Source organism: Aeromonas sp. 602396, assembly GCF_049173735.1.
GTDB classification, from domain to species: domain Bacteria; phylum Pseudomonadota; class Gammaproteobacteria; order Enterobacterales; family Aeromonadaceae; genus Aeromonas; species Aeromonas veronii_A.
This window is the reverse complement of the sequence record NZ_JAAKSD010000006.1, coordinates 173,015-225,489: the sequence shown is the minus strand read 5'-3', so window position 1 is coordinate 225,489 and position 52,475 is coordinate 173,015. Positions and strand designations below refer to the sequence as shown.

48 protein-coding genes (1 of these 48 cut by a window edge) are annotated in these 52,475 nt (G+C 58.4%); 18 read left to right on the top strand and 30 right to left on the bottom strand.

Features of this window, described 5'->3' with window-relative positions; genetic code table 11:
* Window positions 1-240: 240 nt before the first annotated feature.
* The 5 genes from yfaE to ubiG form a co-directional block, all read right to left on the bottom strand.
* A complete protein-coding gene (gene yfaE, locus G5229_RS10290) occupies window positions 241-564 on the bottom strand; it encodes a class I ribonucleotide reductase maintenance protein YfaE (protein WP_021230069.1) in 324 nt (107 codons plus the stop codon).
* Window positions 561-1,694, bottom strand: a complete 1,134-nt coding sequence (gene nrdB, locus G5229_RS10285) for a class Ia ribonucleoside-diphosphate reductase subunit beta (protein WP_216953550.1) — start codon at window positions 1,692-1,694, stop codon at window positions 561-563. The genes yfaE and nrdB overlap by 4 nt, the downstream gene beginning before the upstream one ends.
* 80 nt (window positions 1,695-1,774) lie before the next feature.
* Window positions 1,775-4,042 (bottom strand): class 1a ribonucleoside-diphosphate reductase subunit alpha, encoded by a 2,268-nt coding sequence (nrdA, locus tag G5229_RS10280; protein WP_421209062.1) that lies wholly within the window; start codon window positions 4,040-4,042, stop codon window positions 1,775-1,777.
* 623 nt (window positions 4,043-4,665) lie between these two features.
* Window positions 4,666-5,361 carry an HAD family hydrolase gene (locus G5229_RS10275; protein ID WP_421209061.1) on the bottom strand — a complete coding sequence of 232 codons (696 nt, stop codon included), beginning with the start codon at window positions 5,359-5,361 and terminating at the stop codon, window positions 4,666-4,668.
* Window positions 5,361-6,077, bottom strand: a complete 717-nt coding sequence (gene ubiG / locus G5229_RS10270; RefSeq protein WP_005352120.1) for a bifunctional 2-polyprenyl-6-hydroxyphenol methylase/3-demethylubiquinol 3-O-methyltransferase UbiG — start codon at window positions 6,075-6,077, stop codon at window positions 5,361-5,363. Before ubiG ends, G5229_RS10275 begins: the two co-directional genes overlap by 1 nt.
* A gap of 198 nt (window positions 6,078-6,275) precedes the next feature.
* On the opposite strand from ubiG, the gene gyrA reads away from it, so the two are divergent.
* A complete protein-coding gene (gyrA, locus tag G5229_RS10265) occupies window positions 6,276-9,023 on the top strand; it encodes a DNA topoisomerase (ATP-hydrolyzing) subunit A (protein WP_421209060.1) in 2,748 nt (915 codons plus the stop codon).
* Between the two features lie 107 nt (window positions 9,024-9,130).
* On the opposite strand, the gene G5229_RS10260 is transcribed toward gyrA, so the two are convergent.
* Window positions 9,131-10,528 carry an alpha-amylase family protein gene (locus G5229_RS10260; RefSeq protein WP_421209059.1) on the bottom strand — a complete coding sequence of 466 codons (1,398 nt, stop codon included), beginning with the start codon at window positions 10,526-10,528 and terminating at the stop codon, window positions 9,131-9,133.
* A gap of 262 nt (window positions 10,529-10,790) precedes the next feature.
* Between G5229_RS10260 and G5229_RS10255 the strand changes: the two genes are divergently transcribed.
* Complete coding sequence (locus tag G5229_RS10255) at window positions 10,791-10,946, top strand: hypothetical protein (protein WP_005345370.1); 156 nt, start codon at window positions 10,791-10,793, stop codon at window positions 10,944-10,946.
* A gap of 171 nt (window positions 10,947-11,117) precedes the next feature.
* On the opposite strand, the gene G5229_RS10250 is transcribed toward G5229_RS10255, so the two are convergent.
* Entirely contained in the window at window positions 11,118-12,173 is a 1,056-nt protein-coding gene (locus G5229_RS10250) for a PA0069 family radical SAM protein (protein WP_421209058.1), read from the bottom strand.
* Window positions 12,174-12,346: 173 nt separating this feature from the next.
* Between G5229_RS10250 and G5229_RS10245 the strand changes: the two genes are divergently transcribed.
* From G5229_RS10245 to G5229_RS10180, 14 genes are all read left to right on the top strand, one after another.
* Window positions 12,347-12,934, top strand: a complete 588-nt coding sequence (locus G5229_RS10245; protein WP_421209057.1) for a tetratricopeptide repeat protein — start codon at window positions 12,347-12,349, stop codon at window positions 12,932-12,934.
* 232 nt (window positions 12,935-13,166) lie between these two features.
* A complete protein-coding gene (gene thrS, locus G5229_RS10240; protein WP_005336690.1) occupies window positions 13,167-15,095 on the top strand; it encodes a threonine--tRNA ligase in 1,929 nt (642 codons plus the stop codon).
* A gap of 21 nt (window positions 15,096-15,116) precedes the next feature.
* Window positions 15,117-15,647: a translation initiation factor IF-3 gene (gene infC / locus G5229_RS10235; RefSeq protein WP_234923365.1), complete on the top strand. Its 531-nt coding sequence runs from the start codon at window positions 15,117-15,119 to the stop codon at window positions 15,645-15,647.
* Window positions 15,648-15,733: 86 nt separating this feature from the next.
* On the top strand, window positions 15,734-15,931 hold the full coding sequence (rpmI, locus tag G5229_RS10230; protein ID WP_005300673.1) for a 50S ribosomal protein L35: 198 nt from the start codon (window positions 15,734-15,736) through the stop codon (window positions 15,929-15,931).
* A 15-nt stretch (window positions 15,932-15,946) separates the two neighbouring features.
* Window positions 15,947-16,303 carry a 50S ribosomal protein L20 gene (gene rplT / locus G5229_RS10225; RefSeq protein ID WP_005300683.1) on the top strand — a complete coding sequence of 119 codons (357 nt, stop codon included), beginning with the start codon at window positions 15,947-15,949 and terminating at the stop codon, window positions 16,301-16,303.
* A gap of 379 nt (window positions 16,304-16,682) precedes the next feature.
* Complete coding sequence (gene pheS / locus G5229_RS10220) at window positions 16,683-17,666, top strand: phenylalanine--tRNA ligase subunit alpha (RefSeq protein ID WP_042053694.1); 984 nt, start codon at window positions 16,683-16,685, stop codon at window positions 17,664-17,666.
* 12 nt (window positions 17,667-17,678) lie between these two features.
* Window positions 17,679-20,066, top strand: a complete 2,388-nt coding sequence (gene pheT / locus G5229_RS10215) for a phenylalanine--tRNA ligase subunit beta (RefSeq protein ID WP_376901005.1) — start codon at window positions 17,679-17,681, stop codon at window positions 20,064-20,066.
* Between the two features lie 3 nt (window positions 20,067-20,069).
* Entirely contained in the window at window positions 20,070-20,366 is a 297-nt protein-coding gene (gene ihfA, locus G5229_RS10210; RefSeq protein ID WP_005300715.1) for an integration host factor subunit alpha, read from the top strand.
* Between the two features lie 15 nt (window positions 20,367-20,381).
* Window positions 20,382-24,371: an ATP-binding protein gene (locus tag G5229_RS10205; protein WP_421209056.1), complete on the top strand. Its 3,990-nt coding sequence runs from the start codon at window positions 20,382-20,384 to the stop codon at window positions 24,369-24,371.
* Complete coding sequence (locus G5229_RS10200) at window positions 24,358-25,602, top strand: response regulator (protein WP_421209055.1); 1,245 nt, start codon at window positions 24,358-24,360, stop codon at window positions 25,600-25,602. The genes G5229_RS10205 and G5229_RS10200 overlap by 14 nt, the downstream gene beginning before the upstream one ends.
* Window positions 25,603-25,605: 3 nt before the next feature.
* A complete protein-coding gene (locus tag G5229_RS10195; RefSeq protein WP_227342867.1) occupies window positions 25,606-26,247 on the top strand; it encodes a GNAT family N-acetyltransferase in 642 nt (213 codons plus the stop codon).
* Window positions 26,248-26,306: 59 nt separating this feature from the next.
* On the top strand, window positions 26,307-27,080 hold the full coding sequence (gene cobB / locus G5229_RS10190) for a Sir2 family NAD+-dependent deacetylase (RefSeq protein WP_266134624.1): 774 nt from the start codon (window positions 26,307-26,309) through the stop codon (window positions 27,078-27,080).
* A 91-nt stretch (window positions 27,081-27,171) separates the two neighbouring features.
* Window positions 27,172-27,648 carry a hypothetical protein gene (locus tag G5229_RS10185; RefSeq protein ID WP_149152901.1) on the top strand — a complete coding sequence of 159 codons (477 nt, stop codon included), beginning with the start codon at window positions 27,172-27,174 and terminating at the stop codon, window positions 27,646-27,648.
* A complete protein-coding gene (locus tag G5229_RS10180) occupies window positions 27,648-29,297 on the top strand; it encodes a diguanylate cyclase domain-containing protein (protein ID WP_421209054.1) in 1,650 nt (549 codons plus the stop codon). The genes G5229_RS10185 and G5229_RS10180 overlap by 1 nt, the downstream gene beginning before the upstream one ends.
* 86 nt (window positions 29,298-29,383) lie before the next feature.
* On the opposite strand, the gene G5229_RS10175 is transcribed toward G5229_RS10180, so the two are convergent.
* The 12 genes from G5229_RS10175 to potA form a co-directional block, all read right to left on the bottom strand.
* Window positions 29,384-30,388 (bottom strand): substrate-binding domain-containing protein, encoded by a 1,005-nt coding sequence (locus G5229_RS10175; protein WP_421209053.1) that lies wholly within the window; start codon window positions 30,386-30,388, stop codon window positions 29,384-29,386.
* Window positions 30,388-31,320: a ribokinase gene (gene rbsK / locus G5229_RS10170; protein ID WP_421209052.1), complete on the bottom strand. Its 933-nt coding sequence runs from the start codon at window positions 31,318-31,320 to the stop codon at window positions 30,388-30,390. Before rbsK ends, G5229_RS10175 begins: the two co-directional genes overlap by 1 nt.
* A 108-nt stretch (window positions 31,321-31,428) precedes the next feature.
* On the bottom strand, window positions 31,429-32,304 hold the full coding sequence (gene rbsB, locus G5229_RS10165) for a ribose ABC transporter substrate-binding protein RbsB (RefSeq protein ID WP_005360585.1): 876 nt from the start codon (window positions 32,302-32,304) through the stop codon (window positions 31,429-31,431).
* A gap of 30 nt (window positions 32,305-32,334) precedes the next feature.
* Window positions 32,335-33,303, bottom strand: coding sequence for a ribose ABC transporter permease (rbsC, locus tag G5229_RS10160; protein WP_005336670.1), 969 nt, complete (start codon window positions 33,301-33,303; stop codon window positions 32,335-32,337).
* Window positions 33,300-34,829: a ribose ABC transporter ATP-binding protein RbsA gene (gene rbsA, locus G5229_RS10155; protein ID WP_182970999.1), complete on the bottom strand. Its 1,530-nt coding sequence runs from the start codon at window positions 34,827-34,829 to the stop codon at window positions 33,300-33,302. Before rbsA ends, rbsC begins: the two co-directional genes overlap by 4 nt.
* A gap of 36 nt (window positions 34,830-34,865) precedes the next feature.
* The gene (gene rbsD, locus G5229_RS10150) at window positions 34,866-35,285 is read right to left on the bottom strand and encodes a D-ribose pyranase (RefSeq protein WP_236399878.1); all 420 of its coding nucleotides are present in this window, start codon (window positions 35,283-35,285) and stop codon (window positions 34,866-34,868) included.
* 233 nt (window positions 35,286-35,518) lie between these two features.
* The gene (locus G5229_RS10145; RefSeq protein WP_421209051.1) at window positions 35,519-36,136 is read right to left on the bottom strand and encodes a glutathione S-transferase family protein; all 618 of its coding nucleotides are present in this window, start codon (window positions 36,134-36,136) and stop codon (window positions 35,519-35,521) included.
* A gap of 188 nt (window positions 36,137-36,324) precedes the next feature.
* Window positions 36,325-37,350 (bottom strand): hypothetical protein, encoded by a 1,026-nt coding sequence (locus G5229_RS10140; RefSeq protein ID WP_181222353.1) that lies wholly within the window; start codon window positions 37,348-37,350, stop codon window positions 36,325-36,327.
* A gap of 367 nt (window positions 37,351-37,717) precedes the next feature.
* Entirely contained in the window at window positions 37,718-38,785 is a 1,068-nt protein-coding gene (locus G5229_RS10135) for an extracellular solute-binding protein (protein WP_081250356.1), read from the bottom strand.
* Between the two features lie 81 nt (window positions 38,786-38,866).
* On the bottom strand, window positions 38,867-39,637 hold the full coding sequence (gene potC, locus G5229_RS10130) for a spermidine/putrescine ABC transporter permease PotC (RefSeq protein ID WP_041207811.1): 771 nt from the start codon (window positions 39,635-39,637) through the stop codon (window positions 38,867-38,869).
* Window positions 39,634-40,521, bottom strand: a complete 888-nt coding sequence (potB, locus tag G5229_RS10125; RefSeq protein WP_139438369.1) for a spermidine/putrescine ABC transporter permease PotB — start codon at window positions 40,519-40,521, stop codon at window positions 39,634-39,636. The genes potC and potB overlap by 4 nt, the downstream gene beginning before the upstream one ends.
* Window positions 40,508-41,611, bottom strand: a complete 1,104-nt coding sequence (gene potA / locus G5229_RS10120) for a spermidine/putrescine ABC transporter ATP-binding protein PotA (protein ID WP_005351940.1) — start codon at window positions 41,609-41,611, stop codon at window positions 40,508-40,510. The genes potB and potA overlap by 14 nt, the downstream gene beginning before the upstream one ends.
* Before the next feature lie 201 nt (window positions 41,612-41,812).
* Between potA and G5229_RS10115 the strand changes: the two genes are divergently transcribed.
* Together G5229_RS10115 and G5229_RS10110 are read left to right on the top strand one after the other, a co-directional pair.
* Window positions 41,813-42,550 carry a hypothetical protein gene (locus G5229_RS10115; protein WP_005351939.1) on the top strand — a complete coding sequence of 246 codons (738 nt, stop codon included), beginning with the start codon at window positions 41,813-41,815 and terminating at the stop codon, window positions 42,548-42,550.
* Window positions 42,551-42,566: 16 nt separating this feature from the next.
* Window positions 42,567-43,253, top strand: a complete 687-nt coding sequence (locus tag G5229_RS10110; protein WP_421209050.1) for a DUF2987 domain-containing protein — start codon at window positions 42,567-42,569, stop codon at window positions 43,251-43,253.
* 103 nt (window positions 43,254-43,356) lie between these two features.
* Here G5229_RS10110 and ttcA read toward each other — a convergent pair whose 3' ends face one another.
* From ttcA to ccoN, 11 genes are all read right to left on the bottom strand, one after another.
* Window positions 43,357-44,265, bottom strand: a complete 909-nt coding sequence (gene ttcA / locus G5229_RS10105; protein WP_421172914.1) for a tRNA 2-thiocytidine(32) synthetase TtcA — start codon at window positions 44,263-44,265, stop codon at window positions 43,357-43,359.
* A 74-nt stretch (window positions 44,266-44,339) separates the two neighbouring features.
* Window positions 44,340-45,287, bottom strand: a complete 948-nt coding sequence (gene uspE / locus G5229_RS10100) for a universal stress protein UspE (protein WP_005345417.1) — start codon at window positions 45,285-45,287, stop codon at window positions 44,340-44,342.
* Between the two features lie 151 nt (window positions 45,288-45,438).
* Window positions 45,439-46,194, bottom strand: a complete 756-nt coding sequence (locus G5229_RS10095) for an FNR family transcription factor (protein ID WP_005336632.1) — start codon at window positions 46,192-46,194, stop codon at window positions 45,439-45,441.
* Between the two features lie 68 nt (window positions 46,195-46,262).
* Window positions 46,263-46,949 (bottom strand): sulfite exporter TauE/SafE family protein, encoded by a 687-nt coding sequence (locus tag G5229_RS10090; RefSeq protein ID WP_279502064.1) that lies wholly within the window; start codon window positions 46,947-46,949, stop codon window positions 46,263-46,265.
* Window positions 46,933-47,121, bottom strand: a complete 189-nt coding sequence (ccoS, locus tag G5229_RS10085; protein ID WP_005360558.1) for a cbb3-type cytochrome oxidase assembly protein CcoS — start codon at window positions 47,119-47,121, stop codon at window positions 46,933-46,935. The genes G5229_RS10090 and ccoS overlap by 17 nt, the downstream gene beginning before the upstream one ends.
* A 138-nt stretch (window positions 47,122-47,259) precedes the next feature.
* Window positions 47,260-49,644, bottom strand: coding sequence for a heavy metal translocating P-type ATPase (locus tag G5229_RS10080; protein WP_421209049.1), 2,385 nt, complete (start codon window positions 49,642-49,644; stop codon window positions 47,260-47,262).
* 86 nt (window positions 49,645-49,730) lie between these two features.
* Window positions 49,731-50,231, bottom strand: a complete 501-nt coding sequence (locus tag G5229_RS10075; protein ID WP_216978777.1) for a FixH family protein — start codon at window positions 50,229-50,231, stop codon at window positions 49,731-49,733.
* Between the two features lie 140 nt (window positions 50,232-50,371).
* Entirely contained in the window at window positions 50,372-51,355 is a 984-nt protein-coding gene (gene ccoP, locus G5229_RS10070) for a cytochrome-c oxidase, cbb3-type subunit III (protein WP_019446377.1), read from the bottom strand.
* Window positions 51,355-51,534, bottom strand: a complete 180-nt coding sequence (locus tag G5229_RS10065; protein ID WP_005336620.1) for a CcoQ/FixQ family Cbb3-type cytochrome c oxidase assembly chaperone — start codon at window positions 51,532-51,534, stop codon at window positions 51,355-51,357. The genes ccoP and G5229_RS10065 overlap by 1 nt, the downstream gene beginning before the upstream one ends.
* Before the next feature lie 10 nt (window positions 51,535-51,544).
* Window positions 51,545-52,159: a cytochrome-c oxidase, cbb3-type subunit II gene (gene ccoO / locus G5229_RS10060; protein WP_021230095.1), complete on the bottom strand. Its 615-nt coding sequence runs from the start codon at window positions 52,157-52,159 to the stop codon at window positions 51,545-51,547.
* 16 nt (window positions 52,160-52,175) lie between these two features.
* Window positions 52,176-52,475 carry the 3' end of a cytochrome-c oxidase, cbb3-type subunit I gene (gene ccoN, locus G5229_RS10055; protein ID WP_005336616.1) on the bottom strand. It continues 1,125 nt past the right edge of the window, so 300 of the gene's 1,425 nt are visible here — the last part of the coding sequence; its start codon lies off the right edge, out of view; the stop codon is at window positions 52,176-52,178.

Genomic DNA, 52,475 nt, shown 5'->3' with positions numbered 1-52,475 from the left:
CCATATCGGGCTTGTGCTTGCTGGCAACTGAGCTCGCCTTTTTCAATCTGCTCGACCAGTGCCAGTTTAAAAGTCAGTGAGTAATCGCGCTGTGTTCGTTTCACACCTTGTCCCATCGGGTTCTCCATGTATTGGGGGGAAAGGTGTAAACCATATTCAGGACGGGACAGAAGAGACAAAAAAGCCGCCGGATTGCTCCGGCGGCTTTCTATTTTGTGAGAGTGGCAGCTGGTGGCGGTGTCAGCTCTTCTGGATATCCAGCCGGATGGCGCCGACCGGTTTGCAGCAGCAGGGGAGACACTCCCCTTGGGCGACAAATGCCAGCGGCACATTGGGGTAGTGCACCTTGCCAGCCATCAGCGGAGTGCGGCAAGCGCCGCAATAGCCGCTGCGACACTGGAACTCCACATGATGACCATGGCGCTCCAGGGTCTCCAACACGCTTTCGCCGGGATGGGCGTGCAGCACGGCACCATCCCGGGTATGTACCCGTGGTGCCACGACCGCATGCTGTTCGGCAGGTGCGTGCGGGGCAGGGGTCAGCGTGTTGGTGGCGTCACTCACAGCTCGAAATCACCCAGGTCGTCGGCATTTACTTCGCTGTCGATCTGACCCACCAGATAGGAGCTGACCTCCACCTCTTGCGGGGCGACCTGCACGTTATCGGACGACAGCCAGGTGTTGATCCAGGGGATCGGGTTTTGCTTGGTGCCGGCAAAGGCTGGCTGCAGGCCGACCGCGGCCATCCGCAGGTTTGTGATGTACTCGACATACTGGCAGAGGATGTCTTTGTTCAGGCCGATCATGGAGCCGCCCTGGAACAGGTACTCGGCCCACTCTTTCTCTTGAATGGCGGCCTCTTTGAACAGGTCGAAACAGGCTTGCTCGCACTCCAGCGCGATCTCGGCCATCTCCGGGTCGTCCTGACCGCTGCGCATCAGATTCAGCATGTGCTGGGTGCCGGTCAGGTGCAGCGCTTCATCGCGGGCGATCATCTTGATGATCTTGGCGTTGCCTTCCATCAGTTCGCGCTCGGCGAAGGCAAAGGAGCAGGCGAAGCTGACGTAGAAGCGGATCGCTTCCAGCGCGTTGACGCTCATTAGGCAGAGATAGAGCTTCTTCTTGAGCTCGCGCAATGTGATGGTCACTTCGCGGCCCGCGACGGTGTGGGTACCTTCACCGTGCAGGTTGTAGAGGGCGGTCGCTTCGATCAGGTCGTCGTAGAAGTGGCTGATGGAGCCGGCGCGCTTCAGGATCTGCTCGTTGGTCACGATGTCGTCGAACACCTGGGCGGGGGTGTTGACGATATTGCGGATGATATGGGTGTAGGAGCGAGAGTGGATGGTCTCCGAGAACGCCCAGGTCTCAATCCAGGTTTCCAGCTCCGGAATGGAGACTAGCGGCAGCAGGGCCACGTTGGGGCTGCGCCCCTGAATGGAGTCCAGCAGGGTCTGGTACTTCAGGTTGGAGATGAAGATGTGCTGCTCGTGGGGGGGCAGGGCCTGATAGTCGATGCGATCACGGGAGACATCCACCTCTTCCGGGCGCCAGAAGAAGGAGAGTTGCTTTTCGATCAGCCGCTCGAACACTTCGTGCTTTTGCTGGTCATAACGGGCTACGTTGACCGATTGGCCAAAAAACATCGGCTCTTTGAGCTGGTCGTTTTGGGTTTGGCAGAAAGTTGAATAGGCCATGGTTACCAGAATGTCTGTATGGAGAAAACAGGAGAGCGGGAGCTTGTCGCTCCCGCCCGGTTATCAGATCTTGCCGTGACTTAGATTTTGCAAGCCCCGCCAGCACAACCGTCATCTTGCAGGTCGGTCTGGGCATCGTCTGCACCATCACGGGTGTTGTGATAGTAGAGGGTCTTGAGGCCGTATTTGTAGGCGGTCAGCAAGTCCTTCAGCAGCTGCTTCATCGGCACCTTGTTGCCTTCGAAACGGGCCGGATCGTAGTTGGTGTTGGCGGAGATCGCCTGATCCACAAACTTCTGCATGATACCGACCAGCTGCAGGTAGCCGTCAACGCTCGGTTGCTTCCAGAGCAGTTCGTATTGATCTTTCAGGCGATCATACTCGGGCACTACCTGTTTGAGAATGCCGTCTTTGGACGCCTTGACCGAGACCAAACCGCGCGGCGGCTCGATACCGTTGGTGGCGTTGGAAATCTGGCTGGAGGTCTCGCTCGGCATCAGGGCGGTCAGGGTGGAGTTGCGCAGACCCACGGATTTGATCTCTTCGCGCAGGCTTTCCCAATCCAGATGCAGCGGCTCGCTGCACAGCGCATCCAGATCCTTCTTGTAGGTGTCGATCGGCAGAATGCCCTGGGCATAGGTGGTCTCGCCAAACAGCGGGCAGGGGCCGAATTCGCGGGCCAGCTGCACGGAGGCTTTCAGCAGGTAGTACTGGATCGCCTCGAAGGTGCGGTGAGTCAGCGCCAGACCGGAGCCATCAGAGTAGCGGGCACCGTTCTTGGCCAGGTAGTAGGCGTAGTTGATGACGCCGATACCCAGAGTACGGCGACCCATGCTGCCACGCTTGGCGGCGGCAATCGGGTAGTCCTGATAGTCGAGCAGGGCATCGAGGGCGCGCACGGCCAGATCCGCCATCTCTTCCAGATCTTCCAGTTTGTCGATGGCACCCAGGTTGAAGGCAGAGAGGGTGCACAGAGCGATCTCGCCGTTCTCGTCGTCGATGTTGTTGAGCGGCTTGGTCGGCAGCGCAATCTCGAGGCAGAGGTTGGACTGGCGTACCGGCGCCACGCTCGGGTCGAACGGGCTGTGGGTGTTGCAGTGATCCACGTTCTGGATGTAGATGCGACCGGTACCGGCACGCTCCTGCATCATCAAGGAGAAGAGGTCTACCGCTTTCAGAGACTTCTTGCGAATGGCCGGATCCTGCTCGTACTTGACGTAGAGCTCTTCGAACTTGTCCTGATCGGCGAAGAAGGCGTCGTACAGACCCGGCGCATCGGACGGGGAGAACAGGGTGATGTCACCGCCCTTGATGAGGCGCTGGTACATCAGCTTGTTGATCTGCACGCCGTAGTCCATGTGACGAACACGGTTCTCTTCCACGCCGCGGTTGTTCTTCAGCACCAGCAGGCTTTCCACTTCAGTGTGCCACAGCGGGTAGAACAGAGTGGCCGCACCGCCGCGCACGCCGCCCTGGGAGCAGCACTTCACGGCAGTCTGGAAGTATTTGTAGAAGGGGATGCAACCGGTGTGGAACGCTTCGCCACCACGGATGGGGCTGCCCAGACCGCGGATGCGACCGGCGTTGATGCCGATACCGGCGCGCTGGGAAACGTAACGCACGATGGAGCTGGCGGTGGCGTTGATGGAGTCCAGGCTGTCGTCGCACTCGATCAGTACGCAGGAGCTGAACTGACGGGTCGGGGTGCGCACGCCGCTCATGATCGGGGTCGGCAGCGAGATCTTGAAGGTCGAGACCGCATCATAGAAGCGCTTGATGTAGTCCAGACGGGTATCCTTCGGATACTTGGAGAAGAGGCAGGCCGCTACCAGAATGTAGAGGAACTGCGGGCTCTCGTAGATCTCGCCGGTGACGCGGTTTTGTACCAGATACTTGCCTTCCAGCTGCTTGACCGCCGCGTAGGAGAAGTTCATGTCGCGCCAGTGATCCATGTGCGCGTTCAGCTCTTCGAATTCAGCCTGGGTGTAGTCTTCCAGCAGGTGTTTGTCGTACTTGCCCATGTCCACCAGACGAGCCACGTGCTGGTAGAGGTGGGGCGGTTCGAACTGGCCGTAGGCCTTCTTGCGCAGGTGGAAGATGGCCAGACGGGCGGCCATGTACTGGTAGTCAGGGGTCTGCTCGGAGATGAGGTCAGCCGTCGCCTTGATGATGGTTTCGTGAATGTCGGCGGTACGGATACCGTCATAGAACTGGATGTGGGACTTGAGCTCTACCTGGGAGACCGACACGTTGTCGAGACCCTCGGCGGCCCAGTCCAGCACGCGGTGAATTTTATCCAGATCGATGGGTTCTTTGTGTCCGTTACGCTTCGTCACAAACAAGTTCATTGGCTGATGACCTTTAGTTGATTCCCGAAAAACCATCGCACAATGACACCACCCTGGCCCCGGCGATGTGCAGGTATTGGGTAGAGATTGTGCGATGAATCACAAGATGTAGTGTTATTTTAAGTTCGAGCTACAAGATAGTGAGGTCGGCTACGCATTGCAATGTGTGGATAACTGGCTTGCTGTGGATAAATTGTGGGTGTTGTTGTCTCTGTTAGTGGTTGCTCACAGTGAGCGGGTTTTCATTCGTCCGCTTCGTCAAATGCAAGCCTCCCGATCGAAGATGGAAAATTTAAATAACTTTTTTTGCTTGCGAAACGGGGGGCTTTTTACTAGCAAACGGCGGCTGATTATCCCTTATGCAACAAGGGTCAAAAGCTGTCCAGTTGTCGCAGCCGCGGGCTCAGCGTGGCAAGGGCTTTGCATCAGATGAGGGTGGTTTGTGGCCGCTTTGTGACGGCTGCGAGCTTGTCAAATGGGTATCTAACAGGCAGAAAGCTGCCTTTATTATCCATGAATAGACGAGTGATGGTGGCGCAGGTCGCGGAAGCGTAAAGGAAGAGATGCAAGGGGCGGAGAGTCTCTTCGCCCCGTTATCGCATATCAGCCGGTAAGGCTGCGCGTTACGCATTGGCCGTCAACTCATAGCGCAGCCAGTGGTGCAGGGCCTGCACGGTATCAAAGTGCAGATCGGCGCCCCACTGGGCGGGATCTTCCTCATCATTGAGATACCCCCAACCAGCGACCGCGGTGCGCATGCCAGCATTGCGGCCTGCTTCGATATCCCGCACATGATCCCCCACATAGAGGCAGTGAGCCGCCTCGACCCCCAGCTTCTCGCAGGCAAAGAACATGGGGGCGGGGTCGGGCTTGCGTACCGGCAGGGTATCGGCGCTGACAGTGACGCCGCAGCTGGCAAGCTCTGGCAGGGCTGCCAGCAGTGGCTCGGTGAGAAAGCCCGGCTTGTTGGTGACGATACCCCAAGGTAGCTGTTTCTCGTCGAGCCACTCGATAAGATCCACCATTCCCTCATAGGGACGGGTACCGACGCAGAGATTGGCCGCGTAGTAGTCGAGCAGGGCATTGCGCAGGCGCGTGGTCCCCAGCTCTTCAAGCAGTTCGTCGCCGAGGCCTGCTTTCAGCAGCCCGAGCGCTCCGTGGGAGGTGGTCTGACGAATAATATCGTCAGAGAGCGGCGCAAAGCCTTCGTTTATCAGCACGTGGTTGACGGCGGCCCCCAGATCCGGGGCTGTGTCGAGCAGGGTGCCATCCAGATCGAACAGTACACCGCGCAGGGGAAGAGGGCGAGAGGCGCTCATCAACCGTGCTCCGGGCGGACAAACTCCACCATATAGTTGACGTCGACATTTTTGCCGAGCTTGAACTGGTTGGTGAGGGGGGCGTAGTGGACGCCGCTCATGTCCCGCACCAGCAGGCCAGCCGCTTCCCCCATGCGACACAGTTCGGCCGGGGTGATGAATTTTTTGTGATCGTGGGTACCCTTGGGCACCATCTTCATCAGGTATTCGGCCCCGATGATCATCATCAGATAGGATTTGGGGTTGCGGTTGATGGTGGAGACAAACACCCGGCCGCCCGGGCGCACCAGGGTAGCGATGGCGCGCAGCACGGAGGCGGGGTCCGGCACATGCTCCAGCATCTCCATGCAGGTGACCACGTCATACTGGCCCGGCACTTCGGCGGCATGGGCTTCGGCAGTGATCTGGCGGTACTCGAGCTCGACACCCTGCTCCAGGGCGTGCAAGCGGGCGACGCCGAGGGGCTCCTTGCCCATGTCGATGCCGGTGACCTTGGCACCACGGCGGGCCATGCTCTCGGAGAGAATGCCACCGCCACATCCGATATCGAGAATGCGCTTGCCAAACAGACCGCCACTTTTGTCGGTGATCCAGTCAAGGCGTACCGGATTGATTTGATGCAGGGGTTTGAATTCACCTTCCATGTCCCACCAGCGGGAGGCGATGGCTTCAAACTTGGCGATTTCTGTCAGATCGACATTGGCATCACTGTTCATTTTTCGAAGATCCTGTGGCAGGGCGCCCGCTTCTGAGTCATGGGCGCAATCTATTGTCCTGGCGGGCATTATAACGGACGGACTTTGTCACACCAGCCCGATCTGATACCCGATTTGTGGCTTAAGGTATTTGGCTCAGTGTGTTACCATGTCGCGCTGTTTAAGCCAAAGAACAACTAATTAGGGATAAGGCTTTCTATGAGCGATCTGGCCAGAGAGATCACGCCGGTCAACATCGAAGAAGAGCTCAAGAGTTCCTATCTTGATTACGCCATGAGCGTGATCGTAGGACGAGCTCTGCCGGATGTGCGTGATGGCTTGAAACCGGTTCACCGCCGCGTTCTGTTTGCTATGAACGAGTTGGGGAACGACTGGAACAAGCCCTATAAAAAATCGGCCCGTGTGGTCGGTGACGTAATCGGTAAATATCACCCGCACGGCGATAGCGCTGTGTATGACACCATTGTCCGGATGGCGCAGGATTTCTCCATGCGTTACATGCTGGTCGATGGTCAGGGCAACTTTGGTTCGGTCGACGGCGACAGCGCCGCGGCGATGCGTTATACCGAAGTGCGGATGGCCCGCATCTCCCACGAGCTGCTGGCTGATCTGGACAAAGAGACCGTGGACTGGGTGCCGAACTATGACGGCACCGAGATGATCCCGGCGGTCATGCCTACCAAGGTTCCCAACCTGCTGGTCAACGGCTCCTCCGGTATCGCGGTGGGCATGGCGACCAACATTCCGCCTCACAATCTCACCGAGATTGTCAATGGCTGCCTGGCGCTGATCGAAAACGGCGACCTCACCATTGACGAGCTGATGACCTACATCACCGGCCCGGATTTCCCCACCGGCGGCATTATCAACGGTCGTTCCGGCATCGTGCAGGCGTACCGTACCGGTCGTGGCTCCATCTATGTGCGGGCCAAAGCTGAAGTGGAAGTGGACGAGAAGACCAGTCGCGAGACCATCATCGTTCACGAGATCCCCTATCAGGTGAACAAGGCTCGACTGATCGAGAAGATCGCCGAGCTGGTCAAAGAGAAGAAGATCGAGGGCATCAGTGCCCTGCGCGATGAGTCTGACAAAGACGGCATGCGCATCGTTATCGAGATCAAGCGCGGCGAGTCCGGCGAGATTGTGCTGAACAATCTCTACAAGCACACCCAGATGCAGACCACGTTCGGCATCAACATGGTGGCGCTCGATAACAACCAGCCCAAGGTGATGAACCTTAAAGAGATCCTGGATGCGTTCCTGCTGCACCGCCGTGAAGTGGTGACTCGCCGGACCGTGTTCGAACTGCGCAAGGCGCGGGATCGGGCACACATTTTGGAAGGTCTGGCGGTTGCGCTGGCCAACATTGATCCCATCATCGAGCTGATCCGCCACAGCGCGACCCCGGCCGACGCGAAAGCGGGCCTGGTTGCCAAGGGCTGGGAACTCGGCAACGTGGCCGCCATGCTGGAAAAAGCGGGCGACGACGCGGCACGGCCAGAGTGGCTGGAGCCGGAGTTTGGTATCCGTGAAGGCCAATACTTCCTGACCGAACAGCAAGCCCAGGCCATCCTTGACCTGCGTCTGCACAAGCTGACCGGCCTCGAGCACGAGAAGATCCTGGAAGAGTACCAATCTTTGCTGGATCTGATCGCCGAGCTGCTGCACATCCTGGCGAGCCCGGCTCGTCTGATGGAAGTGATCCGCGATGAACTACTGGCCGTGCGTGAGCAGTATGGCGACGAGCGTCGCACCGAGATCAGCATGTCCAGTGCCGAGATCAACATCGAAGATCTGATCACCCCGGAAGATGTGGTGGTTACCCTGTCTCACCAGGGCTATGTGAAGTATCAGCCGCTCTCCGACTACGAGGCCCAGCGCCGTGGTGGTCGTGGCAAGTCGGCCACCCGGATCAAGGAAGAGGACTTTGTGGAGCGTCTGCTGGTGGCCAACACCCACGACACCATTCTGTGCTTCTCCACCCGTGGCAAGGTCTACTGGCTCAAGGTTTACCAGCTGCCGGAAGCGTCCCGTGGCGCCCGTGGTCGTCCGATCATCAACCTGCTGCCGCTGGAAGAGGGTGAGCGTATCACCGCTATCCTGCCGGTGAAGGAGTATGATGCCGAGAAGTATGTGTTCTTCGCCACCGCCAATGGTACCGTGAAGAAAACCAGCCTCTCCGACTTCAGCCGTCCGCTCTCCTCCGGTATTCGTGCCATCAACCTCAAAGAGGGTGATGAGCTGATCGGGGTGGATATCACCGACGGCAGCAACGAGATCATGCTCTTCTCCGACGCGGGCAAAGTTGTTCGCTTCGCGGAAGGCAGCGGTCGCGCCGATGCCGATGTCAGCGATGACGTTGAAACCGACGACGATGCCGGCAATGACGATGATGGCAGCGACAACGGCGAAGGCACCGAAAGCAAGGGCACCTTCAAGGGTGTGCGTCCCATGGGTCGTACCGCCGCCGGTGTACGCGGCATCAAGCTGGGCGCCGGTGACAAGGTGGTTTCCCTCATCGTTCCGCGCGGCGAAGGTGCCATCCTCACCGCCACCGAGAACGGTTACGGCAAGCGGACTGCGTTGGCCGAATACCCGACCAAGAGCCGTGGTACCCAAGGCGTTATCTCCATCAAGGTGGATGAGCGCAATGGCAAGGTGATCGATGCGATCCAGGTCGAAGATACCGACCAGATCATGCTGATCACCAACGGCGGTACCCTGGTGCGTACCCGTGTTGCCGAGGTGAGCGTCATTGGCCGTAACACCGGCGGTGTCCGTCTGATCCGTACCGGTGAAGACGAGACCGTGGTTGGCCTGCAGCGTATCGCCGAGAGCGACGAAGACGAGAACGACGCTTTGGCCGTTGACGGTGATGTATCTGAAGGTACCGATACCGTGACCGGCACTGATGCGGTCGATGCTGGGGAAGCGGGCGACGAGTAATCGTCACCAGTTACCCGAGCAACGTCTCTGATCAAAAAGAGCGACCCAGGTGGTCGCTCTTTTTATTTATTTGCATTTTATGACTCTACGCTGCTCTTACGGCTGGCTCACTCCTGCAGCCACATTCTGGCGCTGCGGGCGGGAATGGCGACCCGTAACCACTGGCTCTGCACATTGACCACGGCACCTTGGTCGAGCACGTCACGATAGTTGCGATACCAGTTCATCTCGAACTTGGCGGTATCGAGCCAATACTCCTGCTCATAGTCGCACTTGTTTATGCCGACCAGCCCCTGTTTGCCCCGTTTGAACAGCACGAAGCAGTCACCGCTGCCGATCAGCTGCATGGGTTGACCCTGCACCGTATTGTGGAAGCGGATCATCTCCTTGAGATCGGCGCGCTGGTAGTAATCCTGCCAGCGCAGTCCATCCTTGGCCTGGGTTTCGCCGTGATCCGAATAGACCAGTGGCGAGCCACCATCGCGGCCGAGCAGGTAGGCATAGGCCAGCTTCTCGTCAGTCTGGCTCAGGATCTGATAGCGGAAGCCGTCGTTGGTGGGGATGTCGTGGGTCACGGCAAAGGTGACGGCACGACTGCCCGGTAGCGCCTGACCATAGGCGCCCGGATCCGCCAGCAGGTTCATGCTGCCACCGTAACTGAAGGCACCGCGCAGGGAGGCAAACAGCGGAAAGTCATAGGCTCCCTGGCCGCTGCTGTCGAGGTAGGGTTTGAGGAAGCGCTCGTAATCGGTGCTGCCTGCGCCCCCTGTGGTGATCACCTCGCCAAAGACATGCATCCCCTGTTTGATCTCGGGGGTGAACACGGCATTGATCTGGTAATCGCTCATGTGTTTGACCGCATCGACCCGAAAACCCTTGATCCCCATCCCCTTAAGCGCCTTGAGATAGGCCTGTTGCTGGCTCACTACCCAGTTGTTGGGATCCAGATCCGGCAGCCCCTTGTCACCGGCACCACCACAGAGTCGCCAATACTGGACATGACCCGGATCGCTCCAGTCGCTAATGCACCCTTCGGGATGAAAATCCTGACCGGAGAGGAAGTTTTGCCCGAGATCGCCAAACAGTTTCTGGCGCTCGAAATAGGCCGGGTTGCTGGCGTAGCTTTGCAGCAGCTCGTTGCCGGGATAGTTGAGATCGCTGCGTTTCCAGCTTTCGTTGGCCATGTGGTTGAGCACCACATCGGCATAGACGGCGATACCTCGCGCCTTCATGGCGGCGATCAGCTGCTCGAGATCCTGCTTGTTGCCAAGAGGGGAGTCGACAAGACGCAGATCCTGCGGCTGGTAACGAGCCCACCACTCGTTGCCTGATGACTTGAGAGGTGGTGAGATGAGTACCTGTTTGTAACCGGCTGACTTGATAAGATCGGCTTTGGCGGTCACTTCACTGTACTTCCAGTTGAAGGCGTGCAGTATGACGTCGGCGTGCGCCAAGGGGGCGATCAGCATGCCTGCGATCGCCCATATTCCCGCTGTGTGTTTCATTATTGTGTCCCTGTTTTTATAGATGCCTGAATGGGCAACTCAGCTTTGGCGGGAACAGAGTGAGCTGCAATCAACAACCTGCAGATTTGTGACCGCTTTCAGTATGATTTCGCCGAATATGTGAACTGTTTCGGCTTTTCCTCGCCACCGCCAGTTGCCTTTTTACAAGTGATTTTTTTGTCATTTCCCTGTCATTCCCAGCCGCTATCCTGCCAGGCGAGTGGTGCGTTGTTGCCATCACCTTCACCGTCAGGAGCTGCATATGACCAGTTGGATCACGTGGGAAATTTGGTGGAGCCGGGTATGGGGCGAATCAGAGGTGCCGCTGTATGAAGAGGATGAGCACGAAGTGGCCCATGAACCCTCGCGACTGCCGGTTGAAATGGTGCAGCAGGGGCGGGATCAGCGCGCAGGCTAAGGCGTTAGCCCTCTCTTTACCGAATAGCGCTTTCTTGTCGCGACATGGCTACTTCGTTGGAAAATTCTGAAACGCGGGGTTTCCACAGGATGTGTCGCGGCAGGTCTTCCTCTCAACCTCTTAGCAGGCAAGGGCTGTGCACGTGATGTGTGAAGGGAGTAAAAGGGAGGATTAGAAGAGCGACAGCTGCTCCCCGGGGCGGATAAACCCATCCAGCCTGAGCTGAATATGGCGTTTGCCCAGATCGAGGCGCTTGCTGATGAGGCGAAAGCGCTGGGCCAGCAGATCGGCAAAGTGCCCCTCACCACGCATGCGGGTGCCGAAGGCGGTACTGCTGAGCCCGCCACCGCGGCTGGCTCGCAACTGATTCAAAATAGCCTCCTTCTGGCCCGGATAGTGGGTATCGAGCCAGTCACCAAATAGCGGCGCCAGCTCGTGGGGTAGCCGTAGCAGGATGTAATCGGCGCAGCTGGCGCCAGCCTCGGCGGCCGATTTGATGATCTGCTCCAGCTCAGGTTCATTGAGCCGCGGGATCATGGGGGCGGCCAGAACCCCCACCTGCACGCCAGCGTTGGCCAGCTTCTCGATCACTTTCAAGCGGCCGGTGCCCGTGCTGGCGCGGGGCTCCAGCTGTCGTCGCAGGGTTTCGTTCAAGGTCGTCACCGATACCATCACCTGACACAGTCCCTCTCTGGCCAGCTCGGTCAACAGATCGAGGTCGCGCAAGATCATGGCGCTCTTGGTAATGAGCCCGACCGGGTGGCGGTGGGCCAGCATCACTTCCAGCAACTGCCGGGTGAGGCGATAGCGCTGCTCGATGGGTTGATAGGGGTCGGTATTGGCGCCAATGAAGATGGTCTGTGGCAGATAGACAGGTTTGGCAAACTCCCGGCGCAGCAGGTCGGCTGCATTGCGTTTGGCAAACAGCTTGCTCTCGAAATCAAGGCCAGGGGAGAGCTCCAGATAGGCGTGGCTGGGTCTGGCATAGCAGTAGATGCAGCCGTGTTCGCACCCCTGATAGGGGTTGATGGAGCGACCAAAAGGCACATCCGGCGAGTTGTTGTAGCTGATAATGCTGCGTGCATCGATCTCCCGCACCTCGGTGCCAGGCACAGAGGGGGTGAAGGCGGCATCCCAATCGGACGATTGCCAGCCGTCATCGACCGCTTCGACAAGGGGACCGCTAAAACGGTGATCGATATTGTTGGGGCTGCCTCGTCCTGCCATGGTGTTCACCGATACTGTTTATACATACAGTTATTTTGCAGGTGCCCCGGATAAATGACAACAACTGCTGATCGAGCGGGTGCAAAAAGGGTTGTCGTAGGGATCTCTTGCTTGATCGCAACGCTACATTTCGTTTACATAGACGAAATGAGAACTGGATCACGGAAATCATCATGAGACCCACCCCTTCCCACTGGCTGTTTATCGGTCTGCTTGCCCTTGTTATCTGGCGTCTGCTTCCACTCTCTACCGAGCAGGAGATGGCTGCTGCCAACCGTGCCTGGCGTACCGGTCACTTCGATGAGGCGACCCGGATCTGGTCGCCACTGGCGGCGCAAGGGCAACCTAGGGCGCAAGCCTTGATGGGCTGGAGCCATGAGGTGGGGCAGGGGAGCGAGCAGGATATCCATCAGGCCATCAGCTTCTATCTCCAGTCGGCGCAGGCAGGGGATGCCTTCGGCCAATATCGGCTGGCAGAACTCTATCTGCGCGGTGTTGGGGTCAAGCGAGATCTGCGCCAAGCCTTTCACTGGATGGATCAGGCTGCCCGTAATGGTGACGTCCCGGCCATGCTGAAAGTCGGCGTCCTTCATCTGATGGGGGTCAGCGGCAGGGTCGATTTGCCACAGGCGAAACAGTGGCTCTATCAGGCGGCACAAAAGGGCAACAAGCTGGCGCTTCAGGTGCTGCAAGAGCTGGCGCTGGCAGAGGAGGGGAGCAGTGACTTTGACTTCAACTGGCAATCCCTGCTTGGCGAATAGTCGGTAGGCGACTCATTTGACTGTAGAAAATATCTGCAAATCCGATACAGCACGCCCGACTTCTGGTAGCATGGGGCCGTTTTGGCTTGGTTTGTCACGTTAGACATGTGGTTGACGTGTCAGGCCGTCTTCGCAAAGTGCTGTGGAGAACCAGAACATCACCTTTTTGAATCTCTTTTCCATCCCGCATGTGACCTTTGGTAGGGGTCACCACTGTATAAGGAAACACATAATGCCAATCATTACTCTGCCTGACGGCAGCCAACGTCAATTTGCCCACTCTGTTTCCGTCATGGATGTGGCTGCGGACATCGGTCCCGGTCTCGCCAAGGCGTGCATTGCCGGTCGGGTAAACGGTGAACTAGTGGATGCTTGCGAGCTGATCGAAGCCGATGCTGCGCTGGCCATCATCACCGCCAAAGACGAAGAAGGTCTGGACATCCTGCGCCACTCCTGCGCCCACTTGCTGGGTCATGCTATCAAGCAACTCTGGCCCCAGACCAAGATGGCCATCGGTCCTGTCATCGACAACGGCTTCTACTATGACGTTGATCTTGACCGTACCCTGACCGATGAAGATCTGGCTGCCCTGGAAGAGCGCATGCTGGCGCTGGTAGCCAAGGATTACGACGTCATCAAGAAGAAAGTCTCCTGGCAAGAAGCGCGCGATGTATTCGAGGCGCGCGGCGAGTCTTACAAAGTCGAAATCCTGGATCAGAACATTGCCCGTGATGACCAGCCAGGTCTCTATCATCACGAAGAGTACATCGACATGTGTCGCGGCCCGCACGTGCCCAACATGCGTCACTGCCACCACTTCAAGTTGCTGAAGATGTCCGGCGCCTACTGGCGTGGCGACTCCAACAACAAGATGCTGCAGCGTATCTACGGTACCGCCTGGGCTGACAAGAAGCAACTCAAGGCCTATCTGCAGCGTCTGGAAGAGGCCGCCAAGCGCGACCACCGCAAGATCGGCAAGCAGCTCGACCTGTATCACATGCAGGAAGAAGCACCCGGTATGGTGTTCTGGCACAACGATGGCTGGACCATCTTCCGTGAGCTGGAAACCTTTATCCGCGGCAAGCTCAAAGAGTACGACTATCAGGAAGTGAAAGGTCCGTTCATGATGGACCGCGTCCTGTGGGAGCGTTCAGGTCACTGGGAGAAGTATGCCCAGGCCATGTTCACCACCCAGTCCGAAAACCGCGAGTACGCCATCAAGCCGATGAACTGCCCGGGTCACGTCCAGATCTTCAACCAGGGTCTGAAGTCCTACCGTGATTTGCCGCTGCGTATGGCCGAGTTTGGTTCCTGCCACCGCAACGAGCCGTCCGGTTCCCTGCACGGTCTGATGCGGGTGCGCGGTTTCACTCAGGATGACGCTCACATCTTCTGTACCGAAGAGCAGATCATGGAAGAGGTCTCCGGCTGTATTCGTATGGTCTATGACGTCTACGGTACCTTTGGCTTCGAGAACATCGTGGTCAAGCTCTCCACTCGTCCCGAGCAGCGTATCGGCTCTGACGAGATGTGGGATCGTGCCGAGAAAGCGCTGGCCGAAGCGCTGGAGCTCAACGGTCTGAAGTACGATTTGCAGCCGGGTGAAGGGGCGTTCTACGGTCCAAAAATTGAATTTACCCTGCACGATTGCCTTGATCGTGCGTGGCAATGTGGTACCGTGCAGCTCGACTTTGCCCTGCCTGGTCGTCTGGGTGCCACTTATGTGGGCGAAAACAACGATCGTCATGTTCCTGTGATGATCCACCGGGCCATCTTGGGTTCTATCGAGCGCTTCATCGGTATTCTGACTGAAGAGTACGCCGGTCTGTTCCCGACCTGGTTGGCTCCGACTCAGGCTGTGGTCATGAATATCACGGACAATCAGGCCGATTATGCGGTGAAAGTAGCCAAAGCATTGAATGATGCGGGCCTTCGCGCAAAAGCGGACTTGAGAAATGAGAAGATTGGCTTTAAAATCCGCGAGCATACTTTGAAGCGAGTACCTTTCATGCTGGTCTGCGGCGATAAAGAAGTTGAAGCCGGTAAGATTGCAGTACGGACTCGTAAAGGGGCTGACCTGGGCACTTATCCTGTTGAAGAGTTCATCGCTCTGCTGACCCAGGAAGTTCAGACCCGCGGACAAAAGAAAGTGGAGGAATAAGCTATAAAAGGCGGAAAAAAACTGGGCAAGCAACCGCAAGCCCGCGCTCACCGGATCAATGAAGAGATCCGTCTGAAAGAAGTTCGTTTGGCTGGTCTGGATGGCGAAGCTCTTGGCATCGTATCTATCCAGGAAGCACTGAACTTGGCCGCAGAGGCCGAAGTGGATCTGGTCGAGATCAGTCCGAACGCCGAGCCGCCCGTTTGCCGGATCATGGATTACGGCAAATTCCTCTACGAAAAGAGCAAAACCACCAAAGAACAGAAGAAAAAGCAGAAAGTCGTCCAGGTCAAGGAGATCAAATTCCGTCCTGGCACTGACGAAGGCGACTATCAGGTAAAACTACGCAACCTGGTTCGCTTTCTGGAAGACGGGGACAAGGCTAAGGTCACCCTGCGCTTCCGTGGTCGTGAAATGGCACACCAGGATCTTGGTATCAAGGTTCTTGAGCGCGTCAAGAACGATCTGGAAGAGTTAGCCGTAGTCGAATCGTTCCCGAAAGTCGAAGGCCGTCAAGCTGTGATGGTCCTCGCACCTAAGAAGAAATCTTAAGGCCCACAAGAAATTGACTCATGGGGCTCGCTCCATGAGTCGGTTCGCCTTGCGATTTTGTTGTCACTCACAATGCGGAGTATGAAATGCCGAAGATGAAAACCAACCGGGGCGCCGCAAAGCGCTTCAAGAAGACTGGCTCAGGTCGCTTCAAGTGCAAGCACAACCACCTGCGTCACATCCTGACCAAGAAGAGCAGTAAGCGTAAGCGTCAGCTGGGACCGAAGTTCTTTGTTTCCGCTGCCGACCACAAACGTGTTGTCGCTTGTCTGCCGTACGCATAAGGGGGGATGTGAAAAATGCCAAGAGTTAAACGTGGTGTGACTGCTCGTGCTCGTCACAAGAAAGTAATGAAAGCCGCCAAGGGTTACTACGGCGCCCGTTCCCGTGTTTACCGCGTAGCGGTACAAGCGGTAACCAAAGCTGGTCAGTATGCCTACCGTGACCGTCGCCAGAAAAAGCGTCAATTCCGTCAGCTGTGGATTGCGCGTATCAACGCTGCTGCCCGTCAGAACGGTCTGTCCTACAGCCGTCTGATCAACGGTCTGAAGAAGGCTTCTATCGAGATCGATCGCAAGATCCTGTCCGATATCGCCGTTCACGACAAGCTGGCTTTCACCGCCCTGGTTGAAAAAGCTAAAGCAGCTCTGGTCTAATTCCAGCACTGTTATAAAAAATAAAGGAGGCTTAGGCCTCCTTTTTTGTATCTGTCATTCACGGTTTTACATCACGTTTTTCTTTCTCCCGTCCACGTTTTGTCCACTGTTTTACACGCGCTACAGTTTTCTCCATACAAAGTGACATGTGGGAGATCACTAGTTCTATAAATGGATTGTATGCCAACAAACTATGTCTTTATTCTACTATTTCAAGAGTGACGGTAAATCGATGAGACTCGCTTGATATAACAAAATGATTTGTAGGGAGAAAAGCCCACCTTAACTATGGTCAGCGAAGGGGCTTTTTTTGTATTATTCCCCTCTTGACCTTATTTAGCCTAAAGGCTCCTGTATCGGGAGTGGTGACGAGGAAGACATGCAACAGCTTGAAGAAGTAGTCGGCCAAGCCAGAGCCGAAATTGAGGGCGTGAGCGATATCGCGACCCTCGACGAAATCCGGGTCAAATATCTGGGTAAAAAGGGCTTTTTTACCGAGCAGATGAAGGGCCTGGGTGCCTTGTCTGCCGAAGAGCGTCCCGCCGCGGGCGCCGTGATCAACCAGGCCAAACAGCAGGTTCAGGATGTGCTGAACGAGCGTCGTGAAGCGCTCGAAGTCGCCGTGCTGAACCAGAAGCTGGCTGCCGAGACTATCGACGTCAGCCTGCCGGGTCGCCGCATCGAGAATGGCGGTCTGCACCCGGTAACCCGCACCATCGAGCGCATCGAGCGCCTGTTTGGCGAGATGGGCTTCAAGGTTGCCCGTGGTCCCGAGATTGAAGATGGCTTCCACAACTTCGATGCGCTGAACATTCCGGCTCATCACCCGGCGCGTACCGATCACGATACCTTCTACTTCAATCCTGATCTGATGCTGCGTACCCACACCTCCGGTGTGCAGATCCGCACCATGGAGCATCAGCAGCCGCCGATCCGCATCATTGCGCCGGGTCGCGTCTATCGTAACGACTACGACATGACCCACACCCCGATGTTCCATCAGGTCGAAGGCCTGCTGGTTGACGAGCATGCCAGCTTTACCGAGTTGAAGGGCATTCTGCACGACTTCCTGCGCAACTACTTCGAGGAAGACCTGACCATTCGCTTCCGTCCTTCCTATTTCCCGTTCACCGAGCCGAGCGCCGAAGTCGACGTGATGGGCAAGAACGGCAAGTGGCTGGAAGTGCTGGGCTGCGGCATGGTGCACCCGAACGTACTGCGTTCGGTCGGCATCGATCCGGAAAAATACTCCGGCTTTGCCTTCGGCATGGGCGTTGAGCGCCTGACCATGCTGCGTTACGGGGTCAACGACCTGCGTGCCTTCTTCGAAAACGACCTGCGCTTCCTCAAGCAGTTCAAGTAAGGGCGAGAGAACATGAAATTCAGTAAATCCTGGGTGATGGAGTGGGTCCGCACCGAGTTGAGTGACAACGCGCTGGCCGAGCAGATCACCATGGCCGGTCTGGAAGTGGACGCCGTGGAAGCGGTGGCCGGCCAGTTCAACAATGTGGTCGTGGGTGAAGTGGTCGAGTGCGCCCAACATCCTGACGCCGACAAGCTGCGGGTGACCAAGGTCAATGTGGGTGAAGCCGAGCTGCTGGACATCGTCTGCGGCGCGCCAAACTGCCGTCAGGGCCTCAAAGTGTGCGTGGCCAAAGTAGGGGCGACCCTGCCGGGTGATTTCACTATCAAGAAAGCCAAGCTGCGTGGTCAGCCGTCTCACGGCATGCTCTGCTCTTTCAGTGAGCTGGGTATCGACGTTGAAGCCGATGGCATCATCGAGCTGCCGGCCGATGCCCCCATCGGTACCGATATTCGTGACTACCTCAATCTGAACGACGTCTCCATCGATGTGGATCTGACTCCGAACCGTGCCGATTGCCTCGGTATCGCCGGTCTGGCCCGCGAAATCGGCGTGCTCAACAGCGTGGACGTGGTCGAGCCGACCTGGGCACCAGCTGTTGCCACCATTGATGCAACTTTCCCGATCCGGGTTGAAGCACCAGCTGATTGCCCGCGTTATCTGGGCCGCGTCATCAAGGGGCTGAACTTGCAGGCCCAGAGCCCGCTCTGGATGCAAGAGAAGCTGCGCCGTGGCGGCATTCGTTCCATCGACGCCATTGTCGACATCACCAACTACCTGCTGCTGGAATACGGTCAGCCGATGCACGCCTTCGATCTGGCTACCCTGGAAGGGGAACTGGTGGTGCGTCGTGCCCACGCCGATGAGCCGATGACCCTGCTCGATGGCAACGAAGTGAAGCTCAAAGAGACCACCCTGGTGATTGCCGATGCCAAAGGTCCTGCCTGCATGGCCGGTATCTTCGGTGGCAATCGCACCGGTGTATCCGAGACCACTACCGACATCCTGCTGGAGTGCGCCTTCTTCGCGCCGCTCTCCATCACCGGCCGTGCCCGTGCCTACGGTCTGCACACCGACTCTTCCCACCGCTTCGAGCGCGGGGTGGATCCGGAGTTGCAAGCCAAGGTGATGGACAGAGCCACCCGTCTGCTGTTGGAGATCTGCGGCGGCGAAGCGGGTCCGGTCATCGAGGTCAAATCCGATGCCCATCTGCCGAAAGCGGCCCCCATCAAGCTGCGTCGCAGCAAGCTCGACAAGGTGATCGGTATCAGCGTGGCTGACGCTCAGGTGGTCGAGATCCTGACCCGCCTCGGCATGCAGGTCACTGTGGATGCTGACGGTTGGACTGCGCTGGCACCCTCCTGGCGTTTCGATATCGCCATAGAGGAAGACCTCATTGAGGAAGTGGCTCGCATCTACGGCTACAACAACATCCCGAACCTGAAACCCGCCGCTTCTCTGGCGATGGTGGAGCAGGCAGAAGGGCAGGTGACCTTGAAGCGCGTGCGCGACCTGCTGGTTGACCGCGGTTTCCAGGAAGCGATCACCTACAGCTTCGTCGATCCCAAGACCCAGCAAACCCTGTTCCCGCAGAGCGATGCCATCGTGCTGCCGAACCCGATCTCGGTCGAGATGTCCGCCATGCGTGTCTCTCTGTTCCCGGGTCTGGTGCAAGCCGTTGTTTACAACCAGAATCGTCAGCAGCCGCGTGTGCGTCTGTTCGAGCAGGGTCTGCGTTTCATCAAGGATGAAAGCGCCGAGAACGGTATCCGTCAGGAGCCGATGCTGGCCGGTATCATCACTGGCAACCAGAGCGACGAACACTGGGATATCAAAACCCGCGCAGCCGACTTCTTTGATCTGAAAGGAGATCTGGAAGCGGTGCTGGACTTGACCGCCGAAGGGGCCACCTTTACCTTCGAGCGCACCGAGCACAGCGCCCTGCACCCGGGCCAGAGCGCAGCCATCCTACGCAATGGCGAGATCATCGGCCACATCGGCGTGATCCACCCGAGCCTCGAGAAGAAGCTGGGCCTCAAGAGCCGCGCGGTGATGTTTGAGCTGGAGCTGGATAAGCTTACCCCTGCCAAGGTGCCGGTTGCGGCCGAAGTTTCCAAGTTCCCGGCGAACCGTCGCGACATTGCCGTGGTAGTCGATCGTCAGGTTCTGGCAGGTGATGTGCTTGCGGTAATTAAAAAAGTTGGCGGAAATCAGGTAGTTGGAATAAACTTGTTTGACGTATACCAGGGTGCTGGTATGGCAGAGGACAAGAAGAGCCTGGCCATCAGTCTTGTATTGCAAGACACCCAGCGCACCCTGGAGGAGAAAGAGATTGCCGAGACCGTAGACAATGTCGTGCGGGCCCTTGGTGAAGAGTTGAATGCATCCTTGAGGGATTGATCTATGGCGCTTACCAAAGCCGACATTGCAGAGCACCTGTTCACCCAGCTCGGGATGAGCAAGCGTGAAGCCAAAGATATGGTGGAAGCCTTCTTTGAGGAAATCCGACAGGCGCTTGAGCGTGGTGAACAAGTCAAGATTTCAGGCTTCGGTAACTTTGACCTTCGTGAGAAGAATCAGCGTCCCGGACGCAACCCCAAGACGGGCGAGGATATTCCTATCAGCGCCCGCCGCGTGGTGACCTTCCGGCCTGGCCAGAAGCTCAAGGCCAGGGTAGAAAATGTTGAACCCAACGAGTGATAAAAAGCCAGGCAGATGCCTGGCTTTTGTTTTCAGATGACCAAATTCCCCGTTTTTCTTCTGGGTGCCGTACTGGCACTGCCATTGCACGCCAAGCCTTTGCAGACCACAGTGCTGCCGTTGGCGCCGGCGACCCAAGCTTATGTAAATTCACTGAGTCAGCTCTCGCTCTGCTATCCTGCGACGCTTCCTCCACCATACCTGATGGCCGAGGGGGGTCTGCTCAAGGATCGTCTCGCCCGGTTGCAGGAGCTGTTCCCGGTTCCCCTCGTGCTCAAAGAGTTGCCCGATTGGCAGATATTGCGCAACGGGCTCGCAGAGGGTGACTGCGACATCATTCCCTATGTCGGAACCCGCAAGAAGGCCGTGGAGGGCATGCGGTTAAGTCGTCCGATGATGGAGACCGATGCCGCCATCCTCTACAAGGGTGAAAATCTCAAACAGGCCCGCTTTCTGGTCTACTCGCTGGCAGACTCTGCCCGCCTGCTGCACGAGCTCTATCCACAGGCACGCATTATTTCCCTAAAAAGCGGAGAGAAGGTCTACGACGCGCTGCAGAGTGGCAAGGGTGATGCCTATCTGGGGGACTATCTGCAACTGCGCTATCTGATGCGCGAGTTTCCTGCCGATGGTTTGCGCCTGCGCCGCCTGTTTGGTGAGGATCGGATCATCAGCTATCGCTTGATGATGCGTGATCAGCCTGAGTTGGCCAATCTGGTGGACACCCTGATCCGTCATATGCCCGCCGGTACTATCTATACCGATCTGGCCCGTTATCTCGATCAGGGGTCGCTCTACGTCAACCAACCCCACTTCAGCGATACCGAGCAGGCCTGGTTATCCGGCCGCGGGCGCACCATTCGTCTTGTGGTCAATCCCGAGTTGATGCCCTATAGCGGTGTCAATGATCTGGGGGAGCCGAAAGGGTGGAGCGCGGATGTGCTGCGCTGGGTCACCCAGGAGACCGGCCTGAAATACAAGCTGGTACCTGCAGCCAGCAAGGCGGAGGCCGTAGAAAAGCTGCGCCTTGGTGAGGCGGATATGATGGCCGGCTTGCCGGAATCCCCGGCATTGACGGATCAGTTCATTTTCAGTCGGACGATCTCCACCAATCGGTTTGCCTTGATCAGCAAGCGCAAGTTGGCTGCCGATCGCATCACCCAGCTCAAGCGGCAGCGTATTCTGGTACCTGAATCCCTCTACGATCCCTCCTTGCTCGCCCTGCTTGGTGATCAGGAGTGGCTTCGCACCGACGGCCTCGAGCAGGGGTTAGCAGCGATCAAGCAAGGCAAGGCTGACGCCATGCTGAGCGAGCTATATCAGCTGCAATATCCCCAGCGTACCAACTTGCTGGAAGGGCTCGATATCGAGGAGCTGGAAGATCGTTTCGGCCTAGGCTTTGCCATCAACAAGAGTCAGACCGAGCTAGCCGGTGTGATGGACCGCAACCTGATGGCGCTGACCAGCACCCAGATCGACGAACTTAACCAGCGCTGGCGCCGCTTGCTCGTCGTGCAGCAACCCGGTGTGAGCTACGCCGCCTGGTTTGGCTCCATCGCCATGGCACTGCTGATCAGCGGTATTGTCATCGGCGGGATCTGGCGTTCCCGCCAGCAACTGGCAAGGGAAGTGGCCCAGCGTCACGCCGCCGAGAAGGCGCTGGCCATCGAGAGCGAGCTGCGGGAAACCATGTTTCAGGCGTTGCCGGTGCCCGTCTATCTGCGCAACAGCCAGGGCAAGGTGATCAAATCCAATAAACAGGGGCGACGTCTGGCCCTGCGCTACTCTCAGCAGTTGATGCTGCCGCCGGTTCAGCCGCAAAAGAGCGAAGGGGAGCTGGTGCTGGGGGAGCAGGTCTTCGCCTATGCCCAGCATCCGCTGCGGCTGGACAAGCAAGCACCTGCCACCGATCTCATCGCCCTGTCGGATATCAGTGTGCTGCGTGAGCAGGCCCGTTTTCTACGTCAGGCAGAGCGCCGCCTGCGTGCCCTGACCAATACAGTCCCCGGCGTGGTGCTGCAGTTTATGTTCGAGCGGGTACGGGTAGGGGCCATCGAGTTTATCAGCCGAGGCTGTTACGAGCTGCTGGGGCTGGCGAGCCAGCAGATCCGCCGTGAGCCCAAACGGGTGCTCATTATGCTTGAGCGCGAGGATCGCCGCCGGGTAAGCCGTGAGATGTTCGCCATGTTGCAGGCTGGCAAACCCTTCGCATTCACCCTGCGCTATCACCATCCGACCAAGGGTCTGCGCTGGTTGCAGCTCTATGGCCGTGGCCGCAGTCAACCGCATGGTTGGCGAATTTATGCGGTGATGCAGGATGCCACTGCCCGGGTCGAGCAGGATCAAGCATTGCAGCACTCCCATGAACAGGCGCAGCAGGCGGTGCAGGCCAAGGGCCGTTTCCTGGCGGCGATTAGCCACGAGATCCGTACACCGATGAACGCCATGCTCGGCTTGCTTGAGTGGCTGGCCAGCACCCCTTTGTCGAGAGAACAGGATTCGGCGCTGGCGCGGGTGCGTCAGGCGGGGGATGAGCTGCTCGGCCTGCTCAACGATGTACTCGACTTTAGTCGCAACGAAAACAGCAAACTCTCCCTCTCGCCCCAGCCCACCGATTTCGCCGAGCTGTGCGAGCACGTGGCGGCGGTGCACTGGAGCAAGGCCAGATCCAAACGGCTGCAATTACGATTGCGGCTTGACCCCGCCTTGCCAGCCTTGCTGACTCTCGATCCCCATCGGGTACGGCAAGTGCTCCACAATCTGCTCTCCAATGCCATCAAGTTCAGCCTGCGTGGGGAAGTGGTGCTGTGGGTCGAGGTAGTCGCATCGACCTTGCGCTTCGGGGTCGATGATGAAGGGCCGGGGATCACCGCCAAGATGCGTCCTACTCTCTTTATGCCATTCGAACAGTTTGCTGTTGAAGGGCAGTTGCGGGCGCCGGGCACCGGCCTTGGTCTGGCGATCTGCAAGCAGCTGCTCGAGCAGATGGGCGGGTTGATCGATGTCGAGGGACGCCCGGGCGGTGGTAGCCGCTTCTTCTGCGAGTTGCCGTTGCAACAGGTTCAGCAAGATATCGATTGGCAGCCAAGAGTACGCCAGTTATCCCTCTCACTGCCTCACGATGAGGTTTTGGGGGTCACGCCCTGGTTGTCCAGGCTCGGTATTCATGTTGCCAGTCGTGCGGTTGATCTGCTGCAGGCCGAGAGAGACGAGGATAGTCTGTATCACTGGTCATGGCAGGGGGAGTCCTGGGTGCCGGGCACCATGATCAGCCTGTTCCAGCCACGGATGACATCAGAGCAACCTGTGGGTGAGATGCAGCCCGGGCTTGGTATGCGGGTACTGCTGGTTGAGGATCACGATGTCAACCGGGAGCTGATCTGTATGCAACTGGGGCAACTCGGTGCAAGCGTAGTCAGTGCCGCCAACGGGCAGCTGGCGCTGGAGATGCTGGTGAAGCATCAGGTGGATCTTGTGTTGACAGACCTGCAGATGCCGGTGATGAACGGGGCCGAACTGTGCAGGCAATTGCGCCAATCCGCGCGTTGGGCCCGTCTTCCGGTCTATGTGATCACCGCAGATCTCAGTGAGCAAGCGGCAAGGGAGCTGCAATCCTGCGGTTGCGATGGCCATCTGGACAAGCCGGTCGCCCTCAAGGTGCTGGCGACCTTGCTGCGCCATATTGCCAAAGAGGGGAGCAATGCTGTCGCCCCGACACCGGTTGCCTCGTTGCTGACCGATGAACTGGCCGCCCTTTATCTGAAGGCTACCCGTGATGATTTGGCCGAACTTGAACGCTGCTGCACAGAAGAAGATGAAGTTGGCGTGAATGCTGCTTTACACAAGCTGAAGGGGGCCGCCAGAATGGTAGGAGCCACGGCGCTGGTGACGGTGATTGACGAGTGGCAACAAGCCCCCCATCCAGCTCTCCAGAGCAGTTTGAACCGGGCGTTGGATGAGTTCAGCCAGCATTTCTCGAAAAGGACCCAAGATGATCATTACTGATGAAGAACTGCTGGCGTTGCTCGACTCGGAAGAGCACGAGGCGGCAGATTTTTGCCCTGTCTTGCTGTATGCGCTTGATCGGGCCTCCCATGAGCTGGCAAATAGCACGACACTCCCCTCTTATGTCACTTTGCAGCGCACCCAACCGGACGCCTGCTGGCAGTGGGAAGGGTTGTTTGCGGCCGGTGCCATTGCCCTTTACGATCCTGCCGCTCACCAGCAGGCGGACTATTTCCCCGAGTTGCAGCATCATCAGGGAATTTATGCCATTGGTGAAGATTGGCTGGGAGGACTTGCCGCCAGTTACCGTGACTGGAACAACTGGCTGGCGGCCAAGCGGGTGCTGCTGCTAGAAGATCACCCGTTTCAGGGGATGCAGTTGCAGCAGGCTATCGCCGAACTGGGGCTCTCCTGCCAGTGGGTACAGGATGAAACTGCCTGTCTTGCTGCGTTGGAGGCTGGCGACATCAGTCTGCTGGTGTGTGATCTCAGTCTGGTGGAGCAGGATGCCATCAGCCTGCTGATGAGCCAGCCGCAAATTCAGCGCAGCGGGTTGCCGATCATTCTCTTGTCGGCGCACGAGCAGACATTGATCGACGGTGCCCGCCGTCTGCTGCACGATGCCGGTTTCAATGTGCTGGCTGCACTGGCCAAGCCACTCGATGGCAACGAGCTGCTCAGGTTGCTGCGCGGACTCTATCTGGGGCCTCTGCGTCAGCGTCGGCTGAGTGGCCAACGTCGAACAATTCGTTGTTGGCAGGGGGAAGTGCAGGGTCAGCTTGGGCTGCTCTCCAGTCCCGCGACCCCTCATCCGGTCTGGCTGGCGGTAACGGGTTTACCCAGCCGCTGGGAGGCGCTCAAGGATTGGCTGACGGAGCAGTCGCGCACCCCAGCCGAACTGACTCTGCTGATCCACCGTCGAGACCACCTGCTCGGCAATGCCGATCGCTTCGCACTGGTGCTGCAAGCCAGTCTGGCGGGGAGCAAGCTGGCGCTGCTGCTCGATAACAGCCAGCATCTGCCATTCGATCTGCTGGAGCGTTTGCCGCTGCAAGCCTTGCTGCTGGGGCAGGGGATCTTGCCGGAGATGGAGTCCTTGACCGGTGACTCCCTGCTGGGACGCTTTATGGCCCGGGTTCGGGAGCTGGGGATCGCCGTCTATCTGGATGATCCTTACAACCTGCTCGATGTCGAGGTGTGGCGGGAGCAGGGTATTGCGGGGCGCTGGTAACCCGTGCCCCGTTATCTCTGCTGGCCCATCCATCGGGAGCGTCTCTGCAAGGGGCTGGCAGGCTGGCCCCATCCGGCTTCGCGGTCGGTACTGCCACTGACGATGCAGGTCGCCGACCAACCTTGTCTGCTACGAGAGCTGCAGGGGGTGGATCCTGACCGTATGCTGGCCGCCTATGATGCGCTCAGTGAGGAGAGCATCTACTTGCGTTTTATGCGCCCCAAACGGAGGCCACCGCCGGAGCAGGTGGCCCAGTTTCTCAATTACCATCGCGAACACCAGATCTCGCTGTTGCTGACCGATCTTGCCGGTGAGCCGCTGGCTCAGGCTCAGTCCATCCGGCGTCGACTCCATCCGGAGCGTGCCGAATTTTCCTGCATCGTGGCAGATCATTTCCAGCACAAGGGGGCGGGACGGCGCATTCTGCTGGCGCTGGCACTGCTGGCCCGAGCTGAGGGGATCTGTGAGTGGACCGCGGAGGTGCTGGCCCAGAATCGTCCCATGCTCACTTTGCTCAAGCGCCTTGGTCTGCCGCTGACCCTGGTAACCGGGCGGGAGATGGTTTTTGTCAGGCTCGATCTGACCGTGCTGGATGAGTGGTTGCCCGCACAGCCACGCCAAGCTTTTAAGACCAAGGGCGAATAGTGGCGCTTTTTTCCCTGTGCTAAGGTCACACTATTATGCGGGGATAGACGGAGCAGCTTATGGCGCAGTCATACAAACATATCGTGATCCTGACCGGAGCGGGGATCTCTGCCGAATCCGGCATCAAGACTTTTCGTGCCTGCGACGGTTTGTGGGAAGAGCACAAGGTCGAGGACGTGGCGACCCCCGAGGGTTATGCCCGTGATCCCGATCTGGTGCTGCGCTTTTACAACTCCCGCCGCAAACAGCTGCAACAGCCCCAGGTTCACCCCAATCCGGCCCACTATGCGCTGGCCCGCCTCGAGCGACTGCTGCCCGGCACGGTCACCCTGGTCACCCAGAACATCGACAATCTGCACGAGAGCGCGGGTAGCAAGAACCTTATCCATATGCACGGCGAGCTGCTCAAGGCCCGCTGCCCCGAGTCCGGTCAGGTGATCGAGTGGCGCGGTGATCTCCATCAGGACGAGCTCTGCTCCTGTTGCCAGTTCCCCCAGCCGATGCGTCCTCATGTGGTCTGGTTTGGCGAAATGCCGCTCGGGCTGGATCGCATCTACAGCGCGCTTGCCCGGTGCGATCTCTTTATCTCCATCGGCACCTCTGGCGCCGTCTATCCGGCCGCCGGGTTTGTCCATGAGGCGGGCCTCAACGGGGCGCACACCATCGAGCTCAATCTCGAACCGAGCGAGGTGGGTAGCCAGTTTGACGAAAAACGCTATGGCCCAGCCTCCCTGCTGGTGCCTGCCTATGTCGATGAGTTGCTGGAGGCGTGCGGCATTCATCAACCGAGGCAAGTCGAGGGGCACAACTGGATGGAGATGCGCGGTCCCTGAGCTAGTGTGCGACGGGACAGTTGCAATGGTTCGGTGAAATCGCCACACTGGCAACCATTTAAAAAATGGGACGCAGTTGGCGCAAATTACCATGACCGCAGTAAAGCAATGGATCGCTTTTTTTCTCCTGATGCTGGCCAGTGCCAGTGCATCGGCCTCCATCCCCCTGATGACCCTGGTACTGCCAGATGGCCAGCAGGTGACTCTCGATGAGTCGGCCCTCTCCGCCTTGCCACAGACCGAATTCACCACCACTACCCCCTGGACTCAGGGTGCCCACCACTATCGCGGACCGACCCTGTCAGCCGTGCTGGCGGCGCAAGGGATCCCGGATGCCCGCAAGATCGCCGTCTCGGCCCTCAACGGCTATCAGCAGGTGGTGGATCTGGCACTGTTCGACGGCGTGCCGCTGACCCTGGTGCGCCAGGAGGACGGCAAACCGCTGACCCGGCGCAACAAGGGGCCGCTCTGGCTGCTCATCCCGTTCACCACCTATCCCAAGCTGGACGTGCCTGCCATTCACAACTGCATGGTGTGGCAGGTGACCCGCATCGAGATCGTCGATTGATGGGGCTATCCCGCCAAAATCTGCTGTTGTTTGCGGTGTCGCTGCTGTTTCTGCTCTCGTCGGGCAGCAGCCTCTATCTGCAGTATCGGCAAGAGCAGCTGGTCGATACCTTCTACCGCAATGTCCACTGGAACATCAGCCAGGTGATGCTCGAATCCCAGCGTTTCCTCTACGACCTGCAGCTCTATCGGGCTGGCAGACTGTCGATGGAGACCCTGAGCCTCGATTACGATCTGCTGTGGAACCGGCTCGACATCTTCCTCATCAGCAGCGAGACCGCCGAGATGCGCCAGCGGCACGGACTCGGCAAGGTGCTGGCCACCCTGTTCGAGCAGATCAAGCAGCTCGAACCCCAGATGGAGGCTGGTGCGCTGCGCGAGGGGGCTGAGCTTGCCCGCTTGCAGGAGACGATCGTCAGCCAGACCCGTCTCATCGAACAGATAGGGGATCAGATCCTCTCCGGCCAGGAGCGGGAGCATTCGGTCAGCCAGATCCGCAACAGCCTGTTCTGGCTGCAGATCTGGCAACTGATCCTGCTACTGACCGGTGGCGCTCTGGTCGCAGCCCTCATTCGCGCCAATCGGGCGAACCGTCGGCTTGCCCTGCTCGATCCCCTGACTCGGCTTGGCAACCGCCGTGCCCTGAGGGAGCAGCTCTCTAGTGCTCTGCATGCTGGCGAGGTAAGCGCCCTGGTGGTACTCGATCTCAAGCGCTTCAAGCAGGTCAATGATCTGCTGGGTTATCAGGTCGGTGATCGGCTGTTGCAGATGGTGGCCGACAAGCTGCAACAGGCCCATGGCAGTCACGCTTACCGGCTCGGCGGTGACGAATTTGCCGTGGTGCTGACCAAAGCGGACGGCACGCTGGAAATACGCATTCATGAGCTGGTGGATCTGCTCCATTTCGAGTTCGTGACACGGGAGTGCAGCTTCGATCTGGCCTGTCGGCTCGGGGTAGCCAAGGCACAGCAACAGGATGCCGCCCGGTTGCTGGATCAGGCGATCCTGGCCCTTAATCAGGCCAAGCGTAGCCAGGAGGGGGCGATCAGCTGGTTTGAGCCTGCCATGCTGCAGCAGTTGCAGTTGAGTCAGCAGCAGCTTCATCAGCTGCGAGAGTGGCTAGCGGGGCGCGAGCCTGCACCGCTGCGAGTGGCATTGCAGGCGCTGACGGACGGGCAGGGCAACGACATGTGGCAATTGGCGCTTGAGTGGCGTGAGCAGGGGGCGCCCTGCCACATGCGCTGGCTGCAGGAGTGCGGTGTGCTGGGGCCCGTGTTGGCCCGGGTGCTGCAAGCGCACGAGGCGCAGTATGCCGATGGTCGGGAACTGCTGGTCCCGCTCGACAATCAGGCCCAGCTGACCCATCTACTGGCCTATTTGCCGGAGGCTTCCCGTACGCCGCTGGTGTTGCTGGTACCGACGCTGCAGCCGGATGGTGCCTTGCTGGCGGGATTGCGCCAGCAGGGTTGCACTCTGGCGCTCAGAGAGATTGGCAGTACCACCTCGGCGCAGCTGGCAGCCGGCTGGCCTGTCCGCTACTGGCTGCCGCAGGGTGATGAAGATGGCGAGTTGCTGCAACCGCTGGCCAGACGATTGGGGCTGGTGCCACTGCAAGTGCTTGCGGCCAGGGAGACCAGGTCGCTGGCCTGAGGGCTAAAAGCGGTATTGCATCGGCAAGAGACAAAATGAAACAAGGCGACCTCGGGGTCGCCTTGTTCGTTTATTGCCCCTGAACGTCAGGGGCGAGGGGCGCAGGATTGTCTGATCACCAGGTCCGGGTCGACGGTGATCAGGGGGTTCTCCACCGCTTCGCCGTTGATGCGAGCCAACAGGCGGGTGACGGCGAGGCGCCCCAGCTCCTCTTTGGGCTGATTGACGGTGGTGAGCGGCGGCGACATAAATTCTGCCAGTGCCACATTGTCATAGCCAACGATGGAGATATCCCGCGGGATCACCAGCCCCGCCTGATGGGCGGCGCTGATGGCCCCCATCGCCATCATGTCGTTGCAGACAAAGAGGGCGGTGGGCCGCTCGGGCAATGCCAGCAGACGGGTCATCGCCTGATGGCCGCTGGCGCAGTCAAAATCCCCCTCCTGGATCCACTCTTGATTGAGCGTGAGACCTGCCTCCTGCAACGCCTGCTCGAAGCCAGCCTGGCGCTGGTTGGCGGGGGCGCGGCTGTGGGGGCCGGTGATGCAGCCGATGGCGGTATGGCCCAGCTCAATCAGATGGCGGGTTGCGAGATAACCGCCGTGAAAGGAGTTGTCGGCGATAAGGTCTACATCCTCACTGACCAGCCCCCAATCCATCACCACCACCGGCAGGCTCTTGAGCCAGTCGAGCTGATTGAACACCTCTTGTTGGCCTTCGCTACACATGATCAGCAGGCCATCGACCCGCTTGCGCAGCATCATCTTGAGGTAGGAGAGAGCGGTTTCTGCTTGCCCCTCGGTGTTGCCCAGCATCAGGTTGTAGCCCTGCTCGAAGCAGTAACGCTCCACCCCGCGCACCACCTCGGCAAAGAAGGGGTTGCTGGAGGTGGTGACCAGCATGCCGATACTGTTGGTCTCCTTCACCTTAAGGCTGCGGGCCACCAGACTCGGGGCGTAGTTGAGATCGCGCATGGCCGCAAAGACCCGTTCGCGGGTCTCCTCGGCCACAAAGCGGGTCTCGTTGATGACATGGGAAACGGTGGTGGTCGAGACCCCCGCCAGCGCCGCCACCTCCTTGATATTGGCCATCAGTGCCCCTGTGCAGTCTGCTCAAGCAGGAAGGTGTCGACCTCCTGCTTGCTCGGGATGGAGCTCTGGGCGCCGAAGCGGGTGACGGAGAGTGCCGCCGCCCCGTGGGCAAAGCGCACCGCGCTGTGGAAATCGGCGCCCGCCAGTTCCGCCGCCAGCAGGGCGCCGTTGAAGGTATCGCCCGCGGCTGTGGTATCCACCGCCTTGACCCGAAAGCCCGGGATCAGCTGTTGCTGCTGTGCGTTGCTGCAATAGACCCCCTGCGACCCCAGGGTGATCATCACATCCGCAATACCCATCTGGTGGAAGCGGGCGGCCGCCTCGCGGGCACTCGTTTCATCGGTGACTTTCACGCCGGTCAACAGCTCGGCTTCGGTCTGGTTGGGGGTGATGAGATCCACCAGCGCCAACAGCTCAGCGGAGAGCGGACGTGCAGGGGCGGGGTTGAGCACCACCCGGGTGCCGTGGGCGCGAGCCAGCCGTGCAGCTTCATGGACGCTCTCAAGCGGCACTTCCAGCTGCAACAGCAGGGTGTGGGCGTCGGCGATCATCGCTTCGTGGTTTTTCACCACGGCAGGGGTGATGGCCCCGTTGGCTTCGGCTGAGATGCCGATACTGTTCTCCCCCTCATCGCTCACATAGATGATGGCGATACCGGTCGGGAGCTTGGGATCGAGCTCGACGGCGCTGACGTCGATGCCATCTTTGGCAAAACCGCTCTTCATCTGGTGGCCGATGGCGTCATCACCGATACGGGCGATAAAGGAGACGGGGGCACCAAGGCGGGCAGCTGCGACTGCCTGATTGGCCCCCTTGCCACCCGGGACCACCTGATAGCTGTGGCCGGTCAGGGTTTCACCCGGGCGAGGAAAGTGGGGAACGCGCAGCACATGGTCTGCATTGACACTGCCCAGAACGACGAGACGATTCATGTTGACTACTCCTGATGCATCTTGGCTTGAACACTGTGATGGAGTGAGCCCAAGCCGGGAGGCACCTAAACGAGAGGGAAAAGGGGAGGCGAACCTCCCCTCGAGCACTTACTTGCTGACCACTTGCAGCGGTACCGGAATGGATTTCTCGACCGGCTGACCTTTCAGCACCTTGTCGGCAGTCTCGACGCCGATGGCACCGATCAGCGCGGGCTGCTGGGCCACGGTGGCGGCCAGTTTACCCTTGGCCACGGCGGCTTTGCCATCGTCAGTACCGTCGAAGCCGACGATCATCACCTCTTTACCGGCAGCCTGCACCGCACGAATGGCACCCAGCGCCATCTCGTCGTTCTGGGCGAACACAGCTTGAACGGTCGGGTGGGCAGCCAGCAGGTTTTCCATGACGTTCAGACCCTTGGTGCGGTCAAAGTCGGCCGGCTGGGAAGCCAGCACCTGCAGCTTGTTCGCCGCCACGGCCAGGGCAAAACCTTCGCCACGGTCACGGGCGGCGGAGGTGCCGGCAATCCCTTCCAGCTGAATGACCTTGGCGCCGGTACCCAGTTTTTCGGTGATGAAGTCACCGGCCAGCTTGCCGCCTGCCACGTTGTCGGAGGCGATATGGGCCTTGACCTCACCCTGCGCAGCACCACGGTCCAGAGTCAGTACCGGAATGCTGGCGCGGTTGGCCAGACGAATGGCGTTGCCCACCGCTTCGGAGTCGGTGGGGTTGATCAGGATGGCGCCGACCTTGCGTACGGTGAGATCTTCCATGTTGGAGAGCTCTTTGGCCGGGTCATTCTGGGAATCCAGTACCACCAGCTCGTAGCCAAGCTCTTTGGCTTTGGCTTCGGCCCCCTCTTTCATGGTGACGAAGAAGGGGTTGTTGAGGGTGGAGACCACCATGGCCAGGGTTTGATCGGCGGCCTGGGCGGTGCCCAGCACGGACATGATGGCGGCAGCGAGCAGGGTATTGAGCTTTTTCATCATTTCATTCCTTGTGTGTGGCTTGTCTTATCAACGATTGCTTTTGTTATCGATCATCACGGCAAGCAAGATCACGCTGGCCTTGGCGATCATCTGGTAATAGGAGGATACGTCGAGCAGGTTGAGGGCGTTGTTCAGGAAGCCGATGATCAAGGCACCGATCAGGGTCCCCATGATTCGGCCCTTGCCGCCCATCAGGCTGGTACCACCCAGCACCACCGCGGCGATGGCATCCAGCTCGTAACCCATGCCCGCCGTCGGCTGGGCAGAGGAGAGACGAGAGGTAACGATAAGCCCTGCCAGTGCCGAGAGTGCGCCGCACAGACCATACACCGCCAGCTTCACCCGATCCACATTGATACCTGAGAGGCGGGTCGCAGATTCGTTACCGCCCAGGGCGTAGATGTAGCGACCGAGACGGGTGTGGTTGAGCATGAACCAGGCGAGCAGGAAGACGATGGCCATCAGCCAGATGGGCACCGGCAGACCGAACAGGTAACCGGTACCGAGCCAGGCAAAGTGATCGGCGCCGTCACTGAAACCGGTGGAGATGGGGCGGCCCTCGGTATAGACCATGGTGATGCCGCGCAGAGCGGTCATGGTGACCAGGGTGGCGATAAATGCCTGTACCTTGCCCTTGGCAATGATGAGGCCGCTGACGCCGCCCAGCAGGGCACCGGCACCCAGAGTGAGGGGCACCACCAGCCAGATGGGCAGCTCCATGGCGACCATGGTGGCGGCCAGCGCGCCGCACAGGGCGAGCACAGAGCCGACCGACAGATCGATACCGGCGGTGAGGATAACCAGCGTCATACCGACCGCCATGATGGCGTTGACCGAGGTCTGGCGCAGGATGTTGAGCAGGTTGTCGGCGGTGAAGAAGTTGGGGCTCAGGAAGGAGACCACACCAATCAGGACCAGCAGCGCGACCAGGGATTTGTTCTCGATCCACCACGCCTTGCTCATGACGCCACGGCGGGAAAGGGTTTGGGTTGTCATTGGGATGCCTCTTGCTCTGCTTGCCACTGTTTACCGACTGCCGCCGCCATCAGCTTTTCCTGATTGGCATCGCGGGTGTTGAACTCTGCGCTGATGCGCCCTTCGTGCATCACCATGATGCGATCACTCATGCCGAGCACTTCCGGCATCTCGGAGGAGACCAGAATGATGCTCATCCCCTCCTTCTTGAACTGGTTGATCAGCTGATAAATTTCCTTTTTCGCCCCCACGTCGACGCCGCGGGTCGGCTCGTCGAGGATCAGTACCTTGGGCCGGGTCAGCAGTCCCTTGGCGATGGCCACCTTCTGCTGGTTGCCGCCGGAGAGCAGCTTTATCAGCTGATCCTGACTCGGGGTCTTGATGTTGAACAGGCGCACATAGTCGCTCACCGCCTGCCGCTCGGCCTTGCCGTCAATCTTGCCGTTGCTGATGAACTCGTCGAGGGCGCACAGACTCATGTTTTCGCGCACCGACAGCTCCAGCACCAGGCCATCTCCTTTTCGATCTTCGGAGATATAGGCGATGCCGGCGGCCAACCCATCGGCCGGGCTTTTGGGCACCAGCGCATGACCGTCAACTTGTACTTCCCCGGCGCTGATGGGGCTGGCGCCGTAGATCAGCTTCATCAGCTCGGTACGGCCGGAGCCCATCAGGCCGCTAAAGCCCAGAATTTCCCCCTGACGCAGGGAGAAGCTCACCCCGCGCACGCCGGGACCGGCCAGATCTTTCACCTGCAGGCTGACGGGGCCAAGCTCGCGCTCAAGACGCGGATACTGCTCTTCCAGCCGGCGACCCACCATCATCTCGATGATCTTGTCTTCATCCAGATCGCTCACTGCCTTCTCGCCAATCCACTTGCCATCGCGCAGCACAGTGACCCGATCGCAGATCTCGAAGATCTCCTTGAGGCGGTGGGAGATATAGACGATGCCGCAACCCTGCTCACGCAGCTCGCGGATAACCTTGAACAGCTGCTCGGTCTCGGTATCGGTCAACGCATCGGTCGGCTCGTCCATGATGATGACGCTGGCATCGAACGACAGCGCCTTGGCGATCTCCACCATCTGCTGTTCGCCGATGGAGAGATCCCCGAGCCGGGTATCCGGCCCATGTTTGACCCCAAGTCGTGCCAGCAGGCCGCTTGCCCGTTCGCGGAGCTGTTGGTGGTCGATGCTGCCAAAACGGGTACGGGGTTCGCGCCCGAGGAAGATGTTGGCGGCAATCGACAACTCCGGCAGCAGGTTCAGCTCCTGGTGGATGATGCTGATCCCCTGATCCTGAGAGTCGCGGGGGCCCTTGAAGTGGACCGACTGACCGCGGTAGCTGACACTGCCCGCATCGGCCTGATAGATACCGGTCAGTACCTTCATCAGGGTGGATTTGCCGGCGCCATTTTCACCGAGCAGGGCCATCACCTGGCCCGGATAGACCCGCAGACCCGCTTCGTCGAGGGCGCGCACACCGGGGAAGGTCTTGACGATCCCGGTCAGCTCCAGAATGGGTGAGAGGGGGGAGGTTGTGCTCATTTGCAGCTTCCTTGAAGAGGCCTTCTTTGAAGAATGTCAGAACGCCACACCGGCGCAGAGGATCAGGTTGGCGTAGGGAGTCACCTCGCCGCTGCGCACGATCGCCTTGCTCTGGCGGGAGCGGGTTTTGAACTCCTCGTGCAGGCAGTATTCGATGGCAATGGGTTTGCCCTGGGCGGCTGCGTGAGCCTCAAGCTGATCGACCAGCACCTGATGGGCGGCGGGGCTGATCTGCTTGATCTCGCTTGCCATGATCACCTTCTCCACCACCAGATCGGTGAGCAGGGCGGTCAGTACGGTTTCAAGACTGGGCGTCCCCGCCATCAGCGCCAGATCGATCCGCTCCGGACCTGCCGGAATGGGCAAGCCTGCATCGCAGACGGTGATCTCGTCGGTGTGGCCCATCTGTGCCACCAGAGCACTCAGGGGAGCATTGAGCAGTACGCCTCGTTTCATACAGCACCTCATCAGGCCTTGGCCCGTCAATCTGTGAACCGCTAGGCAACCGGTTACGCAACCGGTTGCGTCATGGCGCAAAGATAGGCTTTTTACTAAGGAAGGGCCACGGCAAAACCACGGAAATGTGAAAACGATCTCAAAGGCGGGAGAAGAAGTGCAGGGGAGGAGGCAGGAAGGGTGTCAGCAGAGCCCTGACACCCTTGTTATTTATCGAGCTATTGATTTTATGGTTAGTTGGCCAGTGCCTTGGCGACCGCCGGACGGCTCAGCATGCGCTGATAATGATCGGCAACCTTGGGGAATTCACTGATCTCGACCCCATCGCTTTTCAGCCAGCCCGCGACCACGAACAGATAGATATCCGCCACGCTGAACTGCTCGCCCAGCACCCAGGGGCCTGCCAGATAGTGCTGCTCAATCTGGGCAAAGCCATCGCGCATATTGCTGGCGACTTTCTGCTGCATGGCGGCAATGGCCTGCTCGTCATCGGCCCAGCGGCTGCCACGGCGACCGTGGGCATGGGAGACATGCACGGTGGAGGCGAGGAAGCTGTTGACCTCCTGCATGCGGGCCAGCAGGAACGGGTTGTCCAGCGGCGCCAGTTTGGCATCGGGGAAGCGCTGCGCCACATAGAGCAGCAGGGCTGGGGTCTCGGTCAGGGTACCTTTCTCGGTGACCAGGGCAGGCACCCGCCCTTTAGGGTTGATGGCAAGATACGCAGGATCACGCTGCTCCCCTGCGGCGAGGTTGACGAGACGGGGTTGGAACGGGGCATTCGCTTCCAGCAGGGCAATCTGCACGGCCATGGCACAAGTGCCGGGAGCGAAATAGAGGGTCAGATCGGACATGAATACTCCTGATTGGCTCAGGCCACCCGCGATATTGGCGAAAGATTGCTTCGCGTAACACCACGGAGGGTCATGAAAAAAGAGAGGGGGCAACGCTTGCCCCCCAACCAATCTACACCCCTGAGGGGTGATGAAAAAGTGCAGAATTAATCGGCTTTGGCCACCTCGGCTATCCATATGTAATATTTTTAGTGGCAACCACAATAATGATAGGGGACACCACTCCGACAAAAACACTTTCTTAAGGCTTTACCTGTAACCAAGCATTTTAAACTTAATATTGCCCCATTTTTGTCCACTGGGCCTAATGGGTTGTCCCAGATGATATATGGTCTTTCACGGATTTTTTCTAGAAACGCTTTAGGCGGATATGGATTGGCCACAACAATAACACAGCCTTGTGGAAGAGAGTCTATTATTTTATCGATTTCTGGTCTATCACATTCGAAGTAAGATATTCCAATAAATAAACAGTAGTCACTGGTTTTTAGCTTATTTTCAAACCATTGATTAGCAGGAGCGACCCATTGATATGAAGCGTATTTGTTAGCTTCATTTGGAATTATGCATAGAGCTTGTCTCCTCGGAGACATAAGTTCATGTTGCTCAAGCCTGATAATTCCAGTGTTGTTTAGATCAATAAAATTATTTAATGGATATTGAGGTGTATAAAAAATACTATTTGGTGTGATTTCAAAGTCCACAGAACCATGTGGTTTAACTAATGGAATCCCGTAACCATGGTGATTTACTTGAAGAGAATAGTATTCACGTTTTAGTCTATCTAAAGAAGTTTCAAGCAGTAGATCATAGTTCAACGAAAATGCAGCTGTAATTTCGGATTTATGTAATTTCAACCATCGAAACCAAGCCCAATCGGTAGAAAATAGATCACGTTGTTGCTGGCTATACATTGAAAATGCAAGCGTTAAGAAATGTCTCGACTCTAGTGTCGTTTTGAAGCTGTCTAAACCAATGCTTTGGCAATAGCCCTCGTCCAAGGCCAATTTAAATACGTCAAAGTGAGGTTTATCTGAGTTCAATTTATACAAAGTGTCTAATCTATACAGGCTAGTTAAGAGGTTTTTTCCCGTTGAAGGGCAAGTAACATCCCAAGTGATAGGCTCCTGTGAGTTAAATTTATGCGCTAACCCTGAAAATTTTCCAAAGCTAATCGAAAAACCATTACCTACGACTAAGGAAATTTTTGGCATTCTAACCTCAAAAAAATCTAATACACGCTTAAGGGGCTGACAACGCTACCGTCAATTTTTCATATAATTCCGTAACCACAAAACCAACGCATAGTAGAACTACTAGGTTTTATCGGTTTCGATAATACAGTACTGTCATTGCTGATAAATGCATCTATTGTGCCTATATCTGCACAATGGGGCAACTCTGAATCTGAATGGAATGACCCACATTCACTGCTCGCCCCCTAAAAATTTTTATGCAGCTGGCTGCTTGGGGGGACTTACAAGGATTGTTGCGTTGAGAAAAGGGGCTGGTGGTGAAAATGAGAAGGGGGCTATTGCCCCCTTTATCCATTAACCCCGTCAGGGGGGATTAACCGCAGATTTAACCCGCTTTGGCCACCATGGCTTTCAGCTGCAGGAAGTACTGCTCGTAGAGGCGGGAGGCATCACCCACATCGGACTGGAACTCGCCCTTACGTTTGATCTCGTCGCTCGGGAAGACCATGGGGTTATTGCGAAACGCCGGGGTGAGCAGGGGAATAGCATCCTTGACCGGGGTGGGGTAGCCAATTGCCTCGGCCACCTTGGCGGCCACATCGGGGCGCATCAGGAAGTTGATCAGGGCGTGCGCCTCTTTCACATGCTTGGCCTTGGCCGGGATGGCGAGGTTATCCATCCAGAGTACCGCCCCCTCATCGGGATAGGTCATCTGGATGGAGGGGTATTCGCGCTGGGCGCCGTAGGCCGAGCCGTTCCACAGCATGCCGATATTGACCTCACCGGCGATAAAGGGGTCGGCCGGGTTGTCGGAGTTGAACGCCTTGACGTTGGGCATCAGCTTTTTCAGGTATTCGAACGCTTCGGCAATTTGCGCCTTGTCCTGGGTGTTGGGGCTGTAGCCCAGCTGCACCAGCGCGATATGGAACACCTCGCGGGCATCGTCCATCAGCAGCAGACTCTCTTTCCACTCCGGTGCCCAGAGCTGCTTCCAGCTGGTCACCGGTTGTTCGATGATATCGGTGTTGGTGCCGATCCCGGTTGCGCCCCAGATATAGGGGATGGAGTAGCGGTTGTCCGGGTCGTACTCGTGGTTGAGCAGGGTAGGGTCGAGATGCTTGAAGTTGGGCAGCTGGGCGCGATCCAGCGGCTGCAACATCCCCTCTTTGGCCATTTTCGAGATGAAGTAGGTGCTGGGCACGACCACGTCATAGCCGTCGCCATGGGTTTTCAGCTTGGCGTAGAGGGTCTCGTTGGATTCGTAGGTGGAGTAGATCACCTTGATACCGGTCTCTTGCTGGAACTGCTCCAGCAGGCCGTCCGGCACATATTCCGACCAGTTGTAGAAGTAGACCACCTTGTCGTCGGCCGCGTGAGCGCTCTGGCTCAGCAGCGGGGTGGTAAGGGTGAGGGCGGCTGCCAGCAGGGCGCCGGCCTTGTGTTGGATTGTCATCAACAACTCCTTGGGGTTATGGGGCCTTGCGGCCCACCGTGACAGAGTTCGCCAAAGGTGGCGGGGACGAAACGGGCAGGGTCAACCCTGCCGTCTACGCAGTAACAGTTGTGCCAGCAGTACCATCCCGAGGGAGGCGACCAGCATCAGGGTGGCCAGGGCGTTGACCTCGGGGGAGACCCCCACCTTGACCATGGAGTAGATCTTGAGCGGCAGGATCTCGTAGGCCGGGCCGGTCACAAAGGAGCTCACCACCACGTCGTCCAGCGACAGGGTAAAGGAGAGCAGCCAGCCCGCCATCACCGCCGGCAGCGCCAACGGCAGTATGATGCGGCGCAGGATGATCCACTCGCCAGCCCCCAGATCCCGTGCCGCCTCCAGCATCCGCACATCAAAACCGCACAGCCGCGAGTAGACGGTGATCACCACAAACGGCAGGCAGAAGGTGATGTGGGCGATCAGCAGCGACCAGAAGCCCAGCGCAATGCCGGTGACCACAAACAGAGTCAGCAGGGAGATGGCCATGACGATATCGGGGGACATCATCACCACGAACAGCATGCCGCTCACATACTGCTTGCCGCGAAAACGGTAGCGAAACAGCGCCACGGCGGTGAGGGTGCCGATCAGGGTAGCTGCGGTGGCGGTGAGGGCGGCGATGGTCAGAGAGTGCTGGGCCGCCTGCATCAGGCTGGCGCTGGCAAACAGCTTCTCATACCAGCCCAGGGTAAAGCCGCGCCAGTCGATGCCATATTTCGACAGGTTGAAGGAGTTGGCGATCAGCACCCCGATGGGTACATAGAGATAGCCAAACACCAGCAGCAGAAACAGAGCTTTCAATGCGCGCATCATGCCAGCTCCCCCTTCTTGCTGAGCAGTTTGCCCGCCCGCCAGTAGCAGTAGACCAACAGTGCCATCAGTACCGTCAGCATCACGCTGATGGCCGCACCAAAGGGCCAGTCACGGCTGTTGAGGAACTGGGTCTTGATCAGGTTGCCGATCAGCAGGTGCTTGGCGCCCCCCAGCAGATCGGAGACATAGAACATCCCCATGGCGGGCAGGAACACCAGCAGACAACCGGCTATGATGCCGGGCAGGGTGAGGGGCAAGATGATCCGCACCAGCCGCTGCCAGCCGTTGGCGCCGAGATCTCGCGCCGCCTCCAGCAAACGGCCATCCAGCTTCTCGATGCTGGAGTAGAGCGGCAGCACCATAAAGGGGAGCAGCACATAGACCAGCCCGATGATGACGGCCACCTCGGTATACATCATCTGCAGCGGCCGCTCGATGAGCCCCAGATCCAGCAGCCAGCCATTGATCAGCCCCCGGGTGCCGAGCAGCACTTTAAGCGCATAGGTACGAATGAGGGAGTTGGTCCAGAACGGCACCACTACCAGAAACAGCAGCAGCGGGCGGACACGCGCTGGCAGATGAGCCAGCAGCCAGGCAAAGGGGTAGCCCACCAGCAGGCAGATGGCGGTGGCGAGCAGCGCCAGCCAGAGGGAGTGGAGCAGCACTTCGAAATAGAGGGGGTCCAGCAGGCGGCCATAGTTGCTCAGGGTAAAGAGCGGCGCGATAAGCTCGGACTCATCGCGGGTCAGGAAGCTGACGCCGATGATCATCAGGTTGGGCAGGAAGACAAACAGCGTCAGCCAGCCCAGGATCAGAGCTATTGCCCCGTTGCGAAAGCCGTTGTGGGCAAAGCTGTGCGCTACCCGCAGATTAGTGAGGCTCATAGGGCAGCACCACCTCCCAGCTGTCGACCCAGTGGATCGCCACCTCCTGACCCAGACGGTAGTCAAAGTCGGGGTCATCCTCGTCGAAGAACTCGGAGATAAGCAGCTGTTTGCCACTTTCGAGCTCGATCACCGAATCCAGCGTCGCCCCCTTGTAGTTGCGCTCGCGGATATTGCCCCGCAGCGCACCGCTCTGATCGTCATCCTGATCGAGAATGCGCAGATCTTCCGGGCGCAGCAGCACCAGCACCTTGTCGTCTGGCTGGAACGGCAAGGTGGTATGGAGCAGGCATTCGCGCCCCTCTACCTCGGCCTGCCAGATACCGGGCTCGCGCTGGCTGATCAGCTTGCCATCCATCACATTGATCTCGCCGATAAAGCGGGCCACGAACAGGTTGGCTGGCGATTCGTAGATATCGCGCGGGGTGCCGCGCTGGATGATCTTGCCGCCCTCCATCACCAGGATGCGATCAGACATGGTGAGCGCCTCTTCCTGATCATGGGTAACGAAGACAAAGGTGATACCAAGGCGACGCTGCAGCGCCTTGAGCTCGCTCTGCATCTGCTTGCGCAGCTTGTAGTCGAGCGCCGAGAGGGATTCGTCGAGCAGCAGCAGGCGGGGCTTGTTGACCACGGCGCGGGCGATGGCGACCCGTTGCTGCTGACCGCCGGAGAGCTGATCCGGGCGGCGATTGGCCAGCTCGGTGAGCTGTACCATGGCGAGAGTCTCCTCGACCCGCTGGCGGATCTCGCTGGCCGGTACTTTCTGCATCTCGAGGCCAAAGGCGACGTTTTCAAACACCGTCATATGAGGGAAGAGCGCATAGCTCTGGAACACGGTGTTGATGTGCCTGTGTTCGGCGGGGATATGGGTGATCTCGTCACCGGCCAGATGGATGGTGCCGCCGTCGACCGATTCGAGCCCGGCCAGCAGGCGCAGCAGGGTGGTCTTGCCACAGCCGGAGGGGCCCAGCAGGGTAAGAAATTCACCGTCATAGATTTCAAGGTCAAGGTCACTCAGGATCACCTTGCCATCGTATTTTTTGCTGATCTTGTTCAGCGCGACAATTACCTGTGGATTGTTCATCATCCGCCAGTCTCACCCCAGCCAGTGGCCATCGTGTTGAAAGAGGGCCGCATTCTATGCAGCCGACACATGAAATTAAAGGCTTTTTGGCCCGAATTAGCCGCAAGTGTGCAGGAAAAACGGCTACGAATAGCAGACCAAATCGCTATAATGTGCCACCTGATTTGGTCGTTTTCGATATTGGATAGTCAATTGAGTAATAAAATGCGTATTGGCGGCTCCCTTGAGCAGTCTCTGAACCAGGGCTACCGCCTTGATCTGAAAGGGGTCATCCAGGAGGGATGGCAACAGACCCGCCGTACCGGATTTGGCCTGCTGCTGGCGATTGTCGGGGTGACGGCGATCTGGATCCTGCTCAGCAATGTGCTGCTGTTGCCCTATCTGGGGGATGACAGCCAGATGAATGTGGCCATGGTGCTGAGCCTGTTGATGACGGTGGTGATGGCCCCCATGACCAGCTCCCTCGATATGCTGGGGTTGCAGCAGTCGGTCGGGGTGCGCGCCCGTGCCAACCAGGTGTTCGACTTCTTCCGCCACTTTGTACGCCTCGGCATGTTGAGCCTGCTTGGCAGTCTGCTCACCAGCCTGTTTGGCCCGCTATTCGATCTGCTGGGATTGCCCGCCGTACTCTCATTCATTCCCTCGGCCCTGATCGGCATGGGGCTGCTCTTTACCGTACCTCTGGTGCTGGAGCGCGGCCTGACGCCGCCCCAGGCCATTCTGGTCTCTCTCAAGCTCTTTGCGCGCGGCTGGCCCAGCATTGTGTTGTTCCACGGCGTGATGACCGCGCTCTTCTTCCTGGCTCTGATCCCCATGGGGTTGGGGCTTATCTGGGTGGCACCGCTCTATTTCAACTGCAAGGGGATCCTCTATCGGGATCTCTGCGGGGTGGGGGTAGAGGTTAACGAGGTGACAGAAGGCCCTAACCATTTCAATGCATGATGCAAAAGGATGTTGAATGACCCGTCGATATGGAGTGACCAAGGCTGTGCGCCAGAGTCTGCTGGCCACGCTCTTGCTGCCTGGGCTGGCGCTGGCTGAGCCGGTGCTGGATCTGCAATACAGCACCTTCTACAGCCAGATGAAGACCTTTGCCAAAGGGGAGTTTGGTCACGCCAGACTGGGGTTTTATCTGACCGATCCGCAAAATGGTCAGCGCTGCGGCCTCACCTTTGCCCGGGTTGCAACCAACAGCAAGGAGGTCGCGGGCGAGGTAACGGTCGATAGCGAACTGCGCCTGCCTTTTGATGAGGATCTCAACCTCGACAAGGGGATCGTGACCGTTGGCCTTAAAGAAGAGCACGCCACTTGCGATATGACGGTACAGGTGATGGCTGATGCGCCGAAAGGGCCCGAGCTGCCGCTGGCCGAGCTGGCGGCCCGTCAGCAGCAGATGCAGTCGCTGCTCGACAAGATGGCGGGCATGGTCGGCAAGCACTTCCTGCCGAAGATGGAAGGGGTACGCATTACCCTGGTGCAGCAGAGCGGCACTGCTTATCTGATTGATGGCGCCCGTCAGGAGGCGCTGCCCTGGCAGGAAGGCCACCTGTTGCTGAGCAATGAGCAACTGGCCGCGTTCGCTGCCGGGCAACTGCGCCTGCAGGGTGACGTGCTGCGACTGACCCCCTGGCTGCACAAGGACTGATGCCGATGGTGTTGTCACGTTGGTAACAGGCAGGTCAAGAAAGCAAAAAAGGAGCGATTATCGCTCCTTTTTTATTGTGTGGCGTTTGCCCTGTGAGCGCGGCTTAGCGCACTTCAATCACATCCAGCATGTCCATCTCGTCGATATCCAGCAGCGGCGCCTTTGGCATATCGGGCGGATCAAAGGCCTTGTCGCCGCCATCGATGATGCCGGAGTCGCGGTTGATGCTCTTGAAGTCAAACAGCTTGTGGTCGAGCAGGTGGCTCGGGATCACGTCCTGAATGGCGGTGAACATGGTTTCGATACGACCGGGGAAGCGGCGATCCCAATCCTGCATCATCTGTTTGATGGCCTGACGCTGCAGGTTCTCCTGCGAGCCGCACAGGTTGCACGGAATGATGGGGAAGGCTTTGACGTCGGCGTAGCGGATCAGATCCTTCTCTTTGCAGTAGGCCAGCGGGCGGATCACCACGTTCTTGCCATCGTCGCTCACCAGCTTGGGCGGCATGGACTTGAGCTTGCCACCGTAGAACATGTTGAGGAACAGGGTCTCGAGGATGTCGTCGCGGTGGTGGCCAAGGGCAATCTTGGTGCAACCCAGCTCTTGGGCGGTGCGGTAGAGAATACCGCGGCGCAGCCGTGAGCAAAGAGAGCAGGTAGTTTTGCCTTCCGGTACCTTCTCCTTGACGATGGAGTAGGTATCCTCTTCAACAATCTTGTACTCGATGCCGAGGGAATCCAGATACTCGGGCAGCACATGCTCGGGGAAACCGGGCTGCTTCTGATCCAGGTTGACGGCAACCAGATCGAAATGGATGGGGGCGCTGGCTTTGAGGCTCATCAGTATGTCGAGCATACCGAAGCTGTCCTTGCCGCCTGAGAGGCAGACCATGACCTTGTCGCCCTCTTCAATCATGTTGAAGTCGGCAATGGCCTGACCCACGTTGCGCCGCAGGCGCTTCTGCAGTTTGTTAAAACTGTATTTTTCTTTGGCGTTCAGCTCTTCTAGCATGCTCGTAAAACCCGGGACACAAATAAGCGCGTTATTATAGCCATGTCCCGGGGGAGGGCAAGGTGCCAGGCACCTTATGATTGATTGCGACGACTGTCGACCGGGCAGCTGTAGTCCGCCGGTTTGAGGATCAGGATGTCGCAGGAGAGGCGGTCAATCACATGTTCGGCGGTATTGCCGAGCAAAGCTGCAGAAAGCCCGGTACGGCCGACGCAGCCCATGATCATCAGGGTCGCCTTGAGCTCTTCGGCCATATCCGGCAACACCTCTTCCGGTAGCCCCTCTGCTACCCGAGTCCAGAGATGACCGATCCCGAACTTGTCGGCATGGCTTAGCAGCAGGCTTTCGTGGTGCTTGCGGATAGCTTCGTTGTAGGCGTTGGGATCAAACTCTGGCAGCTCGATGGCCACGTTGACCGGGGTGCCCGGGTAGGTGTTGACCAGATAGAGATTGGAGCCCAGCAGCTCGGCGATGTCGCTTCCCTCTTGGGTGATCCGTTCGTTGAGCAGTTTCTGATCCGGATCGTCACTTGAGCAGTTGATGGCGGCGATGATGTTGCCGCCCCGTTGCCAGTGACCCTCTTTGACCAGCAGCACCGGACAGGGGCATTTGCGCAGCAGGTGCCAGTCGGTGGGGGTAAAGATGAAGGTTTGCAGGAAGCTGTGATGGTGAGTGGCTTTGACCACCAGATCGTGGCGCTGCTCCAGCACCTCCTGGATCACGCACTCGAAGGGACGATTGTGCCAGACCACTTTCACTTCGCACTCGATCCCCTGTGCCCGATAGGGGGTCAGGATCTCGTCCAGCCACTCACGTCGCTGTGAAATGACGCCGTCGCGCATCTCTTGCCGCTCGTCCACCGAGAGCATGGCGGTCATTTCATACGAGAAGTCATAGATGGTGAGCAGCAGGGTCAGATGGGCGTTTTCGTCCAGCTCGGCGACTTTGACTGCCCGTTCGAGGGCGATTTGGCGCTCCTCTTCTGGATTGATAACCACCAGAATATTCTGATATTTGACCATCTTCTCCTCCTTGGAAAAGTCCAATGACAGCAGAATCTTAGCCATTACAGCTTAGCGCAGGAGGAGGGTATGGGGAACGTACCGGATCACATTCCAGAGGAAAGGATCCGGCAGGGAAAGCAGGAAAAAAGTGAGAGGGTAAGCGGAAAAATCAGCCGCAGGGCGGGCGAGTTGCACCGGCCATCATGCCCAGCGCGACCTGATCCAGTACGGTAATGTATTTGCCTTTAACGCTGATGAGACCGGACTTCTGGAAACGGCCGAGCAGACGACTGATGGTCTCAACGGTCAGCCCCAGATAGTTGCCAATGTCACCACGGGTCATGGATAGACGGAACTCCTTGGCGGAGAAGCCGCGTTCGGAGAAGCGTACCGACAGATTGTGCAGGAAGGCGGCGAGGCGCTCTTCGGCATTCTTCTTGGAGAGCAGCAGGATCATCTCCTGATCGCCCATGATTTCGTTGCTCATCAGACGCATGATCTGCTGGCGCAGCTTGGGCATCTTGCCGGAGAGATCATCCAGCACTTCAAAGGGGATCTCGCACACCATGGCGGTTTCCAGCGCCTGGGCGAAGGAGGGGTGTGCTTGTTTGTGGATGGCATCAAAACCGACCAGATCGCCAGCGAGGTGGAACGCGGTGATCTGCTCATCCCCTTGCTCGGTGATGGTGTAAGACTTGATGGTCCCGGAACGGATGGCATAGAGCGATTTGAACTCATCGCCAGCCTTGAACAGCTCTTCACCCTTCTGGATCGGCTTCTTGCGCTCGATGATGCTGTCCAGCTGATCAAGCTCGTTGTCGTTCAGAGTGAAGGGAATACAGAGCTGACTGATGCTGCAATCCTGGCAATGAATTGCACAGCCACCGCTCTGGATACGTCTGCCAGGTTTCTTTTCCGGGATCATAGGCTCATACGAATAATTGATTTATATCAAACAAGTTTACCATCAACTCATCCGTTTTGGATAGGGTTTCAAAAGGAAGCAATGCCAATCCAGAAGGTATGCACCCCGAACAAAATGAGCAGCAGGGCACCGCCAAGGCGCAAACTGCGCAGGGTGAGCCAGTATCTCAGGCGATCGGCGAGCCCGCCCAACGCAAACAGGGTGGGCAGGGTGCCGAGGCCAAAAAATAGCATGATGAGCGCCCCGCCACTGGCCGAACCCGCCGCTGCGCTCCAGGTCAGCATGGAGTAGACCAGCCCGCAGGGGAGCCAACCCCACACCATGCCAAAGGGCAGTGCCTGCACAGGTGAGGTGAAGGGGATAAATTTGCCCGCCAGCGGTTTGATACGTGGCCAAAATCTGGCGCCGAGCCGCTCCAGCAGCAAGATCCCTTGCCACCAGCCCGCCAGATAGAGACCAAGCGCAATCATCAATAGCGCTGCCACGAGACGCAAGCCGGCAATAGCGTGTTTGCCAGCGCCCAGCTCACTGGTGGTTGCGAGCAGGCCGCCCACCAGTGCACCTGCAATGACATAGCTCAGGATCCGGCCGAGGTTGTAGTTGAGCAGATAGGCGAGCCGCCCCCAGAAGTGTTGTTTGTTGGCGGGGATTGCCATGGAGAGCGCGGCGGAGACGCCACCACACATGCCGATGCAGTGGGCGGAGCCTGCCAGTCCGACCAGCAGGGCGCCGGCCAGATCAAGGTTGTGGGTCATGGTCAGCAGGCTTTGCGGGTTTGTGGGTGGGTTGCTCTTCGTCAAACAGGATGTTGGAACCCTGCCGGTCGAGATCTTCAAACTGCTCGGAGCGAATGGCCCAGAAGAAGACGACCCCGGCGATGATCACAAACAGGATGGCGATGGGGATCAGGACAAAAATTATATTCATGAGAGGTACCTTGGCGTTCTTCCTTGGCAAGCGTCCCCTATGGTAACCCTGTTCGGGCAGGGGGCCAGCCGCTATCAATTAGAAATGTGGCCTGCATCGAAGGCAGGCCACATTTTCAGCTATTTTCCGCCACCAGCCTCATCGGTTGAGGCGCATGGAGTTGGTTACCACGATGAGTGAGCTGAGCGACATGCCCGCCGCCGCCAGATAGGGGGGCAGCCAGCCGCAGGCCGCCAGCGGCAACACCAGCAGGTTGTAACCGATGGACCAGGCGAAGTTCTCGATGATGATCTTGCGGGTACGCATTGCCAGCACTCTGGCCTCGAGCAGTCGGCTCAGGTCATCGGCCAGCAGGATGGCATCGGCGCTGTTTTTCGCCAGATCGGTGCCACCAGCCATGGCAAACGAGGCGTGCGCTCCGGCCAGTACCGGGGCGTCGTTGATGCCATCGCCCACCATGATGCTGATATCCCCCTGGGCTTCCCGGGCCTTGAGGTAGGTCAGCTTGCCATCGGGTGAGACCCCCTTGACCAGCTCATCCACGCCCAGCTCGCGGGCAATCTCGTCTGCCTGAAAAGAGCTGTCGCCAGTCAGCACGGTAGTTTGCAGACCTGCCGCCTTGAATGCCGCGATCAGCGCCCTGGCATCGGGGCGCAGGGTATCTTCCAGATTGAAGCGGGCCAAGACCTGCTGCTCGTCGGCCAGATAGATAGCCAGACCGCGGCCGCGTTCTTGCGCCGGATCCAGCCCAAGCCAGCGGGCACTGCCGATGCGGTAACGTACGCCATCCACCAGCGCTGTGATGCCGTGACCGATGACAGGGGTGATCTCGCGGGCGGATGGCAGCACACTGATACTGTCGGCAGGTAGCCGGAAGGCGCGAGCTATGGGGTGCTCGGATTGCGCCTCCATGGCCCGGGCGATGGCGAGGCAGTGCGTCTCGTCCATCTCTGCCAAGGTGGTGGTGCCGGTCAGACTGATCTCACCGGTGGTCAGGGTGCCAGTCTTGTCCATCACGATCCGGTTTGCCTTGGTCAGCACGTCCAGCACATGACCACGGCGCAGCAGAATGCCGTTGCGGGTCAGATTGGCGGTGGCCGAGGTTAGCGCCGTCGGAGTGGCCAGCGACAGGGCACAGGGGCAAGTGGCAACCAGCACGGCGAGGGTGACCCAGAACGCCTGATCCGGTTGATGGAAGTGCCAGAAAGTCCAAACCGCGGCGGCAATGATCAGCAGCACCAGAATAAAGTGGCGCGACAGCTGATCCGCCATCTGGGCGATGGCCGGTTTATCATCGAGGGCGTGATCCTGCAGCCGCATGATCTGGGCGATCCGCGACTCTTCGATACGGTGGCTGACCCGGATCTGCAGCGGGGCATCCGTGTTGATGGTGCCGGCATAGACCTGATCACCGCGCTGTTTGAGCAGGGGCAGCTGTTCACCGGTCAGCATGGATTCGTTGAGGCTGGCTTGCCCTTCGACAATGATGCCATCCGCCGGCAAGGTGGCGCCAGCCAGCACACGTACCCGATCGCCGACCTGCAAGGTCTTGGCCGCTACCTCATGTTCCCCTTCCTCATCGATGCGGGTCGCCATGATGGGCACCAGTCGCGCCAGGTTGGAGCTCGACTCCGACGCCTTGCGCCGGGCCCGCAACTCGAGAAAGCGCCCCAGCAGCAGGAAGAAGACGAACATGGTGATGGAGTCGTAATAGACCTCACCGGTATTGAACACGGTGGCCCACATGGAGGCGATAAAAGCCCCGATCAGCGCCAGCGACACCGACACATCCATCGACAGGTGACCCTGCTTCAGGCTGCGCCAGGCCCCCACGTAAAAGGGCTGGGCCGAGTAGATCATGATGGGGGTGGAGAGCAGCAGGCTTATCCACTTGAAGTAGACCATGAACTCATCTTCAACGCTGATGAAGAGATCCATGTAGAGAGCCACGGCGCACATCATCACCTGCATTGAGCCCAGCCCCGCCAGAGCCAGCCGGAACATATAGCTGCGCACCTCTTTGGCGTAGAGCGCCTCCTGTTGATGGGTCTGGAACGGGTAGGCCCGATAGCCGATCTGGGCAAATCCCTTGAGGATGTCACTCAGGGAGAGTTGGTCCGGATCCCACTTGATGCGGGCCCGGTGGGTGGTGGTGTTGACGTTGATGTAGCGCAAGCCGCCAAGGGTCATCAGGTGGCGTTCGATAAGCCAGGCACAGGCGGCGCAGGTGAGCCCTTCAACTGTCAGCTGGATTTCGCGAAGGGTACCGCTGTCGGTGACAAACTCCTGTTGCACTTCTGCCAGATCGTAGTGGGTGAGGGCGGCCAGCTCTTCGGGCACCAGATCGCCCTTGGTGCCAGGAGCGGTGCGGTGATCGTAGTAACTGGCGAGGCCGCACTCCATGATGGTTTCTGCCACCGCCTGACAACCGGGGCAGCACATGGGGCGAACAATCCCCTTTATCTCGAGGGAATAGCCACTATTAGCGGGTACCGGCTCGCCACAGTGAAAGCAGGGGGTCATGCGTTATGCCTCCCTGAATGCAGAATGCAAGCTGCAGGGGCGCTGGCGAACACCGGCTCGCCACAGTGAGAACAGCCGGTCATGGCTTAGCGTCCTTTCGGGTCGAGTTCGACAGGGGCCTGGGTGGGCAACTGGACGGTCTCTTGCAATCGCCACTCGTGATCGAAAGCATCGACCCGAATGTGCCACTTGCCGACCAGCGGCTTGTCGAAATGGAGGCGATAGGTGCCGCTCGCATCGGCGGTGATCATGTGTTCGCTGTCCTGACCGGCCAAGGTCGGGTGGAACAATGAGAGATAGAGAGCTTGCCCGGCAGGAATGTCACCGCTGATGGGTTTGAGGATCAGCTCGTTGCCGTCAACCTCCAGCACAAAGCGGATATTGAGTGCTTCGGAGCGGTCAAACTTGCTCAAGTCCTGATTGATCTCTTTCCCTTGTTTGTAATAGTCCTCGGCCACCAGATTGACCCCATCCTTGCTGGCGATGATGGCGGTGGCGATGCTGCCGACAACGGCGGCAGTGGGGAGGGCGATGATAAACCAGGGCCAGAATTGGCGATACCACGGTTTGGATAGAGGTTGGGTCATGATTGCTACTGCCATGAAACGAATGATTAACGTGGAAGATGGTTTTTACGCAACACAAGATAACAAAAAGCCTCGAGGAGTCGAGGCTTTTTGCTGTGTAATCACGTGTTTATCACATGTTACAACGTTACGGGCGAACCTTATTTGGCAGACTGTTGATGAGACAGGCTGTAAACGTAGGAGGCCAGCAGGTGAACCTTGTCCTCACCCAGAATGTCTTTCCAGGCTGGCATCACACCGTGACGACCGTGGGTGATGGTTTGTACCACCACTTCGCGGGAGCCACCGTAGAGCCAGGTGTTGTTGGTCAGATCTGGCGCACCGACGGCAACACCGCCCTTGGCATCGGCCCCGTGGCAGGCAGCGCAGATGGCAAAGCGTGCTTCACCTTTCTTCGCTTCCACCAGGTCGACCTTGCGACCGGAGAGGCTCAGCACATAGGAGGCCACTTCCTGAACGCCATCTTTGCCGAGGATTTCACCCCAGGCAGCCATGATCCCCTGACGACCGCCCATGATGGTGGTCTTGATTTGATCAGGCTGGCCGCCCCATTGCCATTCGCTGTCGGTCAGGTTCGGGAAACCGCGACCACCGCGGGCGTCAGAGCCGTGGCACTGGGAGCAGTTCTGCAGGAACAGACGCTGACCCACTTTCAGGGCTTCCGGATCCTTGGCGATCTCGGTGATGGCACGATAGGTTTTGCCATCCGCTTCGTAGGTGAGTTCACGGAACTTGGCGCCGTAGATCTCGTCAGCCTTGGCGACCTCACGGTCATACTCCACCGCGCGACCTTCAGCCTTGGCCGATTCGGTTGCAGCTTTGGACTCGGCCAGCGAGCGCACGTCCTGGTTGGAACTTTGCCAGCCCAGCAGGCCTTTGAAGTTGCCAAGCCCCGGGAAGGCGATCAAATAAACCAGACCGGTGACGATGAAGAAGAGGAACATGTAAGTCCACCACTTCGGCAGCGGGTTGTTGATCTCCTCGATGCCATCGAAGGAGTGACCCATCGATTTGCCTTCTTCAACACCCATCTTGTCCTTGCGGCACCACATCAGCAGCAAGAAGCAGCCGAGGATGGTTCCCAGACTGATGACAGTCACAAAAATGCTAAACAGAGTGCTCATTATTGTTTCGCTCCTGCGTTCTTTTTATCAGCACCGGGTTGCTCATCATCGGCAAAAACCAAATTGGCAGCCTCGTCGAAAGAGGTCTTGCGGCGTTTGCTGTAGGCCCAGACGATGATGCCAATCATGATGGCCATCAACAGCAAGGTATACAGACCGCGAAATGTGCCGTAGTCCATTTTCGCCTCCTTATTTCAGGGCATGACCCAGTGATTGCAGATAGGCCACCAGCGCATCCAGCTCGGTTTTGCCCTTGACGGCTTCGCCAGCACCCTGAATATCGGCGTCGGTATAGGGCACACCGAAGTGATCGCGGAACAGCGCCAGTTTTTTGCCGGTCATCTCGCCAGTCAGCACATTGGTATCAAGCCAGGGATAGGCGGGCATGTTGGATTCCGGTACCACATCGCGCGGGTTGATCAGGTGAACCTTGTGCCACTCGTCGGAGTACCGGCCACCGACACGGGCCAGATCCGGACCTGTACGCTTGGAACCCCACAGGAAGGGGTGTTCCCAGACGCTCTCACCGGCGACCGAGTAGTGACCGTAACGCTCGGTTTCGGCACGGAACGGACGGATCATCTGGCTGTGGCAGTTGGTGCAGCCTTCGCGAATGAAGATGTCGCGTCCTTCCATCTGCAGAGCGGTGTAGGGCTTGAGGCCCTCCACCGGCTCGGTGGTTTGCTTTTGGAAGAACAGCGGAGTGATTTCAACCAGGCCCCCCAGACTGATGGCGAAGATGATGCCGACCACCAGCATGGGAACGCTTTTTTCAAATATTTCGTGACGGTTATTGTTGCTCATGGGTTGACCTCTTCAATCATGCTGGCTGGGCGACAGGTTCCAGAGAACCTTTGGGCGCAGTGATGGTGCGATAGGCGTTGTAAGCCATCAGCAACATGCCGGTGACGAAGAAGCAGCCACCCAGGAAGCGCACGAAATAGAAGGGATAGGATGCCTGCAACGCTTCAACGAAGCTGTAGGTCAGGGTGCCGTCTTCGTTGACTGCACGCCACATCAGGCCCTGCATCACGCCGGAAATCCACATGGCAACGATGTAGAGCACGGTGCCCACGGTCGCCAGCCAGAAGTGAACGTTGATCAGCTTGACGCTGTACAT

Excerpts from the sequence above, each read along its gene's own strand:
- nrdB (WP_216953550.1), bottom strand. The coding sequence starts at position 1,694 with ATGGCCTATTCAACTTTCTGCCAAACCCAAAACGACCAGCTCAAAGAG.
- nrdA (WP_421209062.1), bottom strand. The coding sequence starts at position 4,042 with ATGAACTTGTTTGTGACGAAGCGTAACGGACACAAAGAACCCATCGAT.
- G5229_RS10275 (WP_421209061.1), bottom strand. The coding sequence starts at position 5,361 with ATGAGCGCCTCTCGCCCTCTTCCCCTGCGCGGTGTACTGTTCGATCTG.
- ubiG (WP_005352120.1), bottom strand. The coding sequence starts at position 6,077 with ATGAACAGTGATGCCAATGTCGATCTGACAGAAATCGCCAAGTTTGAA.
- gyrA (WP_421209060.1), top strand. The coding sequence starts at position 6,276 with ATGAGCGATCTGGCCAGAGAGATCACGCCGGTCAACATCGAAGAAGAG.
- G5229_RS10260 (WP_421209059.1), bottom strand. The coding sequence starts at position 10,528 with ATGAAACACACAGCGGGAATATGGGCGATCGCAGGCATGCTGATCGCC.
- G5229_RS10255 (WP_005345370.1), top strand. The coding sequence starts at position 10,791 with ATGACCAGTTGGATCACGTGGGAAATTTGGTGGAGCCGGGTATGGGGC.
- G5229_RS10250 (WP_421209058.1), bottom strand. The coding sequence starts at position 12,173 with ATGGCAGGACGAGGCAGCCCCAACAATATCGATCACCGTTTTAGCGGT.
- G5229_RS10245 (WP_421209057.1), top strand. The coding sequence starts at position 12,347 with ATGAGACCCACCCCTTCCCACTGGCTGTTTATCGGTCTGCTTGCCCTT.
- thrS (WP_005336690.1), top strand. The coding sequence starts at position 13,167 with ATGCCAATCATTACTCTGCCTGACGGCAGCCAACGTCAATTTGCCCAC.
- rpmI (WP_005300673.1), top strand. The coding sequence starts at position 15,734 with ATGCCGAAGATGAAAACCAACCGGGGCGCCGCAAAGCGCTTCAAGAAG.
- rplT (WP_005300683.1), top strand. The coding sequence starts at position 15,947 with ATGCCAAGAGTTAAACGTGGTGTGACTGCTCGTGCTCGTCACAAGAAA.
- pheS (WP_042053694.1), top strand. The coding sequence starts at position 16,683 with ATGCAACAGCTTGAAGAAGTAGTCGGCCAAGCCAGAGCCGAAATTGAG.
- pheT (WP_376901005.1), top strand. The coding sequence starts at position 17,679 with ATGAAATTCAGTAAATCCTGGGTGATGGAGTGGGTCCGCACCGAGTTG.
- ihfA (WP_005300715.1), top strand. The coding sequence starts at position 20,070 with ATGGCGCTTACCAAAGCCGACATTGCAGAGCACCTGTTCACCCAGCTC.
- G5229_RS10205 (WP_421209056.1), top strand. The coding sequence starts at position 20,382 with ATGCCTGGCTTTTGTTTTCAGATGACCAAATTCCCCGTTTTTCTTCTG.
- G5229_RS10200 (WP_421209055.1), top strand. The coding sequence starts at position 24,358 with ATGATCATTACTGATGAAGAACTGCTGGCGTTGCTCGACTCGGAAGAG.
- cobB (WP_266134624.1), top strand. The coding sequence starts at position 26,307 with ATGGCGCAGTCATACAAACATATCGTGATCCTGACCGGAGCGGGGATC.
- G5229_RS10185 (WP_149152901.1), top strand. The coding sequence starts at position 27,172 with ATGACCGCAGTAAAGCAATGGATCGCTTTTTTTCTCCTGATGCTGGCC.
- G5229_RS10180 (WP_421209054.1), top strand. The coding sequence starts at position 27,648 with ATGGGGCTATCCCGCCAAAATCTGCTGTTGTTTGCGGTGTCGCTGCTG.
- G5229_RS10175 (WP_421209053.1), bottom strand. The coding sequence starts at position 30,388 with ATGGCCAATATCAAGGAGGTGGCGGCGCTGGCGGGGGTCTCGACCACC.
- rbsK (WP_421209052.1), bottom strand. The coding sequence starts at position 31,320 with ATGAATCGTCTCGTCGTTCTGGGCAGTGTCAATGCAGACCATGTGCTG.
- rbsB (WP_005360585.1), bottom strand. The coding sequence starts at position 32,304 with ATGAAAAAGCTCAATACCCTGCTCGCTGCCGCCATCATGTCCGTGCTG.
- rbsC (WP_005336670.1), bottom strand. The coding sequence starts at position 33,303 with ATGACAACCCAAACCCTTTCCCGCCGTGGCGTCATGAGCAAGGCGTGG.
- rbsA (WP_182970999.1), bottom strand. The coding sequence starts at position 34,829 with ATGAGCACAACCTCCCCCCTCTCACCCATTCTGGAGCTGACCGGGATC.
- rbsD (WP_236399878.1), bottom strand. The coding sequence starts at position 35,285 with ATGAAACGAGGCGTACTGCTCAATGCTCCCCTGAGTGCTCTGGTGGCA.
- G5229_RS10145 (WP_421209051.1), bottom strand. The coding sequence starts at position 36,136 with ATGTCCGATCTGACCCTCTATTTCGCTCCCGGCACTTGTGCCATGGCC.
- G5229_RS10140 (WP_181222353.1), bottom strand. The coding sequence starts at position 37,350 with ATGCCAAAAATTTCCTTAGTCGTAGGTAATGGTTTTTCGATTAGCTTT.
- G5229_RS10135 (WP_081250356.1), bottom strand. The coding sequence starts at position 38,785 with ATGACAATCCAACACAAGGCCGGCGCCCTGCTGGCAGCCGCCCTCACC.
- potC (WP_041207811.1), bottom strand. The coding sequence starts at position 39,637 with ATGATGCGCGCATTGAAAGCTCTGTTTCTGCTGCTGGTGTTTGGCTAT.
- potB (WP_139438369.1), bottom strand. The coding sequence starts at position 40,521 with ATGAGCCTCACTAATCTGCGGGTAGCGCACAGCTTTGCCCACAACGGC.
- potA (WP_005351940.1), bottom strand. The coding sequence starts at position 41,611 with ATGATGAACAATCCACAGGTAATTGTCGCGCTGAACAAGATCAGCAAA.
- G5229_RS10115 (WP_005351939.1), top strand. The coding sequence starts at position 41,813 with ATGCGTATTGGCGGCTCCCTTGAGCAGTCTCTGAACCAGGGCTACCGC.
- G5229_RS10110 (WP_421209050.1), top strand. The coding sequence starts at position 42,567 with ATGACCCGTCGATATGGAGTGACCAAGGCTGTGCGCCAGAGTCTGCTG.
- ttcA (WP_421172914.1), bottom strand. The coding sequence starts at position 44,265 with ATGCTAGAAGAGCTGAACGCCAAAGAAAAATACAGTTTTAACAAACTG.
- uspE (WP_005345417.1), bottom strand. The coding sequence starts at position 45,287 with ATGGTCAAATATCAGAATATTCTGGTGGTTATCAATCCAGAAGAGGAG.
- G5229_RS10095 (WP_005336632.1), bottom strand. The coding sequence starts at position 46,194 with ATGATCCCGGAAAAGAAACCTGGCAGACGTATCCAGAGCGGTGGCTGT.
- G5229_RS10090 (WP_279502064.1), bottom strand. The coding sequence starts at position 46,949 with ATGACCCACAACCTTGATCTGGCCGGCGCCCTGCTGGTCGGACTGGCA.
- ccoS (WP_005360558.1), bottom strand. The coding sequence starts at position 47,121 with ATGAATATAATTTTTGTCCTGATCCCCATCGCCATCCTGTTTGTGATC.
- G5229_RS10080 (WP_421209049.1), bottom strand. The coding sequence starts at position 49,644 with ATGACCCCCTGCTTTCACTGTGGCGAGCCGGTACCCGCTAATAGTGGC.
- G5229_RS10075 (WP_216978777.1), bottom strand. The coding sequence starts at position 50,231 with ATGACCCAACCTCTATCCAAACCGTGGTATCGCCAATTCTGGCCCTGG.
- ccoP (WP_019446377.1), bottom strand. The coding sequence starts at position 51,355 with ATGAGCACTCTGTTTAGCATTTTTGTGACTGTCATCAGTCTGGGAACC.
- G5229_RS10065 (WP_005336620.1), bottom strand. The coding sequence starts at position 51,534 with ATGGACTACGGCACATTTCGCGGTCTGTATACCTTGCTGTTGATGGCC.
- ccoO (WP_021230095.1), bottom strand. The coding sequence starts at position 52,159 with ATGAGCAACAATAACCGTCACGAAATATTTGAAAAAAGCGTTCCCATG.